The organism is Pantoea hericii (assembly GCF_014155795.1).
Taxonomy (GTDB): Bacteria; Pseudomonadota; Gammaproteobacteria; order Enterobacterales; family Enterobacteriaceae; genus Pantoea; species Pantoea eucalypti.
Map to the genome: position 1 here is coordinate 426,434 of NZ_SCKV01000004.1, position 42,695 is coordinate 469,128.

The window sequence follows — 42,695 nt, forward strand, 5'->3', positions numbered from 1 at the left end:
TCTCCTGCGGCGTCAGGCCTCGCCATGTCCACATCAGCTTATTCAGCATGCGATACCAGCCGCGCTGGCTGTCACCCTCCAGGGCAGAGTGGACATTCGGGGTAGCGTGATGTTGGCGGCGAACCAGGGAAGAGGTTTCAGGATGTTTAAAGCGCGGCTTGAATAGCTCCTCGCTGAGATTTTTGCTCGACATACTCACTTCTCCTGCAACAGAACGGCGATGGCTAAGTGTACTGTACGGCAATTCGGGGTGCGAGGCTCAGAATGCACAACGCCCGGAAAACCGGGCGTTGTCTGATGTATATCAATCAGTTTTTTACAATCGGCGGGATATAAACGACACCCATATCCCACGGCTGCTCGATCCAGGTATCCTGCGGAATATCGACGATGTAATCATCAACCAGTGAACGACCGGCGGGTTTAGCGAAAATGGTGCAGAAACGCGCTTTCGGATACATTTCGCGAATCGCCTGCGCGGTGCCGCCCGTATCGACCAGGTCGTCGATTACGATAAAGCCTTCACCGTCGCCTTCTGCGCGCTTCAGGACTTTCATTTCACGCTGATGATCGTGGTCATAGCTGGAGATGCAGACGGTATCAACGTAGCGGATACCCAGTTCACGTGCCAGCAGCGAAGCCGGTACCAGACCGCCGCGGCTCACCGCGATAATGCCTGTCCACTGTTCAACAGGGAGCAGACGCTGGGCCAGTTTGCGGGCATGAATCTGAAGCATGTCCCAGGTAACGACGTATTTTTCGCTCATAAATAGAAATCCCAGCCAACCGAGGTGGCGTAAAAATGTGCAACGGGGAAAAGGTTGCGCGAGATTATAAGGAGTTGACGCACTAAAAACCAGCACCCGTGCGCCGGTTGCGGCTTTTTAGCGCGTCTGAGAGCGCACCCGGTAAAAAACAGTGATATTCTCAGGACTGGCTCGTCAGATTCTCTGACGGCGATTTTTCACTGGAAACTCGCGATGTCCGGCCTCGCCGGTACACTGACACAGGAGACCTGTCGTGTCTGAATTGTCTCAACTCTCTCCACAGCCGCTGTGGGATATTTTCGCTAAGATCTGCTCTATTCCCCATCCCTCTTTTCACGAAGAAGCGCTGGCGAACTACATCACTGGCTGGGCTAAAGAGCAGGGCTTCTGGTGTGAGCGCGATCAGGTCGGCAACATCCTGATTCGTAAGCCCGCCACTGCAGGCATGGAAAACCGTACTCCGGTCGCGCTGCAGGCGCATCTGGATATGGTGCCGCAGAAAAATAACGACACCGTTCATGACTTCACCAAAGATCCTATTCAGCCGTGGATTGATGGCGAGTGGGTGAAAGCGCGCGGCACCACGCTGGGCGCCGACAACGGCATCGGCATGGCTTCTGCGCTGGCGGTACTGGCTGATAACAGCCTGACGCATGGTCCGCTGGAAGTGCTGCTGACCATGACCGAAGAGACCGGCATGGATGGCGCTTTCGGTCTGCAACCCAACTGGCTGCAGGCTGAGATCCTGATCAACACCGACTCTGAAGAGGAAGGTGAGATCTATATGGGTTGCGCAGGCGGTATCGATTTCGTCTCCACCCTGCCGCTGACCCGTGAAGCCGTGCCTGCTGAGTTCCAGACCCTGAAACTGACGCTGAAAGGGCTGCGTGGCGGTCACTCCGGTGCCGATATTCATATGGGCCTGGGCAACGCTAACAAACTGCTGGCGCGATTCCTGGCGGCCCACGCGGCTGAACTGGATCTGCGTCTGCTGGCGTTCAGCGGCGGTACGCTGCGTAATGCAATTCCGCGTGAAGCCTTCGCTACCGTCGCGGTAGAAAGCCACAAAGCGGATGCGCTGAAATCAGCGGCAGCGCAGTTCCTGAGCGCCATCAAAAACGAGCACGGCATCAAAGAGCCGAACATTGCACTGGTCACCGAGCCGCTGGCGCATCAGGGCGATGCCCTGAGCACTGACAGCCGCGATCGCTTCCTGAACCTGCTGAACAGCACGCCAAACGGCGTGATCCGCAATTCAGACGTGGCGAAAGGCGTCGTCGAAACCTCACTGAACATCGGTGTAGTGACGATGGAAGCCGATCACGCAGAGATCAACTGCCTGATTCGTTCGCTGATCGACACCGGCCGTGATTATGTGGTGCAGATGCTGACCTCGCTGGGCCAGCTGGCCGGCGCGCAGACGAAAGCGAAAGGCGGCTACCCAGGCTGGCAGCCGGATGCAGACTCCGCCATCATGGCGCTGACTCGTCAGACGTATATTGCGCTGTTTGATAAAACCCCTAACATTCAGGTGATTCACGCCGGTCTGGAGTGTGGTCTGTTCAAAAAGCCGTATCCGGACATGGATATGGTCTCGATTGGGCCAACCATCACCGGGCCGCATTCGCCGGATGAGCAGGTTCACATCGAAAGCGTGGGTCTTTACTGGAAACTGCTGACCACCCTGCTGAATGTGGTGCCAGAAAAGTAATTCTGTCACAAAAAAAGTCAACCAGGCTCCGGCCTGACGCCGGTTACTTAAGTGACCGGCACTTTTTTATTCTTAGCGTTTTAACATCTTTACGTCCACTGCATTATCCTCTACATCTGGTTTACCGGGATTCTCATATAGAAATAAATTTCATGACCAATCCGGTAAATTATTACGGTAATGTGATACAAGTCTTATGCATCCCTTATTACCAGAGTATTATATTTCCCGTGAAGATATAAATACTCAATAATACAAGGAATGTATCATAATGGGCGCATTACAGTTTCCCTGCACAATATTTACCACCCGGAAAAAGATGGACGACTACAGTGCTGATGATATGCGCTGCGGCGATCTGACTGAGGCACAATTAAAATCCCAATACCGGCTGGATTACATTTCTGATCGGGTTGATCCCTGGACCCTGACTCTGCGTTCCTCACTGGATCGTCCTCAATCCCTGTTCTGCTGTAATCTGCGTGGCCAGGGTCGAACGATTTCCCGCCAGCAGTGTGCTGAAATGCTATTTGATGAATTTCGATCGTTATCCCGTAAATTTTCCCTGAGCGGGCCATACAGTCACCTGATCGAAAAAATGATCACGCATATGCAGAACAATAGCGGTAAGACCTTCCGTGATATGGCGTTGGATCAGGCTTTGAAAGAACATATTATCAGGGATAAAAGTGAAAACAGCACTCGCTTATTGCTGGAGAAACATCTTAAAAAAGAAATGGATTGGAAGAATAGGATCTATCCATTGACAAAAAAAGAATTACGGGAAGTCATTCTAAGGGGAAGACTACCAAAATTTGACAGGTTACAGGATAATTATAACGGCATGGGGATTACCGTTCATGATATCTCGGCAGCGCATATCACCATAAAATCACTGCATATTGATAATAACCATTATCGGGCAACGGTGCATTATAAAGTACAGGATCACTTTGGTCTCGACAGTGCTGATATAGTAAAAACAAAATTCAGCCAGTTTCATTTTTTCCGTATCTGGTTTGTTCTTCAAAGATACAATAAGTTTGGTTTTAAACCTTTCATGACGAATATGGAAACTACTATAGAAATCATAGGTAATCTCAATGAAAAATAGAATGAAAATTCTTATTTTACTGACGATTTGTGGCTTCATGCTGGCTGGTTACTTTCTATGGGCCGAACGCCGTCCTGTTGAAATCGTCAACGTTCATGGAACCGGAAATTTCAGTGACATTTTAGTAAAAAATTTTCCGATTACTGATCGTGGAAAAATTAACTGGTGGTTAAAAAATAAAGACGCCCTGAAACGACAATATGACATTCCTAAACCGGCCTCCTACGGTAATTATACGGTAAGCATCTGGTTGTTTGGAGAAGGGTACAAAGAAGATGATAAATATGACCGCCTCTGTTTTTCTGACATGAAGCCACCCATGAATTGCATTGAAAAGGACAGGGTTTTTATAATCAGTTACAGCAAAAACAGTGGCATTACATTTACTGTCGATGATGGAGAATACAGCCTGGAAGATGACGGTAAAATAACAAAGCTAGAAAGTCATTAACTGTCCTGACAGGATAGTGGGCAGCTATTAAATCGGCTATTAGCCAGTTATCACTTCAACTTTAAAATAGTCATGAACAATATAGCCAGGAGTCTTAATAATATCGGAAGCTATAATGAAGAGCATTATTACAAAAGACGAGCCTACTGCTTGCTGTTGCAGGGGTATCGATGGCTGGCTATTTTTTGGTTAGCCTCACATCCGCCTGAGATCATTGCTATTCATAATGGTAGTAGCGGCTTCAGTGCTGTTTTAGTAAAAAATTTTCCTTTTCCCATTTTGTCATCTCCCAGCTCCCGTTACCATCGCGGGCGCCGGGATAGACGCTGAGCTGGCATCTGACTCTTAAGTACCTTCTACCCGGCTCTAACCTGTTTTTATAGCAGCGAATTTTTCTCAGCATAATTCGCTGCTTTTTCCACCCTTTCCTCCGCTATTCCGCCACGTTCTCACGCTTCGCTGGTCACAGCCGCCATTATGTCCAGATGTCTGGATGGCTAATAAGATTTCGTGCTAGCTTATGCGCTTTCGGCTGTTGCCGCGCCTGAAGGTTCAGGAAAAAATGCGGCCAGTGTTTCTTCAGGAGAATCATCACATGCCAGGGGTAAACTGCCTTGAGATGCGTAATATCTCCATCGCTTTTGGCGGTTTTTCCGCGCTATCGTCGGTGGATTTCCGCAGTGAGGGCCATTCGGTGCATGCGCTGACCGGCGCTAACGGCGCGGGCAAGTCTACGCTGATGGCGATCCTTTCCGGCGCGCACAGTCACTACAGCGGCGAGATCCTGCTGGATGGGGAGCCGGTTTCTATCCGCACCCCGCGTGACGCGAAACAGCTGGGTATCCATCTGGTTCAGCAGGAAGTGGATGTCGCCCTGGTACCGCAGCTCAGCGTGGCGGAAAACATTCTGCTGGATCGGCTGGCAGAGCCAGGCCACCGCTATCGCTGGGGCGAGATTCGCCGTCAGGCCCGGGCCTTACTGGCTCAGCTCGACGTGGCGCTGGACGTTAACCGGCTGGTTGAGCGCTGCACTCTGGCGGAAAAGCAGCAAATACTGCTGGCGCGGGCGCTGTCGCATCACTGCCGCTTCCTGATTCTCGACGAACCCACTGCCCCGCTGGATCAGCACGAAAGCGAGCGGCTATTTGCCGTGGTGCGTCGTCTTAAAGCAAGCGGTATCGGCGTGGTGTTTATCTCTCACCGTATCCATGAACTCAAAGCGATCTGCGACCAGCTGACGGTGCTGCGTGATGGCCGGTTAATCGAAACCGGCCCGATGGCGGCGCTGAGCGGCGAACAGATCGTGGAGAAGATGCTGGGCCATCAGCTGACCGATATCTTTCCGGCCCGCCGCGAACAACAGGCACAGCCACTGCTGCTGGCGGTGGAAGGATTGCACGATGAGCAGCTGCTGCAGGATATCTCGCTGCGGCTGCATAAAGGTGAAATTCTGGGGATTGCCGGACTGGCCGGTGCCGGCAAAACCGAGCTCTGCAAAGCGCTGTTTGGTGCCAGCAAAAGCCGCGTCAGTGGCGGTGAACTGCACGGTCAGCCGTGGCGGCCCCGTTCGCCGCACGACTCGGTCAGTCGTCGTATGGCGCTGGTGCCGGAAGAGCGTCGCAAAGAGGGGATCTTTATTGATGAATCCGTCGCAATGAACCTCAGCGTCAGCGCCGACGACAGCTTTTCGCACTGGAGCCTGTTTGGTCATCGCCAGGCGTGGCGCTGGGCAGAGCAGGTTATACGGCAGTTGCAGGTGCGCACCACCGGTCCGGCACAGACACTGCGACGTCTCTCCGGCGGCAACCAGCAAAAGGTGGCCATTGGCAAATGGCTGCGCAACAACGCGGATGTGCTGATCTTCGATGAGCCGACCAAAGGCGTGGACATTAAAGCCAAAACCGAGCTGTTCACCCTGATCGATAACCTGGCGCGCGAAGGGAAAGGCATTATTTACGCGTCGGGTGAATTTTCTGAACTGGTCGGTTTATGCGACCGGATTTGCGTGCTCTGGGATGGACGCATCGTGGCCGAGCTGGCTGCACGCGACGTCACTGAAGAGACGCTTTTGCTCTATTCCACCGGAGGAACCCCTGCGTGAGCAGCAAAGAAACCAGCCTGAACCTGACACCCTCGCCATGGCGTCACCAGTTGTTCGACTTTCTCTACAAATGGGGCATGTTGCTCACGGTGGTAATCCTGATTGCCGCCTTTGGCCTGGCCTCCGACAGCTTCCTTGAACCCAATAACATCATCAATATTCTGCGATCGATTGCCATTGTTACGGTGATTGCAATTGGCGTGTCGATATCACTGACCGTGGGCGGCTTTGATCTGTCGGTCGGCTCGACCGCCTCACTGGCGAATGCGTTAGTGATTTCACTGTTTGTCTGGTACGGCTTCGGCACCCCCACCGCGATCCTGATAACCCTGGCGCTTTGCACGCTGGTCGGTCTGTTTAACGCCTTCCTGATTGTGATCCTGCGTATCCCCGACATGCTGGCGACGCTGGCAACGCTGTTTGTGATTCAGGGTGTGGCGATGACCTACAGCTTTGGCGGATCGATTACCGAGAACATGGTGCTGCCGAGCGGTGATATGGCGGAAGGCACTATTCCGGCGACATTTGGCCTGCTCGGCCAGGTGCCAACCATTGTCATCATTATGCTGGTGGTGACCGTCGCCGCGCAGCTGGCGCTATCACTGACCAAACATGGTCGCCGGATGTACGCGCTGGGTGGCAATCCGGAAGCGGCGCGCCTCTCCGGCATCCGCACCACCCGTTATCGGGTGCTGGCTTATGTGATCGCCTCACTGCTGGCCGGTCTGGGCGGCATCCTGCTCGCCTCGCGTATTGGTTCATCGCAGGTTAACGCCGGAAGCGGCTACCTGATGGACGCTGTCGCGGCGGCATGGATCGGCTTCTCGCTGGCTGGCTCCGGCAAGCCCAATGCGCTGGGCACGCTGGTCGGCGCGGTGATTCTCGGCGTGCTGCAGAACGGTCTGGTGATGCTCTCTGTTCCCTACTACGCCATGGACATTATTAAAGGACTGGTGCTGGCTTTAGCACTGGCGATTACCTATATCCAGCGCCGCTGAGGCGCGTTTACCGGAGTTGATAACAATGCAAAAAATAACACTCTCGCTGCTGGCCCTGAGCCTGCTGAACGCCAGCGCTGCCTTCGCGGAGACCGTCACGCCGGTGCCAGCGGCTATCGCCAGCCATGATGGCCCGATCCGTATTGCGGTGATCCGCAACCTTGGCTCCGATGACAACACCACCCAGTTTGTGGCCGGTGCCATTCAGCAGGGTCGCCAGCTGGGCTTTAAAGTCAGCACCTTCCTGAGCAACGGCGACGATGCGCGCTTCCAGGATTTCGTGAATCAGGCGATCAGCCAGAAATATGACGGCATCGTGCTGTCGCACGGTAAAGCGCCCTACGCCAGCGGCCTGGTGAAGCGCATTGCCGACGCGGGCATCAAGCTGTCAGTATTTGATACGCCGGTAGATAGTCCGATTCCGGGCGTCACCGTCACCGCGCAGGATGACGCTTCACTGGCGCAGCTGTCGCTGGGTCAGCTTATCCATGATTTCAACGGCAAGGCGAATATCGTCAAGCTGTGGGTTGCCGGTTTTCCGCCGATGGAACGCCGCCAGGTGGTCTATGAAAAGCTGCTGAAAGAGAATCCGGGCATTCATCAGCTGGAGTCGATTGGCGCAGTTTCAACAGACGTGCAGGGCGACACCGCCAACAAAATTGGTGCGATTCTGGCGAAATACCCGAAAGGCAAAATCGACGCAATCTGGGGTGCCTGGGATGCCTTCAGCCAGGGCGCTTACAAAGCGCTGCAGGAGAATGGCAGGACCGAGATCAAGCTCTACAGTATTGATGTCTCGAATCAGGATTTGCAGCTGATGCGTGAGAAGAACAGCCCGTGGGTGCAGACGGTAGCAGTCGACCCTAAAACCATTGGCGCGGTGAATATGCGGCTGGTGGCGAAGAAGATTGCCGGTGAAGAGACGCCTGCGACTTACCAGTTTAAAGCGGCATCGATCTCTCAGCAGCAGCTCGGCAGCCAGCCTGGCGCAGTGAACGTCGCGTCGCTGAACAAGATCATTCCGGGCTGGGGCAGCAATGAGGATTTCGTCGCGCCGTGGTTTGCTACCCTGGCGGCGAAATATAAGAAATAATCCGGCGTCAGCCTTGCCGAACGGTGAGGCTGACCGTTACAGACCCAGCAGAAGTTGACGCTCAAGCTGGGGATCGACCATGGTGACATGCAGTCCCACCAGCCGCACGCCGCGCCCGGCACGACGCTCATCCCAGGTTTTCCGGGCGATGGCAATCATGTCCTCTTTATTCAGTACCGGCCAGATATGCTCCTGGGTCGTCTGCTGAAAATCACTGAACTTGAGTTTAACGCCCTGACGCGCCACCTGCCTGTCGGGTCGGATCTGCGTCAGCCGGCGATCCAGCTCGGCATAGAGAAAATCGATAATCTCCAGGCAGGCATCCCAGTCGCTGATATCTTCCGCCAGCGTGCGTTCCACCCCCAGCGATTTACGCTCGCGCTCCACAATGACGCTGCGGTCATCAATGCCATTGCTGCGCTCCCACAGCACCCGGCCAAACTTACCAAAGCGCTTTAACAGTAGCGCCAGATCGGCCTTCTGCACGTCACCGCAGGTCACCAGCCCCATCTCCTCCAGCTTTTTGGCCGAGACTTTGCCAACACCGGGGATCTTCGCCAGCGGCAGCGTCAGCAAAAAACCGGCCATCTCCGGCGGCGTAATCACGAACTGCCCATCGGGCTTATTCAGGTCAGAGGCAATCTTTGCCAGAAACTTAATCGGCGCGATGCCCGCTGAAGCGGTCAGCCCGGTTTCACGGTAGATGGTGGCGCGGATCGCCTGCGCCATCAGTGTGGCAGAGCCGTGACAGTGCGGGCTGTCGGTGACATCCAGATAGGCTTCATCAAGGGAGAGCGGTTCAATCAGCGGGGTGTAGCGGGTAAAGATGTCGCGAATTTGTGCGGAGGCTTCTTTGTAGGCATCGAAACGTCCTGGCAACAAACGGAGATGCGGGCATAGCTTGAGGGCCATGCCAGTTGGCATCGCGCTGCGCACGCCATATTTGCGGGCCGGATAGTTGGCGGTGCTGATGACGCCACGACGTTCACGGCTGCCACCAATCGCGATCGGGATGTCGCGCAGCTGGGGATTATCACGCATCTCCACCGCGGCATAGAAGCAGTCCATATCGACATGAATGATTTTACGCATACCCCCTCCGGCACTGGATAAGTATACAGTTGGCAGGGGTAACTGCAATATTTGTCGCGCCCACAATTAAAGTTTACAAATTTGTGGCCGAATATCCTTCAGTAAATCGCGAATCTGGCTGCCAGCGTCTTGCTAAAAAAACAGACAATGTTTAATGTTGCGCTGCGATAGCGGACAGTTCCGATAATGCAAACAGAGACGCACAATTTGCGTCATGTTCTATTCACCTCAAGGTATACACAGCATGGGCAAAATCGCACTCCTGTTTGCGATGATTTTACTGCCAGCCCTCAGCATGGCAATGACACCCGAACCCGTCCAGACAGCGGCACCGGTCAGCAAAGAATTAAAGAAACAGTTACTGGGCACCCCGGTCTATATCCAGATCTTCAAGGAAGAACGCACCCTCGAACTCTACGGCAAAATCGGTAATGAATATCGCCTGCTGGATACCTACCGCATCTGTAACTTTTCTGGCGGCCTCGGCCCGAAACGCCGTGAAGGCGATTTCAAAAGCCCGGAAGGTTTTTACAACGTGAAGCTGAATCAGTTGAAGCCGGATAGCCGTTTTTATCGCGCGATCAACATTGGCTTCCCGAATCAGTTCGATCGTAATCAGGGCTACAGCGGCAACTACCTGATGATTCATGGCGACTGTAAGTCAATTGGCTGCTATGCCATGACGAACGCCTATATGGATGAGATTTTTACTTATGTGAACGCGGCGCTGCGTAATGGCCAGCAGGATGTCAGCATCAGCATCTATCCGTTCCGCATGACTGACAGCAACATGCAGCGTCACCGCTACTCCAGCGATGCCAGTTTCTGGCAGCAGCTCCAGCCCGGATACGCTTATTTTGCTAAATATCACCAGCCGCCGACGGTCAACGTCGCCAGCGGTAAATATGTGATGAACAGCAGCCCGGCACCGGTTTTAGCCAGTCCCGAAGCGGCCTCCCGTTCATTCCTGGCGCTCTCCAAGGCAGAATAACGCCCATTCACCTGGCGCAATCCGCTGCCAGGTTTCATTGGCCGTCAGTGGCTGCGTAGCAATCACCGTCACCACGTCATGCGGCGTGGTGTGCTGCTGAAAATCAACCTCCACATCCTGATCCAGTAACTGCGCCCGGCCAAAGGGTGCACGACGGGTGATCCAGAAGAGGTTGGTGGAGCAAAAGGCCATCAGATATCGCCCGTCTGACAGCAGCATGTTAAACACGCCCTTCTGCCGCAGCGTGCCAGCCAGCTCCCCGATAAAGCGAAACACCGCAGGCCAGTTGCCCGGCGTGCGTGGATAGCGCGTCGCCAGCTGATGCAGGATCCAGCAAAACGCCTTCTCGCTGTCCGTTTCGCCTACCGGCCGGAATGTGCCGGTCTCCAGTTGCCGATACCCCTTGAGCTGTCCGTTGTGCGCATAGGTCCAGTGACGGCCCCACAGCTCACGGGTAAACGGATGGGTGTTTTCCAGCGACACCTGACCACGATTCGCCTGGCGGATATGTGCCACCACCGAATGTGATTTTATCGGGTATTCCTGCACCAGACGCGCAATCGGTGAGTTAAAGCTCGGCAGCGGATCTTTAAACGTACGGCAGCCTTTATCTTCGTAAAAGGTAATGCCCCAGCCATCTTTGTGAGGCCCGGTTCCACCGCCACGCTGAACCAGTCCGGTAAAGCTGAAACAGATATCCGTGGGAACATTGGCGCTCATCCCGAGCAATTCGCACATAGCCACCGCCTCTGATTAAGTGGCCTCCTTCTGTGGGAGGCCAGCGCTGTTACTTCACCATCTCTTTTTCGATCAGCAGCATCAGGATGTGGATCACTTTAATGTGGATCTCCTGAATGCGATCGGCATAACCAAAGTGCGGCACCCGGATTTCAATGTCGGCACTGCCTGCCATCTTACCGCCATCTTTACCGGTCAGGGTGATCACTTTCATTCCCTGCGCACGGGCAGCTTCAATCGCTTTAATGATATTGGCAGAGTTACCGGAGGTTGAGAGGCCCAGCAGCACATCGCCCGGACGCCCTACTGCTTCTATGTAGCGCGAAAAGACATAGTCATAACCAAAATCATTACTGACGCAGGAGAGATGGCTGACATCAGAGATGGCAATCGCCGGATAGCCAGGACGATTTTCACGGTAGCGACCGGTCAGCTCTTCGGCGAAGTGCATCGCATCGCAATGTGAACCGCCGTTACCGCACGAAAGCACCTTTCCGCCAGCCTTAAAGCTGTCAGCCAGCAGTACCGCAGCACGCTGGATCGCATGGATATTGGCATCGTCGCTGAGGAATTTATTCAGCGTATCAGCAGCTTCATTGAGCTCAGAGCGGATGATGTCCTGGTACATAGGGATGTCCTTTTTTAGGAGAGGTTAATCGCAGCAAGTTTAACGGAATGGCCGGTCAGCGCAAAGCGTCATGCCACGTCGGTCCGGACTCTAACGCGGAATATTGTTGCCGAAGGTGCTGCAAAAATGGGCTAAAACAGGTTTTTGTGAGGCAGGTTGTAATTGCGATGTAAACAAATTGATAAATGCTCTCAACTGCTCTAAACCTCTCTGTATAACAGGTCAGACCTCTTACTACTTGGAGCGGTTCATTATGATGGTTGTTTCGATACTTGCCACGGTGGCGCTGATTGGCGCCCTGTTCTACCACCGCCTGTCGTTACGGCTCAGCAGCGCCATTCTGTTGCTGTGGACTGCGGCGATGGCTGTTACGCATCTCTGGACGCCATGGCTGCTGCTGCCACTGGCGATCATTCTGCTGCCGTTTAACCTGCCGTCGCTGCGCCGCAGCCTCTTTTCAACGCCGATCTTTCAGCGCTTCCAGAAAGTAATGCCGCCGATGTCGCGCACCGAGAAAGAGGCCATCGATGCGGGTACCACCTGGTGGGAAGGCGATCTGTTCCAGGGCAAACCGGACTGGCAGAAGCTGCACAACTATCCTCAGCCACGCCTGACTGCCGAGGAGCAGGCCTTTCTTGATGGCCCGGTCGAAGAAGCGTGCCGCATGGCCAACGATTTCCAGATCACCCATGAGCTGGCCGATATGCCGCCGGAACTCTGGGCATATCTGAAAGAGCATCGTTTCTTCGCGATGATCATTAAAAAAGAGTATGGCGGCCTCGATTTCTCTGCCTATGCACAAGCCTGTGTGCTGCAAAAGCTGTCGGGCGTCTCCGGGATTCTGGCGATTACTGTGGGTGTGCCTAACTCACTGGGTCCGGGCGAACTGCTGCAGCACTACGGCACCGAAGAGCAGAAAAATCATTACCTGCCCCGGCTGGCACGCGGCGATGAGATCCCCTGCTTTGCGCTGACCAGCCCGGAAGCAGGTTCAGATGCCGGCGCGATCCCCGATACTGGCGTCGTCTGCATGGGCGAATGGAAAGGTCAGCAGGTGCTGGGTATGCGCCTGACCTGGAACAAGCGCTACATTACACTGGCACCGATCGCCACCGTGCTGGGCCTGGCGTTTAAACTTTCCGACCCGGATCATCTGCTCAGCGACAATGAGAATCCTGGTATTACCTGTGCGCTGATTCCGACCAACACGCCCGGTGTGGAAATTGGCCATCGCCACTTCCCGCTTAACGTGCCGTTCCAGAACGGGCCGACACGCGGCAACGATATCTTTGTGCCGATTGACTATATTATCGGCGGTCCGGAAATGGCCGGCCAGGGCTGGCGGATGCTGGTGGAATGTCTGTCAGTGGGTCGCGGCATTACGCTGCCATCGAACTCAACCGGCAGCCTGAAAAGTGTGGCGCTGGCAACAGGTGCTTATGCCCATATCCGCCGCCAGTTCCGCGTCTCAATCGGTAAGATGGAAGGGATTGAAGAGCCGCTGGCGCGCATTGCGGGTAATGCTTATGTGATGGATGCGGCCGCTACGCTGATCACAGCCGGCATTATGCAGGGTGAAAAACCGGCGGTGCTGTCGGCGATTGTGAAATATCACTGCACCCATCGCGGTCAGCGCGCCATTATCGACGCTATGGATATTGCCGGCGGTAAAGGCATTATGCTCGGGAACAGTAACTTCCTGGCCCGTGCCTATCAGGGTGCGCCGATCGCTATCACCGTGGAAGGCGCGAACATTCTGACGCGCAGCATGATTATCTTTGGTCAGGGCGCGATTCGCTGCCATCCTTATGTACTGCAGGAGATGGCGGCGGCAGCCAGCAACGATGTGAATGCGTTCGATCAGGCGCTGTTCAGCCATATCGGTCATGTGGGCAGCAGCACGATGCGCAGCCTGTGGCTGGGCTTAACTGCCGGACGCACCAGCGCCAGCCCGACCCGCGATGGCACCCGCCGTTATTACCAGCACCTGAACCGCATCAGTGCCAACCTGGCGTTGCTCTCTGATGTGTCGATGGCGGTGCTGGGTGGCAGCCTGAAACGTCGCGAGCGTATCTCGGCGCGTCTGGGCGATGTGTTGAGTCAGCTCTATCTGGCCTCCGCAACCCTGAAACGTTATGACGATGAAGGTCGCAACGAAGCCGATCTGCCGCTGGTTCACTGGGGCGTACAGGATGCGCTGCATCAGGCAGAAGTGGCTATTGACGATCTGCTGCGTAACTTCCCGAACCGTCTGGTGGCGGGCGCCTTGCGGATGACGATTTTCGCTGGCGGTCATCACTGCCCTGCTCCGTCTGACCGTCTGGATCATCAGCTGGCAAAAATGCTGCAGCAGCCGTCAGCCACCCGCAGCCGACTGGGCCGTGGCATGTACCTGACGCCGAGTAAACATAACCCTGCCGGTCAGCTGGAACAGGCGCTGCAGGATGTGATGGCGGCAGAAGTGATTCATGACAGGCTGTGCAAACAGACGAAGCAGCACCTCTCCTTTACCCGTCTGGACGCGCTGGCGAAGCGTGCGCTGGATCAGGGCTGGATTGATGCCAAAGAGGCGGAAGTGTTGCAGCGTGCCGAAGTCAGCCGTCTGCGTTCGATTAACGTCGATGAGTTTGAGCCGGAGGCACTGGCAGTACCGGTGCCCGAGAAAGCCCCTCAGCCTGCATCACGCGCGAGTGAGGCGGCATAGGGTTAGCGTTGCATCGGCTCAGGGAGCATACGCCTTCCGTAAAGACGCAAAAACGCCATCCATTGCATGCTCAGCGCGGGCCATCCATGGCCCGCGATGCTTTATTCCAGGCGTATGGTCCCATCGCTTGAAGTTCAGCGCTCTTCATCAGTAGGGCGGCACTATGCCAAATCAGGGGAAATCTGGCCGCAATAATTAAGCCCAAAGCGCAGGGAACAGGGTCAGAAGAGGAAAGCGTCCCGCGTCAGGACGACGCGGGCCGAGCGAGCCAGGGATGGCTTTAGCGACTTTCCGATCTGTCCCTGTTACCGGCGCGGGCACACTCTTATAGCCAGCTTTTGATTTACCTGAAAGCCGACATCATGTCGGCTTTTTTTATCCTGCCTGACGGATGCGGGCAATCAGCGCATCCACATCTTCGACGTGATCGGCTGCCAGAATCAGCGTGCGACCCAGGTTAATCGCATTACGGATGCAGTCAGTGCGCATCGCCGGATCGGCAATCAGCTTCATATCCGCCACATGTGACATTCCCACCGTGCGGCGAATCAGCTCAGTGCCGCAGTAACCGATGGTATCGGCCCATACTTTACGCAGAAACGCTTCCGCATAGCCTGGATAAGCCAGCGCCTCATCGCGGGTTTTCTCTGCCGCCAGCGCCAGGAAGCCTGAAGCAAACGTCGTCCAGAGTTTATGCACATCGCTGAGGCGCTGCTCGCGGGCATCGGCGGCTTCGCGCGGAGGCAGCAGACCTGGCAGGCCGCAGTAGTTAATCAGCAGGTTGCCTGCCGCAGTACCAACATCAAAACCGATGGGACCAAAATAGCCAAATTCCGCATCAATCGCTTTCAGGCTGCCGTCAGCAACGAAAATCGAGCCGCTGTGAATATCCCCATGCAGCAGTGCTTCGGCGTGAGCAAAGAAACGATGCTTAAGACCGCCCACCGCGATGCGCAGGGCATCATCATTACGCAGGCTGGCGACCAGCGGTTCAAGCGCTTCAGGATAGCTGTTGCGCTCATGATTGGTGTAAGGATCGTTGAAGAAAAGATCTTCAGTGATTTCACACATTTCCGGATTGATGAAACGCGCCACTTCCGCTTTTTTCTGATGCGGATGCAGGATGAAATCGGATGTATGAAACAGGGTTTGCGCCAGATAGTTGCCTAACTGCTGAGCCGCTTCCGGGTAGTAAGCGCCCTTCACCAGCTCGCTACGCCAGATGCGATGGCTGGAGAGATCTTCCATCACCATCACCGCCAGCTCCGCATCGTAATGGGTGATCTTCACCGTGTGCTGCGGACAATATTTGTAGTGCTCGACCAGCGTCTGCGCTTCCAGCCGCGCCCGATCCAGCGTCAGCGGCCAGGACTCCCCCACGCAGCGCACATAAGGCAGTGCCTGCTTGACGATAACGCGACTGATGCCCTGATCGTCATAAATCTTAAACACCAGGTTGAGGTTGCCATCACCAATCTCTTCTGCGCTGCTCAGCGCGGCAGGATTGTCCACGCCGCCAAATTGTCGGGCATATTCCACAGCATCAGCAGCAGTAAAGGTACGGTATTGCGACATTGCCTGTTCCTCATCATTCGAAGGGGGTCACTCAGGTGTAATAAGCCGTTCAGACGTCTATACATCCGTTCAGCATGTTGGCACAATACGCATCATTAACGCAACATGGATTTCACCCACAATGCAGACACTTCAAACCACCAGCTTACAGGTTCGTGACAATCAGCTCTGGATTCTGGATCAGCAGGCATTGCCGCAGCAGAAGAACTGGCTGCCCGCACACAGCGTGCCTCAACTGATTGAACATATTCATGCACTGCGGGTGCGCGGTGCGCCGCTAATCGGCCTCTCTGCCTCACTGCTGCTGGCGCTGCTGGCAGAACAGGGGCAGCCGCGCGCTGAACTGGCTCAGGCGCTGGAGACCCTGCGCGCTGCGCGCCCTACCGCCGTCAACCTGATGAACAATCTTGACCGAATGAAAGGGGCGCTGGCCCAGCCGGACTTTGCTCCTGCGCTGGCTCAGGAAGCCTGGCGGCTGGTGCAGGAGGATAAGCAACTGTGTGATGCCATCGCTGATGCGGGTTGCACGCTGGTGAAACCCAACAGCCAGCTGCTGACTCACTGTAATACCGGCGGGCTGGCAACGGCGGGTGTAGGCACCGCGCTGGGCGTCATTGCCCGCGCCCATCAGCAGGGCCTGATTAAGAATGTCTGGGTTGATGAGACCCGTCCGCTGTTACAGGGCGGCCGCTTAACCGCCTGGGAATTGGGCGAGCTGGCGGTTCCCTACACCCTGATTACCGACTCCATGGCCGCCAGCCTCATGGCCCGTGGCGACGTAGATGCGGTGTGGGTCGGCGCTGACCGCATTGCCGCCAATGGCGATGTCGCCAATAAGATCGGCACCTACAGCCTGGCGGTGCTGGCGCATTATCATCAGATCCCGTTCTACGTGGCGGCCCCGCATACCACGCTGGATCGCAGCTGCCCTGACGGCGCAGCGATTCCCATTGAGCAGCGCGCCGCCAGCGAAGTGACGGGCGTTGCAGGCAGTTTTGGCAGCGTGCAGTGGGCGCCAGAAGCAGCCTGGGTTTATAACCCGGCGTTTGACGTGACGCCAGCGGCGCTGATCAGCGGCTGGGTGCTGGACACCGGCGTGGTGACGCCTGACCAGGTACAGGACGGCATCTTCCAGCCGCAGTAATGGTCTGCGAGGCGTTTGCCGCTATGGCAGACGCCTCGCATAACAGGCTGACAGATTACGCCAGACGCGGATAGGCATCCGCTATCTTATCGCCGGTAAAGTTCGCCACCCAGCCTTCCTGATTGTCGAAAATACGGATAGCCGTGAAATGGGGTGACGACCCCATATCAAACCAGTGCGGCGTTCCTGCTGGCACTGAGATCAGATCGTTTTTTTCGCAGAGGATCTGCAGGATCTCGCCATCCAGATGCAGGCAGAACAGCCCGGCCCCCTCGACAAAGAAACGCACTTCATCTTCGCCGTGCGTATGTTCATTGAGAAATTTCTCCCGCAGCACGGTTTTCTGCGGGTTATCAGCACGCATGCTGATCACATCCCAGCTCTGATAGCCCTTTTCCGCCACCAGCCGATCAATCGCATGCTGATAGGCGTTGATCACCGTTTCGGGATCCGGATTTTCACCCAAATCACGATCGGCTTCCCAGCGCTCGAAACGGACACCTTTGGCATTCAGGCGGTCACGAATCGCTTCCGCGTCAGTGCTGTGCCACACCGGCTGGCTGGCTTCACGGTCGGTAAAAATAGTCAGTGCGCTCATGCTAAATCGACTCCGGGTTAATCTGGGAAAAATCCGTCACCTGACGATGGCGGCTCTCATTGTCCGCATCGCCACGCAGTAATTGCAACGTCTGCCAGCCCGCCTCTGCGGCGGCATCCAGCTCCTGATGAATATCGGAGAGGAACAGCAGCTGCTCCGCTGGCTGGCCAATGTCAGCAGCGATAGTGCGATAAGCCGCGACGTCGCGTTTGGCGCCGACGTGGGTGTCAAAATAGCCACTGAACAGGCCAGTAATATCACCTTCGTCGCTGTAGCCAAATAACAATTTCTGCGCCGCAACCGAGCCGGAGGAATATACATAAAGTTCAATGCCCTGCGCCTTCCAGCGGCTGAGCGCAGGCACGACGTCGGGATAGAGATGACCGGTAAAACTGCCGTTCACGTAGCCATCACGCCAGATCATGCCCTGCAGCGCCTTCAGGCCGGTCGATTTGCGATCCTGGTCCATAAAGCCCAGCAGAATATCTGTGACGCCAGCCAGATCGGCCTGCAGCTGACCAGCTTCTTCGCGCACCGACTGCAGTGCGGCCGCCACGTCCGGCTGGTGCGCATTTTCACGCAGGAAATCCGGCAGATGCTTGCGGGCATAGGGAAACAGGATGTTATGTACAAAGCGGATATCGCTGGTAGTGCCTTCGATATCAGTAACAATGGCGCGAATCATGCTTTCTCCAGCAGGCGACGTTGACGTTCACATTCAAATAAAAATTCCAGACCTTCCAGATGACGGCGGGCTTCGCTGACATCCCGGCCCCAGCAGGTTAAGCCGTGGCCGCGCAGCAGAAAGCAGTAATGCAGCGGAAAACGTGCGGCGTAATCTTCAATTTCTGACGCCAGCGCCGCGATATCCTGGCTATTGTCGAACACGGGAATCGCCAGCGTATCCAGATGAGTATGCTGACCACTTAACGATTTTTGCATCTCATAGCCGTGCAGCAATAGCGCCGCACCCTGCTCCACCCGCGACAGCACGGTCGAATTCACCGTGTGGGTGTGCAGCACCGCGCCCGCCTCAGGAAAGAGGCGATAGATCATCGTGTGCAGGCCGGTTTCTGCCGACGGCTTACGGCCAGAGAGCGACTGGCTGGTGGCGATATCGACCTCAATAAAGTCATCCCGCGTCAGCGTGCCTTTATCTTTGCCCGATTCACTCAGCAGGCAGACATGTTCATCGCGGCGCACGGACATATTTCCGCCGGTGGCCGGTGCCCAGCCTTTTTCGCCAATCCAGTGACAGGCGGCGACCAGCTGATCTAACGGAAGACTCTGCGACATAAAGGTTCCTTGCGGTGAAATGAGATCACAGGTGGCTCAGATAATGATAATGAAAATACAACAGCTCAAAAATGTTAAACAGCAAGCAAGCGTACGTGACTTTCGAATCATCTTCTCCGGGTCCTGCCAAATGATCCGTGTGTCAGCAAGGCGGCAAGCGCGCTTATCCCCGGGAGCTGACACTCGTCAGTGACCGGGGTAAGCAAGCGTAGCCAACGCCGCTGCCGCGCGGAGCATGTCGGCAGGACAAGGCGGCAAGTGCGCGCATCCCCGGGAGCTGACACTCGTCAGTGACCGGGGTAAGCAAGCGCAGCCAACGCAGAAGAGATGTGGAGCATGACGCATTTAGCCGTCTAAGCGTCTTGATTGCCAAATACTACCATCCTGTTTATAGTGGCACAAACACCGGGTGACACCGCATCAATTTTCGCGCTTAAGGCCTGACACCATGACGCAGCACAACCTGATCCCCGAGAGTAAACTTCCCTTACTCGGCACCACGATTTTCAGCCAGATGAGTGCGCTGGCGCAGCAGCATAACGCCATCAATCTCTCTCAGGGCTTTCCCGATTTCAGCGGCCCGGACTATCTGCAGCAGCGGCTGGCGTATCACGTCAGCCAGGGCGCGAACCAGTATGCGCCGATGACCGGTGCGCTGCCGTTACGCGAGGCGATAGCGGAGAAAACCGCTCGACTTTATGATTACCGCCCGGATGTTGACGCGGAGATTACGGTGACAGCGGGTGCAACTGAAGCGCTCTATGCGGCGATTACCGCACTGGTGCGGCCGGGCGATGAGGTGATCTGCTTTGATCCCAGCTACGACAGCTATGCGCCTGCGGTGGAGTTGTCTGGCGGCGTGATGAAACGCATTACGCTGCAGCCGCCCGCTTTTCGGGTGGACTGGCAGGCGTTTGCTGCACTGCTGAGTGACAAAACCCGGCTGGTGATTCTGAATACGCCGCACAACCCTACCGCTACCGTCTGGCAGCAATCCGATTTCGCCGCGCTGTGGCAGGCGATTTCGGCGCATCCGGTTTATGTGCTGAGCGACGAAGTTTATGAGCACATCTGCTTCGATGAGGCGGGCCACGCCAGTGTGCTGGCCCATCCTGATTTGCGTCAGCGCGCCATCGCGGTGTCGTCGTTTGGCAAGACGTTCCATATGACCGGCTGGAAAGTGGGCTATTGCATTGCCCCTGCGGCGATCAGCGCTGAACTGCGCAAAGTGCATCAATACCTGACCTTCTCGGTGAATACCCCGGCGCAGCTGGCAATCGCCGATATGCTGCGTGAGCATCCGGAACACTATCTTGAGCTACCAGCGTTCTATCGCGATCGCCGCGATAGGCTGGCCACGGCGCTGAGCAACAGCCGCTTTAAGGTTCTGCCCTGCGAAGGGACCTACTTTTTACTGGTCGATTACAGCGCCATCTCCGATCGGGATGATGTCAGTTTCTGCCAGTGGCTGACCCGTGAAGTCGGCGTCGCCGCGATACCCCTGTCGGTGTTCTGCGCCGATGCTTTCCCCCATAAACTGATCCGCCTCTGTTTTGCCAAACAGCCGGCGACATTAGATGCCGCCGCGGAGCGCTTATGTCAGCTTTGAAAATCACGCTATTGCAGGAGACGCTGAGCTGGATGGATGGCGAGGCCAACCTGCGCCATTTTGACGCGCAACTGGCCGGACTTACCGGACGCGATCTGATTATCCTGCCAGAGATGTTTACGACCGGCTTTGCGATGGAGGCGGCGAAAAGCTCGCTGCCAGAGGCGCAGGTGGTTGAGTGGCTGCACCAGCATGCCCGCAGCACCGATGCCCTGGTCGGCGGCAGCGCGGCAATTCAGACAGAACACGGCGCGGTAAACCGCTTCCTGCTGGTCGAACCGGACGGCACGCTGCATCAGTATAACAAGCGTCACCTGTTCCGTATGGCGGACGAGCATCACCACTATCAGCCCGGCGAACAGCGGCAGGTGTTTGAGTGGCGCGGCTGGCGCATTCTGCCGCAAATCTGTTACGACCTGCGCTTCCCGGTCTTCTCGCGCAACCGCAATGATTACGATCTGGCGCTCTATGTCGCCAACTGGCCTGCGCCACGTGCGCTGCACTGGCAGGCGCTACTGTTAGCGCGGGCGATTGAAAATCAGGCTTACGTGGCAGGCTGTAACCGCGTTGGCAGCGATGGCAATCAGCATCACTACAGTGGCGACAGCCAGATTATTTCACCGCAGGGGGAGATCCTCAGCGCGGCCGAGCCGCATCAGCGCGCCCGGCTGGATGCCGAGCTGTCACTGGACGCGCTTCAGGCTTACCGCGAGCGCTTCCCGGCCTGGCAGGATGCAGACCGGTTTTCGCTGTAAACCACCGCCGGTTAACTGCCGCGATAGGTTGACCAGGACCAGGGCGAAATCAGAAATGGCAGATGAAAATGGCTGCCCGCCTCAGCGATCATAAAATCGATCTGTGCACTGACGTAGAGCGCATCCCGACCGGCGACGGCAAAATAGTCGCCGATTTCCGCCGTTAAACGGTAGTGGCCCGGCGTCAGCGGCTCAGGCGTCAGATCTTTCAGACGCCCGTCGCTGTCCGTTTCACCCTGTGAAATCGGAAACCAGCCTTCCGGGCTGTTCTGCTCCAGTGAAATCGCCACGCCGCTGGCCGGTTTACCCAGCGCCGTGTCGAGAATATGGGTGGTCACAGTGCTCATTGAATCGTCTCCTTAAGGCGTAACAGGGTAATTTCACGCAGTTGATCCAGCGCCTCCTGCTGCTCGGTAACATCGCTATTCTGCAACCGACGCTGCAACTCTGCGAGCATCTGTTCGCCGCTGCGCCCTTTGGCACGAATCAGAAACACCCGGCCAAAACGCGCTTCATAAGCCTTATTCCCCTGCTGCATCGCCTGTTGCAGAGCATAATCGGCCTGCTGCATCGCGGACTGCTCCCCACGCGACAGTACAGACTCTTTGTCCGCGCCGTTCGCGCGTTCGCCAATGCGGGGATGGGCCGACAAGGCCGCTTCCAGCTCGGGCTGCTGCCACTGGCGAGCCAGCGCATCGGCAGTGGCCAGTAGCGCCTCAATGGTGGCAAAAGGCCGGCCCGCCACCATCGACTGCTGCCAGTGCGGGATCGCCACACAGTGCCGGATGGCCGACTGCGCCTCGTCAGCTGACAGCTGATTAAATGTGGCTAACTCCATATTTTAACTCCGTCCGGCAATCAGCGAGACCGCTTCCAGATAAGCCTGCAGCGCAGGAGCCACATCGTCAACCGCCACCGACTCTGCCGGATGATGACTGATGCCGCGATGGTTACGCACAAATAACATGCCGACCGGCCAGCGTTCAGCGATAGCGATAGCGTCATGCCCGGCCCCGCTCGGCAGTGACAGACTGCGACCCTGCACCGTTTCCACTGCATGGCTCAGCGCCTGTTGCAGCGCGGAGTCACAGGCGGTAGCACCGATGCGATAATATTCGTTCGACTCGAAGCGAAGTCCACGACGCAGCGCAATCGCCTCAGCCTGCGTTAGCAGGCTGGAGAGCAGCGTCTCCAGCGGATTATCCAGCGGACCGCGCACGTCCAGCGACAGCGATACCTCGCCGGGTATCACATTCACTGCACCCGGCGCGCAGTTAATCGTGCCCACAGTCGCGACCAGCTGCGGATCCTGCTCACGGGTGGCCTGCTCGATAAACACCATCCACTCGGCGGCGGCGGCCAGCGCATCTTTGCGATGCGTCATCGGCACCGTTCCCGCATGGCCCGCTTCGCCGGTGAAACGACAGTTGAGGCGGCGCGCACCGTTAATCGCCGTGACCACACCCAGCGCCAGATCTTCCTGCTCCAGACAGGGGCCTTGTTCGATGTGCAGCTCAAGATATCCGACGATATCCTCAACCCGCCGCGCCGCAGATGCGATCCTGTCGCTGTCGAGACCAACATCGGCCATCGCCTGCGCGACAGTAATGCCGTTGCCGTCGGGATGTGTCACCCAGCTTTGCGGCCAGCTGCCGGTAATCCCGCGACTGCCCAGCAGCGTAATGCCAAAACGGGTGCCCTCTTCGTCGCCAAAGCCAATCACCTCAATGGCCAGCGGCAGGCGGCGCTGATGTTCATTTAGCCACTGTACGGTTTCAATGGCGCTGAGCACGCCCAGCATCCCGTCGTAGCGGCCGGCGTTGCGCACCGTGTCGAGATGGGAGCCGAGCAGCAGCGCAGGCGCACCCGCTTCTGCCGCCTCATAGCGCCCACAGATATTGCCGACTTCATCCTGCCACACCTGCATCCCCGCTGCCTGCATCCACTCACCGACGCAGGCGTTGGCGCGCAGATGTTCCGCCGACAGGTAGACGCGGGCCAGGCCCTCAGCCGTTTCGCTGATCGCTGCCAGCGCATCACAGCGCGCCATCACGCGCTGTGCAGCGGCCTGAGCTTCGCTGGCACTCATCATCATGCCTGGCTCCCGTAGTGATCCCAGGCGGCCTGCGCACCCGCGCCCTGCGGCGTGCGATAACCAACATGAGTCAGCACTGTTTCCAGCGCCGATAGCGTCTGCATCACGCAATCTTTGCGCGCGTTGTAACCCATGGTGCCGATGCGCCACACCTTGCCATGCAGCGGACCAAATGAGGTGCCAATCTCAATGCCGAAATCCTCCAGCATCAGTTTGCGCACCTGATCGCCGTTGACACCTGACGGGATCATCACCCCCAGCACGTTGTTCATCTTGTTTTTCAGATCGCCAAAGGTCTCCAGCCCCATTCCCTGAATGCCTTTCAGCATCGCTTCACCATGCAGTTTGTGACGAGCGATGCCGTTATCCAGCCCTTCCTGCAGGATCAGACGGGCACACTCGCGGGCGCCAAACAGCGCACTGGTCGCTTCGGTGTGATGGTTAAGCCGCTCCGGCCCCCAGTAATCCATGATCATGCCGAGATCAAAATAGTTGGAGTAGATCATTTCATCATCTCCATCCTGATGCGCCTCGGTGCGGATCCCCTGCTCCACGCATTTGCGTTTGCGGATCACCGCTTCCATCTCTGCGCTCAGGGTGATCGGTGACGTGCCCGATGGGCCGCCCAGGCATTTCTGCATCCCCGCCGATACGGCATCCAGTCCCCAGGCATCCGTTTCCAGCGGGTTGCCCGCCAGCGACGCGGTGGCATCGGTGTAGAACAGCACGCCGTACTGTTTACAGATCGCCCCTAGCTGCTCAAGTGGCTGCAGCATGGTGGTCGAGGTATCGCCCTGCACGGTCAGCAGCAGGCGTGGCCGCACTTTTTTGATCGCATCTTCAATCTGGTCCGGGGTAAAGACTTCGCCCCACGGCACTTCGATGGTGTGAACGTCCGCACGACAGCGGCGGGCAATTTCGCACAGCAGATGACCGAAGCGGCCAAACACCGGGACCAGCACTTTGTCGCCAGGGCGGATAGCGGAGAGCAGTATCGATTCGATGCCGGCACGAGAGGTGCCATCAATCAGCAGCGTCCAGCGGTTCTCTGTGCGGAACACGCCGCGATAGAGCGCCATCACTTCGTTCATGTAGTGGGTCATCGCGGGATCGTACTGACCCAGCAGCTGGCTCGACATGGCGCGCAGCACGCGGGGATCGGCGTTGATCGGTCCCGGTCCCATCAGCAGACGCTGTGGCGGATTGAGTTGCGGGTATTGTGTTATATCCATCATCATTTCCTTTTCTGATGCCCGACAGGCTATTTTATTTGCCATTCTGGCCCCGGGCAGTGCTCACACAGGCTGCTTTAGCAACCTGAACGCCCGTAAGGGCGGCCCTGAAGGGGCGAGCACAGCGAGTCATCCTCACGTACTTCGTGTACGCTCCGGTTGTTCCGCGCTGTCCGTGGTCAGACTGTCTGCAACAATAAACGCCTGTCAAACTAAACATTTAGAGACGAACCGAAGAGATAAACTGCTTCAGCTCCGGCGTCTGCGGCTGGGCGAACAGCGTTTTACTGTCGCCCTGCTCCCAGACGCGCCCCTGATGCATAAAGACCACACGATCGCCCACGTCGCGGGCGAAGCTCATTTCATGGGTGACGAGGATCAGCGTCATTCCCTCTGCCGCCAGCTGCTCCAGAACTTTAAGCACTTCGCCCACCAGTTCAGGATCGAGCGCGGAGGTGATCTCATCACAGAGTAAAACTTTCGGCGTCATCGCCAGCGCACGGGCGATCGCCACGCGCTGCTGCTGACCGCCAGAGAGGCTGGCAGGATAGTAGTCAAGACGTTCACCCAGCCCGACTTTCTCCAGCATCTGCGCCGCCAGCGCCCGGCACTCGGCCTCGCTTTTCTTCAGCACCCGGCGCGGCGCCAGCATCACGTTCTCCAGCGCCGTCATGTGCGGGAACAGATTGAAGCTCTGAAATACCATTCCGACCGAGCGGCTGATTTCACGCGCCTGCGAATCACGGTCAGTAATCGTCATCCCGCCGAGCTTGATGCTGCCCTCCTGATAGCCTTCCAGCCCGTTCATACAGCGCAGCAACGTGCTTTTGCCGGATCCACTGCGACCAATGATCGAGATCACCTCGCCCATGTCGATATCCAGATCCACGCCTTTCAACACATGGTTGTCGCCGTAATATTTTTGCACCTGATTAATGGTGATGAGCGGCATTGAATTTTTTCTCCAGATACTGGCTGTAGCGAGACAGCGGATAACACATCAGGAAGTAGCCCAGCGCCACCAGCCCAAAGACTTTAAACGGCTGATAGGTCACGTTGTTCAGAATGGTGCCCGCCTTAGTCAGCTCAATGAAGCCGATTATTGAGGCCAGCGCGGTGCCCTTGATCACCTGCACGGCAAAGCCCACGGTCGGCGCGATACCGATGCGGATCGCCTGGGGTGCCACCACCCGCCATAGCGTCTGACCAAAGGTCAGGCCGAGGCAGCGCGACGCTTCCCACTGCCCTTTCGGCAGGGCGCGAATGCTGCCGTACCAGATGTCCACCAGAAAGGCGCTGGTGTAGAAGGTCAATGCCAGCGAAGCTGCGGTCCAGGGCGCGACATCAATGCCGAATAGCCCGACGCCGAAAAATGCCAGGAACAGCTGCATCAGCAGCGGCGTGCCCTGAAACAGCGCGGTGTAACCGCGTATCACGCGCGTCAGCCACTTGCGTTGCAGCAGACGCAGAAACAGCAGTGGCAGCGTTACCAGCGTTCCGCCGGCAAAGGCCACCAGCGACAGTAACAGGGTCCAGCGCGCCGCCAGCAGCAGGTTGCGCAGGATGTCCCAGTCAGTAAAGGTCGTCATCATGATGGCTGCACTCCAAACCATTTACGGCCAATTGCCAGCAGCAGATGGCGCATCGCAATCGACAACGCCAGGTAGATCAGCGTGGTCACCAGATAGACCTCAAAACTTAAGAAGGTGCGCGACTGAATCAGGTTAGCGGCGAAGGTCAGCTCCTCATAAGAAACCTGGGACACCACCGACGACCCCAGCATCACGATGATGCACTGACTGACCAGCGCCGGGTAAATGCGCTGCAGCGCAGGTGGCAACACCACCCGCAAAAATGTCTGGCTGCGGGTTAATCCCAGCACCCGGCCTGCTTCCCACTGCCCTTTGGGCGTTACCTGAATTCCGGCACGGATGATCTCGGTACTGTAAGCGCCAAGGTTGATCAGCATCGCCAGCAGCGCCGCCTCGCCAGCGGTGAGTTTCAGCCCCAGCGCAGGCAGACCGAAAACAATAAAGAACAGTTGCACCACAAACGGCGTATTGCGGATCAGCTCGACATAGATGCCCCACAGGCGGCTCATCCAGCTGGGTTTGCCACTGCGCAGCGCCGCGCCCGCAATGCCCAGCGCCACACCACCGGTCGTCGCCAGCACCGTCAGCTGGAGGGTGACCCACAGACCGGAGAGCAGCTCCGGCCAGTAGGGCCACAGGGCGGGAAAGTTAAGTTGCCCGGTCATGAATCCGTCCTCAGGCGCCGAGGTTGGCGGGCAGCGGCGCTTTGAGCCACTCTTCTGACAGTTTATTCAGAGTGCCATCTTTGATGCCCTGCTCAATCAGCGCATTGACTTTCGCTTTCAGCGCAGGCTCATCTTTCTTCAGGCCGATAAAGCAGGGTGAATCTTTCAGCATAAACTGCGCGACAGGCGCTTTAGCCGGATTCTGGCGTGCAATCGCGGCGACCACCAGGTTACCGGTGGCGACATATTGCACCTGACCGGAGAGATAGGCAGACAACGTGGTGTTGTTATCTTCATAGCGTTTTATCTGCGCATCTTTCGGCGCAACGTCGCTGAGCACCATGTCTTCTACCGCACCGCGCGTGACGCCAATCGACTTGCCGCTCAGCGCCGACGCCGCTTTGATCTCATCACCTTTCGGACCAAATACGCCCAGGAAGAACGGCGCATAGGCACGGGTAAAGTCGATCACTTTCTCACGCTCGGCATTTTTACCCATGCTGGAGATAACCAGATCGACCTTGTCAGTTTGCAGATAAGGCACGCGGTTGGCACTGCTGACCGGCACCAGCTGCAACTTAAGTTTCATCTGCTTTGCCAGATATTTCGCCGTGTCGATGTCATACCCCTGCGGCTGAAGGTCAGTGCCGACCGAGCCAAAGGGTGGGAAATCCTGCGGCACAGCGACGCGGATGACACCGCGCTTCTGGATGTCCTGCAGTTGATCGGCCAGCGCACTTCCCGCCTGAGCCATCAGTAATGCTGCAGCTGCTACCGCCATTAAAACTTTTTTCATTATGCACCCCGGTGAGATTAACGTGAAACAAAAGATTCTTTGGGATGCATTCTGCAACTAATGTGCCAATGCGGGTGGCAATTAAAAAAGGGTTAGAGGGCAGAGAGTTCCGTTGAAACTGGACGTAATCGGGACGATTACGCCGGGAAAGATGTGTTCTGAAATGGGGCAAAGCACCAAAACGGTGCCTGTTAACGGTGCTCCAGTTCGTCAAACTGCTGATACAGGTCAGCGATCTGATGAATCCGCTGACGTCCCTGAGCCAGCATTTCATGCAGCAGGGCATTAGCAATCAGGTTAACCAGACTCATGGCGGCACTGTAACTGTCGAAGGCGGAGACGCTGTCCAGCGGCGTACAGAGTTGCCACCGCGCCAGGGTAATCACCGTCTGCGCCTGCGGCTCACACAGCGCCAGCAGCGGGATACCGGCTGCCTGCAACTGCTGCATCAGCGGGCGAATGATGCGTGGACGACGACGAAAGGCCATCACGATGACCATGTCGTCCGGTGTGATATCCACCAGCTCCTCAGCCAGCGTCTGGCCCGGCTGCGGCAGAATATGCACCTGAGAACGCGCCTGTACCAGTTGCTGGCGCAGGTGCAGCGCCACCGGGTAGGCATTGCGCATACCGATGATAAAGACGCGTTTTGCCTGCGACAGCTGCTGAATAACCTCGTTAAAGTGCTGTGCATCCAGGCTGTTAACCCACTGCGTCAGATTCGCCATTTCCTGCTTATAGTGGCGTGCCAGCAAGGTATTGCCCTGCACGGCATCACGATTATCTGTCAGCGGCATGCCGCTCTGACGCAGGATGCGTAACTCATCACGCATATCTTTGTATTTCTCGTAGCCCAGACGCTTAAACAGCCTGCTGACTGTGGCTTTCGACACACCACTGAGCCGCGCCAGCTCGGCGCTGTTGTAGCTGATCAGGTCATCGAAATGGTCAAACACGAAGTCAGCAATGCGCTGTTCCTGTGGCGAGAGCTGGGGATAGTGACTTCTGAGTCGTTCATCAAGCTGTTGCATAAGGCGTCCTGTAACTTTTGTTTCAGCACTTTTGTTTAGCAAAACCTAGCACAATTTACGCCAGGTTAACCGGCGCATTGTCATCGCAGGGTGAAAACTGGAACAGCTCTTGCTTTGTTATGGGTTCTGTCACCCGAAGAATGAGAAAACGATGATTCAAAGCAATATGGCCCCGCAGGGGATGGCGGTGACGCCGCACCATCTGGCGAGTGAAAGCGCACTCGCGGTACTGCGTGATGGCGGTAATGCCATTGAAGCGATGGTGGCCGCCGCCGCAACTATCGCGGTGGTCTATCCACACATGAATGGACTGGGCGGCGACGGTTTCTGGCTGATTCTGCCGCCCGGTGGTGATCCTGTCGCTATCGACGCCAGCGGCGCAGCAGGTTCACTGGCTCACCGCGATTTTTACGCCGATCACCCGAAAATTCCACATCGCGGACCGAAAGCGGCGCTGACCGTAGCCGGTACAGTCAGTGGCTGGCAGGAGGCACTGATGCTCTCTAAGGAGATGGGCACCCCGCCGCTGCCGCTGGCTCGTCTGCTGCGTGATGCCATTCGCTACGCCGCCGACGGCATTCCTGTGACCGCTTCACAGAGCGCCGCCACCGCAACGTTCCGCAGTGAGTTGCAGCATCAGCCCGGCTTCAGCGCCACGTTTATGCCTGACGGCGAGGTGCCGCAGCCCGGCAGCCGTTTTACCCAGCCCGCACTGGCGAACACCCTGAGTCAGCTCACCGAAGAGGGACTCGACAGTTTTTATCGCGGCCCGCTGGCTCATCATCTGGCCGACGAGATGGCGACACTGGGCATGCCGGTGACGCTGAACGATCTGCAGCAGCATCGCGCCCGCCGCACAACGCCACTGCACCTCGCACACAGTGAAGGCGACATCTGGAATATCGCCCCGCCGACGCAGGGCATGGTGTCGCTGGCAATCCTCGGCATCACCGACCGGCTGGCGATGGCGGAGGCTGATGACGCGCAGACGGTGCACCGCATCGTTGAAGCCACCAAGAAAGCCTTTGCGCTGCGGGACAAACACATCACCGATCCGCGTCACGTTACCGAAGATCTGCAGGCGCTGCTGAATAGCGATCACCTTGCCACACTCGCCAGCCAGATCACCGATGGTGAGGCGGCAGCCTGGGGGAGCGGACGCGGCCCGGGCGATACCGTCTGGATGGGCGTGATGGACAGCAGCGGTCTGGCGGTCTCCTTTATTCAAAGCATCTATCACGAGTTTGGCAGTGGTGTGGTGCTGCCCGGCACCGGTATTACCTGGCAGAACCGTGGCGCGGCGTTTAGCCTGGATCCTGACCACTTACTCGCCCTTGCGCCCGGCAAGCAGCCGTTTCATACCCTGAATCCCGCCGCTGCGCGCCTGAAAGATGGCCGGACAATGGTGTATGGCGCCATGGGCGGAGATGGTCAGCCGCAGACCCAGGCGGCGATTTTTACCCGCCATGTCATTCAGGGCCTGCCGTTACAGCAGGCGGTCAGTGCGCCGCGCTGGCTGCTGGGCCGGACCTGGGGTCAATCGTCCGACTCACTGAAACTGGAAGGCCGTTTTGACGACGAAACGGTATTGATGCTGCGTCTGTGGGGACATGAGGTGGAAATGCTGCCGGACTTCAGCGAATCCGTGGGCCATGCGGGCGCCATCGTGCGTCACAGCAACGGCATGTTTGAGGGCGCAAGCGATCCGCGCAGTAACGGCAGCGCTGCCGGTTTTTAACAGGAGCGAATCATGAATCAACACGACTGGGCCAGCTACATCGGCCATATGGAGCAGATACTGCAACTGGAACTGGATGACGCCCGCCGCGCTGAACTGCTGATCCAGCTGTCGCGTATCGCGGAGATGGCGGCACCGCTGATGGCGTTTCCGCTGGACGATCGGCTGGAAGTGGCAGGAGTATACCAGGCATGAGATTAGGTGATGTTTCGATTCAGAGCCTGCAACGGGCGATCCAGCAGGGTGAGATCAGCGCGGTGGAGGTAGCGAAGAGCACGCTGCAGGCCGTTGAGCAGCATAATCCGGCGCTGAATGCCTGGACGGAAGTGACCGGGCCGCGCATGTTAAAAGAGGCCAGCGCGATTGATGCGCAGCGGCAGCGCGGCGAAACCCTGCCACCGCTGGCGGGCATCCCGTATGCGGTGAAAAACCTGTTTGATGTGGCGGGTCACAGCACACTGGCCGGTGCCAGCCTGTTCCGCGATCGCCCCGTGGCCCAGGCAGATGCGTTTGCCGTGGAGAAACTGCGTCACGCGGGCGCACTGCTGTCGGGCATGCTGAACATGGATGCCTATGCCTATGGTTTTACCACCGAAAACAGCCACTATGGTGCGACGCACAATCCGCGCGATCTGAGCCGCGTGGCGGGCGGCTCTTCAGGCGGTTCAGCCGCCGCCGTGGCCGCCGGGCTGGTCCACTTTTCACTGGGCACCGACACCAACGGCTCGATTCGGGTGCCCGCGTCGCTGTGCGGTATTTTTGGTCTTAAGCCAACTTTTGGTCGTCTGTCACGCAGCGGAAGCCATCCATTTGTCGCCAGCCTTGATCACATCGGCCCACTGGCGCGCCGGGTTGAGGACCTGGCACTGGTGTATGACCTGTTGCAGGGCGCAGACCACGCTGACGCGTTTCAGGCTGACCGTCCACTGGCCGAGACGCTGCCAGGGCTGTCACAGGGCAGCGAAGGATTGCGCTGTGGCGTACTGGGTGGTTTTTTTGCCCGCTGGTGCGATGAGGATGCCCGCGCGGCCGTCGCGGCAGTTGCAGCCGCGCTTGAGGCTCAGGAAGAGGTGCTGATGCCGGAGGCGGAGCTGGCCCGCTCGGCGGCGTTTATCATGACCGCCGCCGAGGGCGGCAATCACTATTTGCCTGCCCTGCGCCAGATGCCGGAGCAGTTTGAACCGAACTCACGTGAGCGTCTGCTGGCCGGTGCCATGATGCCTGGTGCCTGGTATGTGCAGGCACAGCGTTTCCGTCGCCATTTTCAGCAGCAGGTGTTACCGCTGTTTGATCGGTTCGATGTGCTGATCGCCCCAGCGACGCCCTGCAGCGCGATTACTATCGGTCAGCAAACCCTGACGATTCAGGGTGAGTCGCTGCCCGCCAAGGCGAGCATGGGAATGCTGACGCAGCCGATCTCCTTCCTGGGATTGCCGGTCTGTACCGTGCCGCTGGCGACCCGAAGTGGCCTGCCGATTGGATTACAGCTTATCGCCCGTCCGTTTAATGAAGAGGCAGTACTACGCGCCGCCTGGGCACTGGAACAACAGGGCATTACGATGCCGCAAATGAATATGGCAGGAGCGTGATGAACAGAGAGATTAATTTACCGCAGGTGCTCACCGAGGTAACGGCGCAGTTTTATCGCTACGAGCAGGCGCTGGTCAGCAATGACGTGGAAGAACTGGATGCGCTCTTCTGGCATGACCCGCGAACCGTGCGTCTTGGGGCGGGTGAGAATCTGTATGGCATTGATGAAATTCGGGCCTTCCGTGCCGCGCGTCCTTCAGCCGGTCTGAACCGGACGCTACGGAACACCGTGATTACGACTTTTGGCGAGGATTATGCGGTCTGCAGCACCGAATTTACCCGCCCTGGTAGCGATAAGATTGGTCGTCAGCAGCAGACCTGGGTACGAATGCCCCACGGCTGGTGCATCGTGGCGGCGCAGGTCAGTCTGATGAGCTGACGGCATCCGGCGCTGCTCCCGTTCAGAACGGGGCAAGCGCCGGAACTGGCTTAAGGTGCCGGGTGAGTTGCGATCCAGTGGTCAGCAATCTGCTGGCGGGTACAGATCCAGACGTCGTCGTGCTGCTGGATGTGATCGAGGAAGTTCTGCAACGCGCGGAATTTGCCAGGGCGACCCAGCAGGCGGCAATGCATGCCGACCGACATCATCTTCGGCGCCGTCTCTCCCTCTTCATACAGCACATCGAAGGTGTCGCGCAGATAGGTGAAGAACTGTTCGGCGGTGTTAAACCCCTGCGGCGAGGCAAAGCGCATATCGTTGCACTCAAGGGTGTAAGGAATAACCAGGTGCGGTTTTACCGTGCCATCCTGGCAGGTAACCTGCGTCCAGAACGGCAGATCATCGCCGTAGTAGTCACTGTCGTAGCTGAACCCACCCTGCTCCACCACCAGCCGACGGGTGTTCGGGCTGTCGCGCCCGGTGTACCAGCCTGTTGGCGCTTTCCCAAACAGATCCACCAGCACATCCACTGCCTGCTGCATATGCTGACGTTCAGTTTTTGCATCCATGCCCTGATAGTGGATCCAGCGCCAGCCGTGGCTGACCACATCGTAGTCCGCCTGTTTAATCGCCTCGACAATTTCCGGATGACGCGCCAGCGCCATCGCCACACCAAACACGGTTAGCGGCAGACCACGTTTCTGAAATTCATTGTGGATGCGCCAGAAGCCGGCGCGGGAGCCGTACTCATACAGCGACTCCATCGACATGTGACGATCGGTATAGCTGGCTGCACCGATGATGTCGGAGAGGAACTGCTCTGAGCCCGCATCGCCATGCAGCACACTGTTTTCTGCACCCTCTTCGTAATTTAGTACAAACTGCACTGCCACACGGGCGTTATTGGGCCAGGCGGCGTGCGGCGGATTGGCGCCATAACCGATTAAATCGCGCGGATAGTTTTTGTTAAAGCTGTACTCTTTCTTCTCTGCAGCGTCAGTCATTACTCCACCTGTTTTGATTCGGGAAAGTTCCGTTAGTTTAGATGTTGAAACGCACCTGAGAGAGGTTTCTGCAAAGGCCAGGCCAGATCGCCATGTTTGCTGGTGCCAAAACCAAGCGCCACCAGCGACTCGACCATTTTCACCGCTGCGCTGACGCCATCAATCACCGGCAGGCCCAGCTCCTGGGTCAGCGAAGCCGCCAGCGTCGCCATTCCGCCACAACCCAGCACAATCGCCCCGCTGCCATCTTCCCGTTTCGCCTGAATACAGCGCTGCCGCACTTTTTCCTGCGCCAGACCGCTGCGATCCTCCAGCGCCAGTACCGGCAGATCGATGGCATGCAGCGCGGCACAGTGATGGGTAAAGCCATACTGCTGCAACAGATGACGCGCAATCACCAGCGTGCGCGGCAGCGTGGTGACAATGGAGAAGCGTGTCGCCAGCAGCGTGGCGGTATGCATCGCCGCCTCCGCAATGCCGATTACCGGCCCGCTGGCCAGCTCGCGTGCGGCCAGTAAACCCGGATCGCCGAAGCAGGCAATGACATGTCCGCTGACACCCTGCTCCCTGCCCAGCTTGATCTGCTCCAGCACGCCGATGGCGGCGATCGCCTCATCGAAGTGCCCTTCAATGGAGGGCACACCCTGCGACGGCGAAACCGCCAGAATTTCGGTGCCCGGCGCGGCGACCGCACGCGCGGCCTGAGCGATAGTTTCGGTCATCGCCAGACTGGTGTTGGGATTAATGACCTGAATCAGACTCATGAAGCGACTCCAGAGACTGAGGCAAACAGTCGGGAGAAATCGGGCAGGGTTTCTCCGCTGCGCTCAAAGTGCAGGCTGGAAACGATGTGCTCAAAGTGATGCTGAAGCGCGAGAGTCAGCGGTTCCAGCGCACGAGCGCGCAGTAACGCCAGAAGATTTGCGTGATCGTCACAGCGACAGCCGCGCTGCCAGGGCGCGCCCCAGGCGGCAATTACCAGTGAGGAGCGCTGAGTCAGGCTGGTCACCATGCCGGTGAGCACCTGATTACCGGAGATCGCCTGTAGCTGAATATGAAACGCGGCGGAAAGCCGGATGGCTGCCGGACCATCATGATCGGCGTGCGCCTGGTTTTCCTGTGCAATGAGATGCTCCAGTGCCGCCAGATGCGGAGGCTGCAGATGCGCCAGTACCGCAGGCAGATTGGCGCACTCCATTAAACTGCGGGTTGAGAAGATGTCACGTGCCTCTTCAACGCCGGGTGTCGCCACCTGCGCACCACGTTTGGGCGTCAGGGTGACCATCTGCACCGCCGCGAGGCGCTGCAGCACTTTGCGGATGCCGGTGCGACTCACCCCAAAGACCCCGGAAAGTGCCTCTTCCGGCAATTTACTGCCTGGCGGCAGCTGGTGCTCAACAATAGCGTTCATCAACGCCTGGTAAATCCCTTCATCTTTGTCCTGCAGATGAGTGGCGTCTCGCTGGCCTGTTTTACTCGTCATTACCTGCTCCGGTCGCTCGCTGTGTGCCACTATCGTATACGTGAAAAATAAATATTGTATACAAGAAAACAGATCTGGCCTGAATCCTGCAATACCGTCTTACCAGATTATTCATTCCACTTTCAGGTACAGGAGCAGGTTTCATGCCAAAACAATCAACGGTGGCCAGCGCGGCCTCTGAAGCCAGTGCCCGTTACAGCCCACGGCTTTGTAACGAAGACCTGGCACCGACTCGCAATCAGAACTGGTCGTGGTACAACATCTTCTCTTTCTGGATGTCCGATGTGCACAGCATGGGCGGCTATGTGGTAGCCGCCAGTTTCTTCACGCTGGGATTAGCCAGCTGGCAGGTGCTGCTCTGCCTGCTGGCCGGGATTTGCATCGTGCAAATCTGTGCCAACCTGGTGGCGAAACCGAGCCAGATGGCGGGTGTCCCTTATGCGGTGATCTGCCGTCAGGCGTTTGGCGTGTTTGGCGCCAATATTCCGGCGGTGATTCGCGGGCTGATCGCGTTCGCCTGGTATGGCATTCAGACCTATCTGGCGGCGAATGCCCTGATGCTGGTGCTGCTGAAGTTTGCGCCGTCGCTGACATCAATGACCGTGCCACACTGGCTGGGCCTGTCGCTGCTGGGCTGGTGCTGTTTCGGCATTATGTGGTTACTGCAGGCGATGGTGTTCTGGCACGGCATGAACGCCATTAAGCGGTTTATTGATGTCGCTGGACCGGCGGTCTATGTGGTGATGGTGGCACTGGCGGGCTGGATTGTATACAAGACCGGCTTCGATGGCATCTCCTTTACCCTCGCCAGCAAATCGCTGACCGCAGGCGAACAGACCTGGCAGATGATTACGGCCACGGCGCTGGTGGTCTCTTACTTCTCCGGGCCGCTGTTAAACTTCGGTGATTTTTCACGCTACGGCAAGAATATGTCCGAGATTCGTCGCGGCAACCGCTGGGGCCTGCCGTTTAACTTCCTGCTGTTCTCTGTGGTGACGGTGGTGATTGTCTCGGGCACCCAGTCGCTGTTTGGCAAAATGATTACCGATCCTATCGAAACCGTGAGCATGGTCGGCAACGATCTGGCGGTCGCGATTGGTCTGCTGACCATGATTACCGCCACCATCGGCATCAACATCGTGGCGAACTTCGTTTCACCCGCGTTTGACTTCTCGAACTGTTCCCCACAGAAAATCAGCTTCCGCACCGGTGGGATGATCGCCGCCGTTGGTTCAGTGCTGTTAACGCCGTGGAACCTGTTCCAGTCGCCTGAGCTGATTCACTACACCCTGGATGTGCTGGGATCCTTTATCGGGCCGCTGTTCGGGATTCTGTTAACCGATTTCTATCTGATTAAGCGTGGCCGTATCTCAGTCGACGATCTGTTTAATGACACGCCATCTGGTCGTTACTGGTATCGCGGTGGCTTTAACCCCAAAGCAATTGGCGCGCTGCTGCCGTCGGTAGCGATTTGCCTGGTGATTAGTTTTATCCCTTCCCTGCATCAGGTGGCGAACTTCAGCTGGTTCATTGGTGCTGGTCTGGCGGCGGGCTGCTATCGCTTTATCGCCCGTGAAGATCGTGAAGCTGAAGATGTGACCCGCGCGCATGGCGAGGTAGTGGCGCAGAAGAATCAAGCCGTCGCTGAATAGCAGACAGCAAAAAGCCGATTCATTTCTGAATCGGCTTTTTAAAAGAGATTGGCGGAACGGACGGGGCTCGAACCCGCGACCCCCTGCGTGACAGGCAGGTATTCTAACCAACTGAACTACCGCTCCGCGCTTTGTTCCCCGTCGAGAACGAGGCGCATAGTAATGGCAGGTTGTTACGGCGTCAACGCTTTTTCCAGGTGAATAAATCGTTTGCTGTTTTTTTCAGCTTGGCGTTGATTTTATCCACAAAAACAGGCCATTCAGCCACGCCACAGACAGCTGCCACCCTTTTTCATCACCAGATCCAGACGGGACTCATGGGCAACCACTTCCTCTTCGCTGGCCGTGACCACGCGCAGTGCAGAGGCGGGACGGACGATGCGCTGAATGCTCTCTCCCTGAGCCTCACGGGCACTTTCACTTTCCGATAAGAACGAGAGCGACGTCTGACCACCGGTCATGGTCAGGAAGACTTCCGCCAGAATCTCGGCATCGAGCAGTGCGCCGTGCAGAGTACGCTTGGTGTTGTCTATTTCATAACGCGAGCAGAGCGCATCAAGGCTGTTACGCTTGCCGGGAAACATACGACGCGCCAGCGCCAGGCTATCGGTAATTTTGCAGAAGGTTTCGGTTTTCTCAATGCCACGGTTCAGCTTTGAGAACTCGTAGTCCATAAAGCCGATATCAAACGGTGCGTTGTGAATGACTAATTCAGCACCGCGAATGTAGTCGAGAAACTCATCAGCGATTTCGCTGAACGCGGGCTTGTCGGCAAGAAATTCATCTGCAATCCCGTGGACACCAAAGGCTTCAGGATCGACCAGCCGATCGGGCTTGAGATACATATGAAAATTGTTGCCGGTCAGGCGACGGTTAATCACCTCCACCGCACCAATCTCAATGATGCGGTGCCCCTCATAATGTACCCCGATCATGTTCATGCCGGTGGTTTCAGTATCGAGAACGATCTGGCGGTTATTTGCAGTGCTCATAAGACCCGTTTTATGTCAGACTTAGCGTTTTTGAGAGGAAGTCTACCAGAGATGCGCAAACAGGTAGAAATATTCACCGATGGATCCTGCCTCGGAAATCCCGGTCCCGGCGGTTATGGTGCGATTTTACGCTACGGTCAGCATGAAAAGACGTTCAGCGCGGGCTATCACCTTACCACCAATAACCGGATGGAGTTGATGGCGGCGATTGTTTCGCTTGAAGCGCTGACTCAACCCTGCGATGTGGTGCTCAGCACCGACAGTCAGTATGTGCGCCAGGGAATCACCAGCTGGATTCATAACTGGAAAAAGCGTGGCTGGAAAACCGCCGATAAAAAGCCAGTAAAGAATGTCGATCTCTGGCAGCGTCTCGACTTAGCACTCAGCACCCACAAAATTCAGTGGGAGTGGGTTAAAGGGCATGCCGGACATCCGGAAAATGAACGCTGCGACGTGCTGGCCCGCACTGCAGCTGAAAACCCTGCCTTTGAAGATATCGGTTATAAAGCCGAGTCCTGATCCTCTGCCTTGCGGAACTGACGCGTCGCGTTGACCGTCTGGCGGATCTTGCTGGTACTCAGGCTCTTCTTTGCCCGTGTCGGCAGCAGCGGGAAGGTGCGTTTACGTGCCACAACAATATTCAGGCAGCCCAGGGCCGGTAAGTGGGCGCTGATCAGTTTCCCGCCCTGTCGATGCCATGGCAGCACCTGAAACCGGGTGCGATAAACCACTTCATAATTCAGCAGCCCCAGCCAGTCGAGCAACCGCATCTGGCTGAACATCCGTCCGCTCCACGGCGCCTTGCGAGTTAATCCCGGCACCATTTTGCTCACGCCAAGCAGGCTGAAGGGATTAAAACCGCTGATGATCATCCAGCCATCATCGATTAACACCCTGTCCACTTCGCGCAATACCCGATGAGGATCCTGGCTCCAGGCGAGCGTATGGGCCATCAGACAGGCATCCACCGACTTCGACTCAAACGGCAACTGCATCGGGTCGGCCAGCACCTGCAACTGCTCACCTTTACTGCCCACATTGACCTGATGTGAAATAGCACAATTTTCTGTGTTGATTTCTGCGCTGAGATTGCCAAGCTTAAGCATATGAAAGCCATATAGCTTTCCGAGGTAAGGCTGAAGCTGCTGCGTTAACGCGTCGCGGAAATACTCTCCCCACGGCATATCGCGCCATGACAGCGGAGCGTTCAGAATCTGGCGTGATTTAGCGGGCTTCATGCTTTACGCTCTTCCTTTTACTACGACCTGCGAGAGGTGATGATGAATCTTACCAGTATTCCTGCGTTGCAGGACAACTACATCTGGGCACTGACGGATGATCAAGGTAAATGCCTGATTGTCGATCCCGGCGAAGCCCAACCGGTGTTAGAAAAAATGGCGTCCAACGGCTGGGAGCCGGTCGCCATCCTGCTGACTCACCACCATAACGATCATACCGGTGGAGTGAAAACCCTGTGTGAGCATTTCCCGCAACTGGAGGTGTACGGCCCTCAGGAAACCGAGGCCAAAGGAGCCAGAACGATCGTCAGCGAAGGGGATAAAGTCACGGTTCTGGGGCTGACTTTCGACGTGATCCACACTCCTGGTCACACTTTAGGACATATCTCATATTACAGTGCGCCTTATCTTTTCTGCGGCGACACCCTCTTTTCGGGTGGCTGTGGACGCCTTTTTGAGGGCACAGCAGAGCAAATGTATGATTCGTTTCAAAAGCTTAATCAGCTACCAGGAGAAACCTTAGTCTGTTGCGCGCATGAATATACTTTATCCAATTTGAAGTTTGCTGCGGCTATTCTGCCTCATGACCCGCAAATAATGGCCGAATATCAGAAAATTAAGGACTTACGCGCTGAAAATGGCATTAGTCTGCCTGTAAAACTGGCGCACGAACGGTCAATTAATTTATTTCTCCGTTCGCAAGACGTTGATTTACAACGCGCTTTAAACGTTAATGTTTCTGATGAACCGCTATGGCATACATTTGCTGTTCTACGCGAGAAGAAAGACGCTTTTTGATTTTTCGGGTTGTGTTGTGAAAAGTCGTCACGTATAGTTGCTCGTCTTTTAAGCGAACTATTGACACACATATGAAGGCTAAAGCGATATTACTCGCCTCAGTCTTGCTGGTGGGATGTCAGGCGTCCAGGAACGATGCCAATATTCCCGAACAGCATGCACAGAGTCTGTCTTCAGCTGGTCAAGGTGAAAATGGAAAGTACGGAGACGAGTTTTTGTCGCCGCGATGGCAGGAAGATGGAACTGGCCTCGCAGCAGACGCAGATCTCTGGAGTTTCATTAGTGACGAGTTGAAGATGGGGATTCCGGAAAACCCGGCAATCCGCGAACAAAAAAGAAAATTTTTAAAAAATAAGAGCTATCTCCACGATGTAACATTACGGGCAGAGCCGTACATGTACTGGATAGTCGAGCAGATACAGAAACGTAAAATGCCGATGGAACTGGTACTGCTACCCATAGTGGAGAGCGCTTTTGACCCCCGGGCAACGTCATCCGCCAATGCCGCTGGCATCTGGCAGATTGTTGCAGCTACGGGTCGAAACTATGGTTTGAAACAAAACCAGTATTACGATGGGCGACGTGATGTGGTCGCATCCACGAAAGTTGCGCTGGATATGATGCAGCGTCTTAACACTATGTTTGACGGTGACTGGTTATTAACCATCGCCGCCTATAACAGTGGTGAAGGACGTGTGCTTAAAGCGATTAAGCAGAACAAGGCGCTCGGTAAGCCGACTGACTTCTGGCATTTATCGCTGCCACGCGAAACAACCGTGTATGTGCCTAAAATGTTAGCTCTGAGTGAACTGCTCAAAAATAACAAGCGTTACGGTATCAAACTGCCGACACCTAATGAAAGTCGTGCTCTGGCGCGAGTGGAAGTGGGTCAGCAGATACAGCTGACGCAGGCTGCCGAAATGGCAGGTATGTCGCTCACGAAACTGAAGAGCTTCAATACCGGCTACAAAGGCGGTGCAACAGCGCCAAACGGCCCGCACTATATTATGGTGCCGAAGTCGAACGTCGCTAAACTGCGTAACTCACTGGCTTCCGGTGACATCGCAGCAGTACAGCCGACGCAGCTTGCAAAAGCCAGCGCGAGTGGCGGGTATAAAGTGCGACGTGGGGATACGCTTTCTGGTATCGCCGCTAAACTTGGCGTCAGCGTCTCGACACTGAAGCAGGAAAACAACCTGCGCGGTGCTGATATCCGACCGGGTCAGACTCTGACTATCGGTTCGAATGTCACCCGACTGGCTGATAACGGCAACAGCATCACCTACCGTGTTCGTAAGGGTGATTCTCTTGACAGTATTGCCCGTCATCACGGCGTCAATATTAAAGACGTGATGCGCTGGAACAGTGTGCTGGACAATGCGAAAGATATTCAACCCGGCGATAACTTAACGCTGTTTGTGAATAATAACGCAACCCCTGATACCTGATACGTTGAAAAGGCTGACAATTGTCAGCCTTTTTCTTTTATGCATCTGCCGCCGTTTACGCATTCCCCTCCCCTTCCCTTGCCTTCTGCTGGCAGCCTTAATGTCTCTTACTAACGTCCTGAACTGAACTCCACCAGTAGCGGATTATGGTCGGACGCGCGCGTGACCAGTACGGATGCTTCGCTCACTCTGAGATCGCGATAGAAGACGAAATCCAGCGGGCGGCCAAACGCTTTACGACGATGGTCGGCAGTAAACATGACTTCTTCCAGTTTCATCCGCTGTGCAAACCGGTAGAGCGCATTGATGCGCTGACGGCTCCATGCATTAAAATCACCGGCCATAATTACCGGTCCCTGGTGGTGCATAATCTGCTCACCAATAGGTCCCAGCTGTTTACTGTAAACGTCCACACCGAGGCTGAAGTTAACCGCATGGATGTTGACGACCATCAGCATATCACCGGCCGGCAGAGGGTAAGCCGTGACCAGTGCCGATTTTGACAGCCTCAGCAGAGGTTCTCGCTCACGTAACGGACAACAATAGACCGGGTGCGCAGAGGCAAGTGTCATCACTCCAGAGGGGTGCTGAGGCAGCACAAACGCGGGCACCTGATCGGCAGCCAGATAGTTACTGGTCGCAAACTCCACCAGTTCAGGTGTGGTCTGCGCCTCCTGCAGTAATACAAGATGTGCATCCTTACCAAATCCTTCCAGTACTGACATCCAATCCGCGCGTTGCTGCTTAAAGATGTTCCATACCAGGACCTTGAGGTTTGGATGCGCTGGCAACGGGGCGCCGGGAGGCAGTGCCTGACCGAGATGGAGCATCGCGCCAGGTGGAAAGATCTGTTCCACTGGTTGTCCTGCTACATATCGCATTGCATAAGTTTTTTTGCGCACTTTCCCGCCTGGCTGATGATTCAAAAATACAGTTAACACCTGTCTGTTATAGGGATTCTAGACCGGGGTTTCAATGGATGCAGGTGAATGTCGGAATTCATCACGCATTTCCAGCATAAAGCAGCCCTTTTACGCTCGCTAAGCAAATCGAGGCAGATCGGGAGGCGATGTTGTCTTTATCATCATTGAGCCCTGTCAGTGGGCAGACAATTAATCAGCTCTGTCTTTGGGTAAGGATATTAGCCGTCTTTCGGACTTTATGATCGATTGTGAAGTGGCGGAGGGAGCACCGTTGCAGTCACTACGTCTGCCGGTCGGGATGCGCCTTAATGCGGTTGACTGCTACGACACTGGGGTGAGCCAGCCTGTGTGCGGGCTTTTATCGTTTTCTTACTGAGTGGACAGCTGAGCAGCGACAGCGTATGTGAACGCTTAAGAGGCTGGCATTGTCGGCGTTTAACCGAACACATTCGTAATGGTGGAATCGACAACGGGATATTGCTTTATGTTCAGATTATCAGCTGTCGTTAACATGATCCTGCAGATCGATGGGAATCAGTGCGCGAACTTCCCGGGCTGATTTAGCTGCAATGGAAAAAGCCCTGACCGTTAAGTCAGGGCTTTCCAATTAAGTGGCGGAACGGACGGGGCTCGAACCCGCGACCCCCTGCGTGACAGGCAGGTATTCTAACCAA

The 42,695-nt window shown here is 56.4% G+C and carries 43 protein-coding genes and 1 tRNA gene (1 of these 44 cut by a window edge); 19 read left to right on the top strand and 25 right to left on the bottom strand.

What is annotated here, in order from left to right; translation table 11 throughout:
• On the bottom strand, positions 1 to 193 hold the beginning of the coding sequence (frsA, locus tag H7K52_RS11635; RefSeq protein WP_182630064.1) for an esterase FrsA. It extends 1,055 nt beyond the left edge of the window; 193 of the gene's 1,248 nt are visible here — the first part of the coding sequence; its start codon is at positions 191 to 193; its stop codon lies beyond the left edge, outside the window.
• 115 nt (positions 194 to 308) lie between these two features.
• Positions 309 to 767: a xanthine phosphoribosyltransferase gene (gene gpt / locus H7K52_RS11640; protein ID WP_003851171.1), complete on the bottom strand. Its 459-nt coding sequence runs from the start codon at positions 765 to 767 to the stop codon at positions 309 to 311.
• Between the two features lie 253 nt (positions 768 to 1,020).
• Between gpt and pepD the strand changes: the two genes are divergently transcribed.
• The 6 genes from pepD (at position 1,021) to H7K52_RS11670 (ending at position 8,235) form a co-directional block, all read left to right on the top strand.
• A complete protein-coding gene (pepD, locus tag H7K52_RS11645) occupies positions 1,021 to 2,478 on the top strand; it encodes a beta-Ala-His dipeptidase (protein ID WP_003851169.1) in 1,458 nt (485 codons plus the stop codon).
• 271 nt (positions 2,479 to 2,749) lie between these two features.
• A complete protein-coding gene (locus tag H7K52_RS11650; RefSeq protein ID WP_008924841.1) occupies positions 2,750 to 3,592 on the top strand; it encodes a YPO3983 family protein in 843 nt (280 codons plus the stop codon).
• Position 3,593: 1 nt separating this feature from the next.
• Positions 3,594 to 4,043 (top strand): DUF943 family protein, encoded by a 450-nt coding sequence (locus tag H7K52_RS11655; protein WP_003851165.1) that lies wholly within the window; start codon positions 3,594 to 3,596, stop codon positions 4,041 to 4,043.
• Positions 4,044 to 4,638: 595 nt separating this feature from the next.
• On the top strand, positions 4,639 to 6,144 hold the full coding sequence (locus H7K52_RS11660; RefSeq protein WP_008924839.1) for a sugar ABC transporter ATP-binding protein: 1,506 nt from the start codon (positions 4,639 to 4,641) through the stop codon (positions 6,142 to 6,144).
• A complete protein-coding gene (locus tag H7K52_RS11665; protein WP_008924838.1) occupies positions 6,141 to 7,142 on the top strand; it encodes an ABC transporter permease in 1,002 nt (333 codons plus the stop codon). Before H7K52_RS11660 ends, H7K52_RS11665 begins: the two co-directional genes overlap by 4 nt.
• A 25-nt stretch (positions 7,143 to 7,167) precedes the next feature.
• The gene (locus H7K52_RS11670; RefSeq protein ID WP_003851159.1) at positions 7,168 to 8,235 is read left to right on the top strand and encodes a sugar ABC transporter substrate-binding protein; all 1,068 of its coding nucleotides are present in this window, start codon (positions 7,168 to 7,170) and stop codon (positions 8,233 to 8,235) included.
• Between the two features lie 36 nt (positions 8,236 to 8,271).
• Here the strand turns inward: H7K52_RS11670 and dinB are convergent, their stop codons facing one another.
• Positions 8,272 to 9,327 (bottom strand): DNA polymerase IV, encoded by a 1,056-nt coding sequence (gene dinB / locus H7K52_RS11675; protein WP_008924836.1) that lies wholly within the window; start codon positions 9,325 to 9,327, stop codon positions 8,272 to 8,274.
• A gap of 244 nt (positions 9,328 to 9,571) precedes the next feature.
• Here dinB and dpaA point away from each other — a divergent pair, with 244 nt between their 5' ends.
• Entirely contained in the window at positions 9,572 to 10,318 is a 747-nt protein-coding gene (gene dpaA, locus H7K52_RS11680; RefSeq protein ID WP_008924835.1) for a peptidoglycan meso-diaminopimelic acid protein amidase, read from the top strand.
• On the opposite strand, the gene H7K52_RS11685 is transcribed toward dpaA, so the two are convergent.
• On the bottom strand, positions 10,289 to 11,056 hold the full coding sequence (locus H7K52_RS11685) for a class II glutamine amidotransferase (protein WP_003851154.1): 768 nt from the start codon (positions 11,054 to 11,056) through the stop codon (positions 10,289 to 10,291). The genes dpaA and H7K52_RS11685 overlap by 30 nt on opposite strands.
• 49 nt (positions 11,057 to 11,105) lie before the next feature.
• Positions 11,106 to 11,684, bottom strand: coding sequence for a D-sedoheptulose 7-phosphate isomerase (lpcA, locus tag H7K52_RS11690; protein ID WP_003851153.1), 579 nt, complete (start codon positions 11,682 to 11,684; stop codon positions 11,106 to 11,108).
• Positions 11,685 to 11,937: 253 nt separating this feature from the next.
• On the opposite strand from lpcA, the gene fadE reads away from it, so the two are divergent.
• Complete coding sequence (gene fadE, locus H7K52_RS11695) at positions 11,938 to 14,388, top strand: acyl-CoA dehydrogenase FadE (protein WP_182630065.1); 2,451 nt, start codon at positions 11,938 to 11,940, stop codon at positions 14,386 to 14,388.
• 375 nt (positions 14,389 to 14,763) lie between these two features.
• On the opposite strand, the gene mtnK is transcribed toward fadE, so the two are convergent.
• Positions 14,764 to 15,963: an S-methyl-5-thioribose kinase gene (mtnK, locus tag H7K52_RS11700; RefSeq protein WP_110411626.1), complete on the bottom strand. Its 1,200-nt coding sequence runs from the start codon at positions 15,961 to 15,963 to the stop codon at positions 14,764 to 14,766.
• 121 nt (positions 15,964 to 16,084) lie between these two features.
• Between mtnK and mtnA the strand changes: the two genes are divergently transcribed.
• Positions 16,085 to 17,107 carry an S-methyl-5-thioribose-1-phosphate isomerase gene (gene mtnA / locus H7K52_RS11705; protein ID WP_110411627.1) on the top strand — a complete coding sequence of 341 codons (1,023 nt, stop codon included), beginning with the start codon at positions 16,085 to 16,087 and terminating at the stop codon, positions 17,105 to 17,107.
• A 55-nt stretch (positions 17,108 to 17,162) separates the two neighbouring features.
• Here mtnA and H7K52_RS11710 read toward each other — a convergent pair whose 3' ends face one another.
• From H7K52_RS11710 to H7K52_RS11720, 3 genes are read right to left on the bottom strand one after another with little or no spacing between them, the layout of a single operon-like run.
• The gene (locus H7K52_RS11710) at positions 17,163 to 17,705 is read right to left on the bottom strand and encodes a 1,2-dihydroxy-3-keto-5-methylthiopentene dioxygenase (RefSeq protein WP_003852580.1); all 543 of its coding nucleotides are present in this window, start codon (positions 17,703 to 17,705) and stop codon (positions 17,163 to 17,165) included.
• Between the two features lies 1 nt (position 17,706).
• Entirely contained in the window at positions 17,707 to 18,390 is a 684-nt protein-coding gene (gene mtnC, locus H7K52_RS11715; protein ID WP_003852578.1) for an acireductone synthase, read from the bottom strand.
• Positions 18,387 to 19,001 carry a methylthioribulose 1-phosphate dehydratase gene (locus H7K52_RS11720; protein ID WP_182630066.1) on the bottom strand — a complete coding sequence of 205 codons (615 nt, stop codon included), beginning with the start codon at positions 18,999 to 19,001 and terminating at the stop codon, positions 18,387 to 18,389. Before H7K52_RS11720 ends, mtnC begins: the two co-directional genes overlap by 4 nt.
• A 448-nt stretch (positions 19,002 to 19,449) precedes the next feature.
• On the opposite strand from H7K52_RS11720, the gene H7K52_RS11725 reads away from it, so the two are divergent.
• Together H7K52_RS11725 and H7K52_RS11730 are read left to right on the top strand one after the other, a co-directional pair.
• The gene (locus tag H7K52_RS11725; protein WP_140033666.1) at positions 19,450 to 20,610 is read left to right on the top strand and encodes a pyridoxal phosphate-dependent aminotransferase; all 1,161 of its coding nucleotides are present in this window, start codon (positions 19,450 to 19,452) and stop codon (positions 20,608 to 20,610) included.
• Complete coding sequence (locus H7K52_RS11730) at positions 20,598 to 21,365, top strand: amidohydrolase (protein ID WP_182630067.1); 768 nt, start codon at positions 20,598 to 20,600, stop codon at positions 21,363 to 21,365. The genes H7K52_RS11725 and H7K52_RS11730 overlap by 13 nt, the downstream gene beginning before the upstream one ends.
• Positions 21,366 to 21,376: 11 nt before the next feature.
• Here H7K52_RS11730 and uraH read toward each other — a convergent pair whose 3' ends face one another.
• The 9 genes from uraH to hpxU form a co-directional block, all read right to left on the bottom strand.
• On the bottom strand, positions 21,377 to 21,712 hold the full coding sequence (uraH, locus tag H7K52_RS11735; RefSeq protein WP_003852574.1) for a hydroxyisourate hydrolase: 336 nt from the start codon (positions 21,710 to 21,712) through the stop codon (positions 21,377 to 21,379).
• A complete protein-coding gene (gene uraD, locus H7K52_RS11740; protein WP_003852573.1) occupies positions 21,709 to 22,203 on the bottom strand; it encodes a 2-oxo-4-hydroxy-4-carboxy-5-ureidoimidazoline decarboxylase in 495 nt (164 codons plus the stop codon). Before uraD ends, uraH begins: the two co-directional genes overlap by 4 nt.
• A gap of 3 nt (positions 22,204 to 22,206) precedes the next feature.
• Positions 22,207 to 23,460, bottom strand: coding sequence for an allantoate amidohydrolase (gene hpxK / locus H7K52_RS11745; RefSeq protein ID WP_182630068.1), 1,254 nt, complete (start codon positions 23,458 to 23,460; stop codon positions 22,207 to 22,209).
• A complete protein-coding gene (locus H7K52_RS11750) occupies positions 23,457 to 24,692 on the bottom strand; it encodes a pyridoxal-phosphate-dependent aminotransferase family protein (protein WP_003852571.1) in 1,236 nt (411 codons plus the stop codon). Before H7K52_RS11750 ends, hpxK begins: the two co-directional genes overlap by 4 nt.
• Positions 24,693 to 24,912: 220 nt before the next feature.
• Positions 24,913 to 25,644: an amino acid ABC transporter ATP-binding protein gene (locus H7K52_RS11755; RefSeq protein ID WP_008924827.1), complete on the bottom strand. Its 732-nt coding sequence runs from the start codon at positions 25,642 to 25,644 to the stop codon at positions 24,913 to 24,915.
• Positions 25,625 to 26,281 (bottom strand): amino acid ABC transporter permease, encoded by a 657-nt coding sequence (locus H7K52_RS11760; protein WP_033742952.1) that lies wholly within the window; start codon positions 26,279 to 26,281, stop codon positions 25,625 to 25,627. The genes H7K52_RS11755 and H7K52_RS11760 overlap by 20 nt, the downstream gene beginning before the upstream one ends.
• Positions 26,281 to 26,949 carry an amino acid ABC transporter permease gene (locus H7K52_RS11765; RefSeq protein ID WP_008924825.1) on the bottom strand — a complete coding sequence of 223 codons (669 nt, stop codon included), beginning with the start codon at positions 26,947 to 26,949 and terminating at the stop codon, positions 26,281 to 26,283. The genes H7K52_RS11760 and H7K52_RS11765 overlap by 1 nt, the downstream gene beginning before the upstream one ends.
• Before the next feature lie 10 nt (positions 26,950 to 26,959).
• The gene (locus H7K52_RS11770; protein ID WP_003852569.1) at positions 26,960 to 27,745 is read right to left on the bottom strand and encodes a transporter substrate-binding domain-containing protein; all 786 of its coding nucleotides are present in this window, start codon (positions 27,743 to 27,745) and stop codon (positions 26,960 to 26,962) included.
• 191 nt (positions 27,746 to 27,936) lie between these two features.
• Positions 27,937 to 28,776, bottom strand: coding sequence for a MurR/RpiR family transcriptional regulator HpxU (gene hpxU, locus H7K52_RS11775; RefSeq protein ID WP_078804136.1), 840 nt, complete (start codon positions 28,774 to 28,776; stop codon positions 27,937 to 27,939).
• 151 nt (positions 28,777 to 28,927) lie between these two features.
• Between hpxU and H7K52_RS11780 the strand changes: the two genes are divergently transcribed.
• The 4 genes from H7K52_RS11780 to hpxZ are packed head-to-tail and all read left to right on the top strand — an operon-like array spanning position 28,928 to position 32,483.
• On the top strand, positions 28,928 to 30,514 hold the full coding sequence (locus H7K52_RS11780) for a gamma-glutamyltransferase family protein (protein ID WP_140916034.1): 1,587 nt from the start codon (positions 28,928 to 28,930) through the stop codon (positions 30,512 to 30,514).
• Positions 30,515 to 30,526: 12 nt separating this feature from the next.
• Positions 30,527 to 30,709: an oxalurate catabolism protein HpxX gene (gene hpxX, locus H7K52_RS11785; protein WP_003852562.1), complete on the top strand. Its 183-nt coding sequence runs from the start codon at positions 30,527 to 30,529 to the stop codon at positions 30,707 to 30,709.
• Complete coding sequence (locus H7K52_RS11790; protein WP_078804135.1) at positions 30,706 to 32,103, top strand: AtzE family amidohydrolase; 1,398 nt, start codon at positions 30,706 to 30,708, stop codon at positions 32,101 to 32,103. The genes hpxX and H7K52_RS11790 overlap by 4 nt, the downstream gene beginning before the upstream one ends.
• Positions 32,103 to 32,483 (top strand): oxalurate catabolism protein HpxZ, encoded by a 381-nt coding sequence (gene hpxZ / locus H7K52_RS11795; RefSeq protein WP_003852558.1) that lies wholly within the window; start codon positions 32,103 to 32,105, stop codon positions 32,481 to 32,483. Before H7K52_RS11790 ends, hpxZ begins: the two co-directional genes overlap by 1 nt.
• 50 nt (positions 32,484 to 32,533) lie before the next feature.
• Here hpxZ and puuE read toward each other — a convergent pair whose 3' ends face one another.
• From puuE to H7K52_RS11810, 3 genes are read right to left on the bottom strand one after another with little or no spacing between them, the layout of a single operon-like run.
• Positions 32,534 to 33,487, bottom strand: coding sequence for an allantoinase PuuE (gene puuE / locus H7K52_RS11800; protein ID WP_039658999.1), 954 nt, complete (start codon positions 33,485 to 33,487; stop codon positions 32,534 to 32,536).
• Between the two features lie 32 nt (positions 33,488 to 33,519).
• Positions 33,520 to 34,251 carry an allantoin racemase gene (hpxA, locus tag H7K52_RS11805; protein WP_182630069.1) on the bottom strand — a complete coding sequence of 244 codons (732 nt, stop codon included), beginning with the start codon at positions 34,249 to 34,251 and terminating at the stop codon, positions 33,520 to 33,522.
• Complete coding sequence (locus tag H7K52_RS11810; protein ID WP_182630070.1) at positions 34,248 to 34,970, bottom strand: GntR family transcriptional regulator; 723 nt, start codon at positions 34,968 to 34,970, stop codon at positions 34,248 to 34,250. The genes hpxA and H7K52_RS11810 overlap by 4 nt, the downstream gene beginning before the upstream one ends.
• 143 nt (positions 34,971 to 35,113) lie before the next feature.
• Here H7K52_RS11810 and H7K52_RS11815 point away from each other — a divergent pair, with 143 nt between their 5' ends.
• Complete coding sequence (locus H7K52_RS11815) at positions 35,114 to 36,622, top strand: NCS1 family nucleobase:cation symporter-1 (protein ID WP_003852551.1); 1,509 nt, start codon at positions 35,114 to 35,116, stop codon at positions 36,620 to 36,622.
• Between the two features lie 49 nt (positions 36,623 to 36,671).
• Here H7K52_RS11815 and H7K52_RS11820 read toward each other — a convergent pair.
• Positions 36,672 to 36,748 (bottom strand) — tRNA-Asp (locus H7K52_RS11820).
• A gap of 134 nt (positions 36,749 to 36,882) precedes the next feature.
• A complete protein-coding gene (gene dnaQ / locus H7K52_RS11825) occupies positions 36,883 to 37,614 on the bottom strand; it encodes a DNA polymerase III subunit epsilon (protein ID WP_003852550.1) in 732 nt (243 codons plus the stop codon).
• A 51-nt stretch (positions 37,615 to 37,665) separates the two neighbouring features.
• Here dnaQ and rnhA point away from each other — a divergent pair, with 51 nt between their 5' ends.
• Positions 37,666 to 38,133, top strand: coding sequence for a ribonuclease HI (rnhA, locus tag H7K52_RS11830; RefSeq protein ID WP_003852549.1), 468 nt, complete (start codon positions 37,666 to 37,668; stop codon positions 38,131 to 38,133).
• Here rnhA and H7K52_RS11835 read toward each other — a convergent pair.
• Positions 38,115 to 38,852 (bottom strand): class I SAM-dependent methyltransferase, encoded by a 738-nt coding sequence (locus H7K52_RS11835; RefSeq protein ID WP_003852547.1) that lies wholly within the window; start codon positions 38,850 to 38,852, stop codon positions 38,115 to 38,117. The genes rnhA and H7K52_RS11835 overlap by 19 nt on opposite strands.
• Before the next feature lie 42 nt (positions 38,853 to 38,894).
• Here H7K52_RS11835 and gloB point away from each other — a divergent pair, with 42 nt between their 5' ends.
• Together gloB and mltD are read left to right on the top strand one after the other, a co-directional pair.
• Entirely contained in the window at positions 38,895 to 39,650 is a 756-nt protein-coding gene (gene gloB / locus H7K52_RS11840; protein WP_003852545.1) for a hydroxyacylglutathione hydrolase, read from the top strand.
• Positions 39,651 to 39,721: 71 nt separating this feature from the next.
• The gene (gene mltD, locus H7K52_RS11845) at positions 39,722 to 41,098 is read left to right on the top strand and encodes a murein transglycosylase D (protein WP_182630071.1); all 1,377 of its coding nucleotides are present in this window, start codon (positions 39,722 to 39,724) and stop codon (positions 41,096 to 41,098) included.
• Positions 41,099 to 41,208: 110 nt separating this feature from the next.
• On the opposite strand, the gene H7K52_RS11850 is transcribed toward mltD, so the two are convergent.
• Positions 41,209 to 42,000, bottom strand: a complete 792-nt coding sequence (locus H7K52_RS11850) for an endonuclease/exonuclease/phosphatase family protein (protein WP_033762764.1) — start codon at positions 41,998 to 42,000, stop codon at positions 41,209 to 41,211.
• Positions 42,001 to 42,695 lie beyond the last annotated feature (695 nt).

Excerpts from the sequence above, each read along its gene's own strand:
- gpt (WP_003851171.1), bottom strand. The coding sequence starts at position 767 with ATGAGCGAAAAATACGTCGTTACCTGGGACATGCTTCAGATTCATGCC.
- fadE (WP_182630065.1), top strand. The coding sequence starts at position 11,938 with ATGATGGTTGTTTCGATACTTGCCACGGTGGCGCTGATTGGCGCCCTG.
- H7K52_RS11790 (WP_078804135.1), top strand. The coding sequence starts at position 30,706 with ATGAGATTAGGTGATGTTTCGATTCAGAGCCTGCAACGGGCGATCCAG.
- mltD (WP_182630071.1), top strand. The coding sequence starts at position 39,722 with ATGAAGGCTAAAGCGATATTACTCGCCTCAGTCTTGCTGGTGGGATGT.
- H7K52_RS11725 (WP_140033666.1), top strand. The coding sequence starts at position 19,450 with ATGACGCAGCACAACCTGATCCCCGAGAGTAAACTTCCCTTACTCGGC.
- H7K52_RS11755 (WP_008924827.1), bottom strand. The coding sequence starts at position 25,644 with ATGCCGCTCATCACCATTAATCAGGTGCAAAAATATTACGGCGACAAC.
- H7K52_RS11750 (WP_003852571.1), bottom strand. The coding sequence starts at position 24,692 with ATGGATATAACACAATACCCGCAACTCAATCCGCCACAGCGTCTGCTG.
- H7K52_RS11685 (WP_003851154.1), bottom strand. The coding sequence starts at position 11,056 with ATGTGCGAATTGCTCGGGATGAGCGCCAATGTTCCCACGGATATCTGT.
- H7K52_RS11770 (WP_003852569.1), bottom strand. The coding sequence starts at position 27,745 with ATGAAAAAAGTTTTAATGGCGGTAGCAGCTGCAGCATTACTGATGGCT.
- H7K52_RS11765 (WP_008924825.1), bottom strand. The coding sequence starts at position 26,949 with ATGACCGGGCAACTTAACTTTCCCGCCCTGTGGCCCTACTGGCCGGAG.
- dnaQ (WP_003852550.1), bottom strand. The coding sequence starts at position 37,614 with ATGAGCACTGCAAATAACCGCCAGATCGTTCTCGATACTGAAACCACC.
- dpaA (WP_008924835.1), top strand. The coding sequence starts at position 9,572 with ATGGGCAAAATCGCACTCCTGTTTGCGATGATTTTACTGCCAGCCCTC.
- mtnK (WP_110411626.1), bottom strand. The coding sequence starts at position 15,963 with ATGTCGCAATACCGTACCTTTACTGCTGCTGATGCTGTGGAATATGCC.
- H7K52_RS11650 (WP_008924841.1), top strand. The coding sequence starts at position 2,750 with ATGGGCGCATTACAGTTTCCCTGCACAATATTTACCACCCGGAAAAAG.
- uraD (WP_003852573.1), bottom strand. The coding sequence starts at position 22,203 with ATGGAGTTAGCCACATTTAATCAGCTGTCAGCTGACGAGGCGCAGTCG.
- H7K52_RS11780 (WP_140916034.1), top strand. The coding sequence starts at position 28,928 with ATGATTCAAAGCAATATGGCCCCGCAGGGGATGGCGGTGACGCCGCAC.
- lpcA (WP_003851153.1), bottom strand. The coding sequence starts at position 11,684 with ATGTACCAGGACATCATCCGCTCTGAGCTCAATGAAGCTGCTGATACG.
- H7K52_RS11810 (WP_182630070.1), bottom strand. The coding sequence starts at position 34,970 with ATGACGAGTAAAACAGGCCAGCGAGACGCCACTCATCTGCAGGACAAA.
- dinB (WP_008924836.1), bottom strand. The coding sequence starts at position 9,327 with ATGCGTAAAATCATTCATGTCGATATGGACTGCTTCTATGCCGCGGTG.
- mtnA (WP_110411627.1), top strand. The coding sequence starts at position 16,085 with ATGCAGACACTTCAAACCACCAGCTTACAGGTTCGTGACAATCAGCTC.
- H7K52_RS11815 (WP_003852551.1), top strand. The coding sequence starts at position 35,114 with ATGCCAAAACAATCAACGGTGGCCAGCGCGGCCTCTGAAGCCAGTGCC.
- H7K52_RS11660 (WP_008924839.1), top strand. The coding sequence starts at position 4,639 with ATGCCAGGGGTAAACTGCCTTGAGATGCGTAATATCTCCATCGCTTTT.
- hpxK (WP_182630068.1), bottom strand. The coding sequence starts at position 23,460 with ATGATGATGAGTGCCAGCGAAGCTCAGGCCGCTGCACAGCGCGTGATG.
- mtnC (WP_003852578.1), bottom strand. The coding sequence starts at position 18,390 with ATGATTCGCGCCATTGTTACTGATATCGAAGGCACTACCAGCGATATC.
- H7K52_RS11760 (WP_033742952.1), bottom strand. The coding sequence starts at position 26,281 with ATGACGACCTTTACTGACTGGGACATCCTGCGCAACCTGCTGCTGGCG.
- H7K52_RS11710 (WP_003852580.1), bottom strand. The coding sequence starts at position 17,705 with ATGAGCGCACTGACTATTTTTACCGACCGTGAAGCCAGCCAGCCGGTG.
- H7K52_RS11670 (WP_003851159.1), top strand. The coding sequence starts at position 7,168 with ATGCAAAAAATAACACTCTCGCTGCTGGCCCTGAGCCTGCTGAACGCC.
- gloB (WP_003852545.1), top strand. The coding sequence starts at position 38,895 with ATGAATCTTACCAGTATTCCTGCGTTGCAGGACAACTACATCTGGGCA.
- H7K52_RS11720 (WP_182630066.1), bottom strand. The coding sequence starts at position 19,001 with ATGTCGCAGAGTCTTCCGTTAGATCAGCTGGTCGCCGCCTGTCACTGG.
- H7K52_RS11730 (WP_182630067.1), top strand. The coding sequence starts at position 20,598 with ATGTCAGCTTTGAAAATCACGCTATTGCAGGAGACGCTGAGCTGGATG.
- rnhA (WP_003852549.1), top strand. The coding sequence starts at position 37,666 with ATGCGCAAACAGGTAGAAATATTCACCGATGGATCCTGCCTCGGAAAT.
- hpxZ (WP_003852558.1), top strand. The coding sequence starts at position 32,103 with ATGAACAGAGAGATTAATTTACCGCAGGTGCTCACCGAGGTAACGGCG.
- H7K52_RS11655 (WP_003851165.1), top strand. The coding sequence starts at position 3,594 with ATGAAAATTCTTATTTTACTGACGATTTGTGGCTTCATGCTGGCTGGT.
- uraH (WP_003852574.1), bottom strand. The coding sequence starts at position 21,712 with ATGAGCACTGTGACCACCCATATTCTCGACACGGCGCTGGGTAAACCG.
- H7K52_RS11835 (WP_003852547.1), bottom strand. The coding sequence starts at position 38,852 with ATGAAGCCCGCTAAATCACGCCAGATTCTGAACGCTCCGCTGTCATGG.
- hpxX (WP_003852562.1), top strand. The coding sequence starts at position 30,527 with ATGAATCAACACGACTGGGCCAGCTACATCGGCCATATGGAGCAGATA.
- puuE (WP_039658999.1), bottom strand. The coding sequence starts at position 33,487 with ATGACTGACGCTGCAGAGAAGAAAGAGTACAGCTTTAACAAAAACTAT.
- hpxA (WP_182630069.1), bottom strand. The coding sequence starts at position 34,251 with ATGAGTCTGATTCAGGTCATTAATCCCAACACCAGTCTGGCGATGACC.
- hpxU (WP_078804136.1), bottom strand. The coding sequence starts at position 28,776 with ATGCAACAGCTTGATGAACGACTCAGAAGTCACTATCCCCAGCTCTCG.